The sequence below is a fragment of the Actinoplanes sandaracinus genome (assembly GCF_030009775.1).
In the GTDB taxonomy this organism is placed as follows: domain Bacteria; phylum Actinomycetota; class Actinomycetes; order Mycobacteriales; family Micromonosporaceae; genus Actinoplanes; species Actinoplanes sandaracinus.
Map to the genome: position 1 here is coordinate 1 of NZ_JASCTH010000025.1, position 56,084 is coordinate 56,084.

General features: G+C 69.8%; 58 protein-coding genes (1 of these 58 running past the window's edge). 29 read left to right on the top strand and 29 right to left on the bottom strand.

Annotation, left to right across the window (positions count from 1 at the left end; translation table 11 throughout):
- The coding region (locus QLQ12_RS32315) for an IS3 family transposase (RefSeq protein WP_282764327.1) at positions 1-442 on the top strand (442 nt) is incomplete at its 5' end.
- A gap of 27 nt (positions 443-469) precedes the next feature.
- Here the strand turns inward: QLQ12_RS32315 and QLQ12_RS32320 are convergent.
- Positions 470-1,735, bottom strand: coding sequence for an MFS transporter (locus tag QLQ12_RS32320; protein ID WP_282764328.1), 1,266 nt, complete (start codon positions 1,733-1,735; stop codon positions 470-472).
- A gap of 52 nt (positions 1,736-1,787) precedes the next feature.
- Here QLQ12_RS32320 and QLQ12_RS32325 point away from each other — a divergent pair, with 52 nt between their 5' ends.
- From QLQ12_RS32325 to QLQ12_RS32335, 3 genes are all read left to right on the top strand, one after another.
- Positions 1,788-2,723, top strand: a complete 936-nt coding sequence (locus QLQ12_RS32325) for a LysR family transcriptional regulator (protein ID WP_282764329.1) — start codon at positions 1,788-1,790, stop codon at positions 2,721-2,723.
- Between the two features lie 131 nt (positions 2,724-2,854).
- A complete protein-coding gene (locus QLQ12_RS32330) occupies positions 2,855-3,226 on the top strand; it encodes a hypothetical protein (protein ID WP_282764330.1) in 372 nt (123 codons plus the stop codon).
- On the top strand, positions 3,223-3,462 hold the full coding sequence (locus tag QLQ12_RS32335; RefSeq protein WP_282764331.1) for a hypothetical protein: 240 nt from the start codon (positions 3,223-3,225) through the stop codon (positions 3,460-3,462). The genes QLQ12_RS32330 and QLQ12_RS32335 overlap by 4 nt, the downstream gene beginning before the upstream one ends.
- Positions 3,463-3,645: 183 nt before the next feature.
- On the opposite strand, the gene QLQ12_RS32340 is transcribed toward QLQ12_RS32335, so the two are convergent.
- Positions 3,646-4,218, bottom strand: coding sequence for a TetR/AcrR family transcriptional regulator (locus QLQ12_RS32340; RefSeq protein WP_282764332.1), 573 nt, complete (start codon positions 4,216-4,218; stop codon positions 3,646-3,648).
- Between the two features lie 78 nt (positions 4,219-4,296).
- On the opposite strand from QLQ12_RS32340, the gene QLQ12_RS32345 reads away from it, so the two are divergent.
- Positions 4,297-4,500, top strand: coding sequence for a hypothetical protein (locus tag QLQ12_RS32345; RefSeq protein ID WP_282764333.1), 204 nt, complete (start codon positions 4,297-4,299; stop codon positions 4,498-4,500).
- Between the two features lie 587 nt (positions 4,501-5,087).
- Here QLQ12_RS32345 and QLQ12_RS32350 read toward each other — a convergent pair.
- Complete coding sequence (locus tag QLQ12_RS32350) at positions 5,088-5,360, bottom strand: hypothetical protein (protein WP_282764334.1); 273 nt, start codon at positions 5,358-5,360, stop codon at positions 5,088-5,090.
- Positions 5,361-5,508: 148 nt separating this feature from the next.
- Between QLQ12_RS32350 and QLQ12_RS32355 the strand changes: the two genes are divergently transcribed.
- Complete coding sequence (locus QLQ12_RS32355) at positions 5,509-5,652, top strand: hypothetical protein (protein ID WP_282764335.1); 144 nt, start codon at positions 5,509-5,511, stop codon at positions 5,650-5,652.
- Here the strand turns inward: QLQ12_RS32355 and QLQ12_RS32360 are convergent.
- Entirely contained in the window at positions 5,640-6,035 is a 396-nt protein-coding gene (locus QLQ12_RS32360; protein ID WP_282764336.1) for a hypothetical protein, read from the bottom strand. The genes QLQ12_RS32355 and QLQ12_RS32360 overlap by 13 nt on opposite strands.
- Positions 6,036-6,112: 77 nt before the next feature.
- Positions 6,113-6,250 carry a hypothetical protein gene (locus QLQ12_RS32365; RefSeq protein ID WP_282764337.1) on the bottom strand — a complete coding sequence of 46 codons (138 nt, stop codon included), beginning with the start codon at positions 6,248-6,250 and terminating at the stop codon, positions 6,113-6,115.
- 202 nt (positions 6,251-6,452) lie between these two features.
- Between QLQ12_RS32365 and QLQ12_RS32370 the strand changes: the two genes are divergently transcribed.
- From QLQ12_RS32370 to QLQ12_RS32385, 4 genes are all read left to right on the top strand, one after another.
- Positions 6,453-7,085: an HNH endonuclease gene (locus QLQ12_RS32370; protein ID WP_282764338.1), complete on the top strand. Its 633-nt coding sequence runs from the start codon at positions 6,453-6,455 to the stop codon at positions 7,083-7,085.
- Between the two features lie 153 nt (positions 7,086-7,238).
- Complete coding sequence (locus tag QLQ12_RS32375) at positions 7,239-7,568, top strand: reverse transcriptase domain-containing protein (RefSeq protein WP_282764339.1); 330 nt, start codon at positions 7,239-7,241, stop codon at positions 7,566-7,568.
- A 265-nt stretch (positions 7,569-7,833) separates the two neighbouring features.
- Positions 7,834-8,664, top strand: coding sequence for a DMT family transporter (locus QLQ12_RS32380; protein ID WP_282764340.1), 831 nt, complete (start codon positions 7,834-7,836; stop codon positions 8,662-8,664).
- Positions 8,665-9,156: 492 nt separating this feature from the next.
- Positions 9,157-9,768, top strand: a complete 612-nt coding sequence (locus QLQ12_RS32385) for a CGNR zinc finger domain-containing protein (RefSeq protein WP_282764341.1) — start codon at positions 9,157-9,159, stop codon at positions 9,766-9,768.
- A 5-nt stretch (positions 9,769-9,773) separates the two neighbouring features.
- On the opposite strand, the gene QLQ12_RS32390 is transcribed toward QLQ12_RS32385, so the two are convergent.
- The 7 genes from QLQ12_RS32390 to QLQ12_RS32420 all read right to left on the bottom strand — a co-directional run bounded on the left by QLQ12_RS32390 (position 9,774) and on the right by QLQ12_RS32420 (position 16,178).
- Positions 9,774-10,307: a GNAT family N-acetyltransferase gene (locus tag QLQ12_RS32390; protein ID WP_282764342.1), complete on the bottom strand. Its 534-nt coding sequence runs from the start codon at positions 10,305-10,307 to the stop codon at positions 9,774-9,776.
- Positions 10,304-12,055 carry an acyltransferase domain-containing protein gene (locus QLQ12_RS32395; protein ID WP_282764343.1) on the bottom strand — a complete coding sequence of 584 codons (1,752 nt, stop codon included), beginning with the start codon at positions 12,053-12,055 and terminating at the stop codon, positions 10,304-10,306. The genes QLQ12_RS32390 and QLQ12_RS32395 overlap by 4 nt, the downstream gene beginning before the upstream one ends.
- Positions 12,052-12,246: a hypothetical protein gene (locus QLQ12_RS32400; RefSeq protein WP_282764344.1), complete on the bottom strand. Its 195-nt coding sequence runs from the start codon at positions 12,244-12,246 to the stop codon at positions 12,052-12,054. The genes QLQ12_RS32395 and QLQ12_RS32400 overlap by 4 nt, the downstream gene beginning before the upstream one ends.
- 143 nt (positions 12,247-12,389) lie before the next feature.
- Entirely contained in the window at positions 12,390-13,634 is a 1,245-nt protein-coding gene (locus QLQ12_RS32405; RefSeq protein ID WP_282764345.1) for a helix-turn-helix domain-containing protein, read from the bottom strand.
- 772 nt (positions 13,635-14,406) lie between these two features.
- On the bottom strand, positions 14,407-14,910 hold the full coding sequence (locus tag QLQ12_RS32410; protein WP_282764346.1) for a DegT/DnrJ/EryC1/StrS family aminotransferase: 504 nt from the start codon (positions 14,908-14,910) through the stop codon (positions 14,407-14,409).
- Positions 14,907-15,296, bottom strand: coding sequence for a sugar 3,4-ketoisomerase (locus QLQ12_RS32415; RefSeq protein WP_282764347.1), 390 nt, complete (start codon positions 15,294-15,296; stop codon positions 14,907-14,909). Before QLQ12_RS32415 ends, QLQ12_RS32410 begins: the two co-directional genes overlap by 4 nt.
- Before the next feature lie 108 nt (positions 15,297-15,404).
- A complete protein-coding gene (locus QLQ12_RS32420) occupies positions 15,405-16,178 on the bottom strand; it encodes a TetR/AcrR family transcriptional regulator (RefSeq protein ID WP_282764349.1) in 774 nt (257 codons plus the stop codon).
- Positions 16,179-16,250: 72 nt separating this feature from the next.
- On the opposite strand from QLQ12_RS32420, the gene QLQ12_RS32425 reads away from it, so the two are divergent.
- Positions 16,251-17,879, top strand: coding sequence for an MFS transporter (locus tag QLQ12_RS32425; RefSeq protein WP_282764350.1), 1,629 nt, complete (start codon positions 16,251-16,253; stop codon positions 17,877-17,879).
- A complete protein-coding gene (gene abc-f, locus QLQ12_RS32430; protein WP_282764351.1) occupies positions 17,866-19,542 on the top strand; it encodes a ribosomal protection-like ABC-F family protein in 1,677 nt (558 codons plus the stop codon). The genes QLQ12_RS32425 and abc-f overlap by 14 nt, the downstream gene beginning before the upstream one ends.
- 89 nt (positions 19,543-19,631) lie before the next feature.
- Here the strand turns inward: abc-f and QLQ12_RS32435 are convergent, their stop codons facing one another.
- The 5 genes from QLQ12_RS32435 to QLQ12_RS32455 all read right to left on the bottom strand — a co-directional run bounded on the left by QLQ12_RS32435 (position 19,632) and on the right by QLQ12_RS32455 (position 22,355).
- Positions 19,632-19,838 carry a hypothetical protein gene (locus QLQ12_RS32435; RefSeq protein WP_282764352.1) on the bottom strand — a complete coding sequence of 69 codons (207 nt, stop codon included), beginning with the start codon at positions 19,836-19,838 and terminating at the stop codon, positions 19,632-19,634.
- Between the two features lie 304 nt (positions 19,839-20,142).
- A complete protein-coding gene (locus QLQ12_RS32440; protein ID WP_282764353.1) occupies positions 20,143-20,868 on the bottom strand; it encodes a P-loop NTPase family protein in 726 nt (241 codons plus the stop codon).
- The gene (locus QLQ12_RS32445; protein ID WP_282764354.1) at positions 20,865-21,632 is read right to left on the bottom strand and encodes a methylmalonyl-CoA mutase family protein; all 768 of its coding nucleotides are present in this window, start codon (positions 21,630-21,632) and stop codon (positions 20,865-20,867) included. Before QLQ12_RS32445 ends, QLQ12_RS32440 begins: the two co-directional genes overlap by 4 nt.
- A 195-nt stretch (positions 21,633-21,827) precedes the next feature.
- Positions 21,828-22,094, bottom strand: coding sequence for a hypothetical protein (locus QLQ12_RS32450; RefSeq protein ID WP_282764356.1), 267 nt, complete (start codon positions 22,092-22,094; stop codon positions 21,828-21,830).
- Positions 22,095-22,151: 57 nt separating this feature from the next.
- Positions 22,152-22,355, bottom strand: coding sequence for a hypothetical protein (locus tag QLQ12_RS32455; protein WP_282764357.1), 204 nt, complete (start codon positions 22,353-22,355; stop codon positions 22,152-22,154).
- On the opposite strand from QLQ12_RS32455, the gene QLQ12_RS47190 reads away from it, so the two are divergent.
- On the top strand, positions 22,342-22,452 hold the full coding sequence (locus tag QLQ12_RS47190; RefSeq protein ID WP_407651656.1) for a DUF5988 family protein: 111 nt from the start codon (positions 22,342-22,344) through the stop codon (positions 22,450-22,452). The genes QLQ12_RS32455 and QLQ12_RS47190 overlap by 14 nt on opposite strands.
- Positions 22,453-22,505: 53 nt before the next feature.
- Here the strand turns inward: QLQ12_RS47190 and QLQ12_RS32460 are convergent, their stop codons facing one another.
- Both QLQ12_RS32460 and QLQ12_RS32465 read right to left on the bottom strand, forming a co-directional pair.
- Positions 22,506-23,333, bottom strand: a complete 828-nt coding sequence (locus tag QLQ12_RS32460; RefSeq protein ID WP_282764359.1) for a metallophosphoesterase family protein — start codon at positions 23,331-23,333, stop codon at positions 22,506-22,508.
- 39 nt (positions 23,334-23,372) lie between these two features.
- Positions 23,373-23,957: a TetR/AcrR family transcriptional regulator gene (locus QLQ12_RS32465; protein WP_282764360.1), complete on the bottom strand. Its 585-nt coding sequence runs from the start codon at positions 23,955-23,957 to the stop codon at positions 23,373-23,375.
- Between the two features lie 247 nt (positions 23,958-24,204).
- Here QLQ12_RS32465 and fxsT point away from each other — a divergent pair, with 247 nt between their 5' ends.
- Complete coding sequence (gene fxsT, locus QLQ12_RS32470) at positions 24,205-27,588, top strand: FxSxx-COOH system tetratricopeptide repeat protein (RefSeq protein ID WP_282764361.1); 3,384 nt, start codon at positions 24,205-24,207, stop codon at positions 27,586-27,588.
- A gap of 59 nt (positions 27,589-27,647) precedes the next feature.
- Here fxsT and QLQ12_RS32475 read toward each other — a convergent pair whose 3' ends face one another.
- The gene (locus QLQ12_RS32475; protein ID WP_282764362.1) at positions 27,648-27,827 is read right to left on the bottom strand and encodes a hypothetical protein; all 180 of its coding nucleotides are present in this window, start codon (positions 27,825-27,827) and stop codon (positions 27,648-27,650) included.
- Between the two features lie 39 nt (positions 27,828-27,866).
- Between QLQ12_RS32475 and QLQ12_RS32480 the strand changes: the two genes are divergently transcribed.
- Positions 27,867-29,135: an effector-associated domain 2-containing protein gene (locus QLQ12_RS32480; RefSeq protein WP_282764364.1), complete on the top strand. Its 1,269-nt coding sequence runs from the start codon at positions 27,867-27,869 to the stop codon at positions 29,133-29,135.
- On the opposite strand, the gene QLQ12_RS32485 is transcribed toward QLQ12_RS32480, so the two are convergent.
- The gene (locus QLQ12_RS32485) at positions 29,079-30,905 is read right to left on the bottom strand and encodes an HEXXH motif domain-containing protein (protein ID WP_282764365.1); all 1,827 of its coding nucleotides are present in this window, start codon (positions 30,903-30,905) and stop codon (positions 29,079-29,081) included. The genes QLQ12_RS32480 and QLQ12_RS32485 overlap by 57 nt on opposite strands.
- A gap of 124 nt (positions 30,906-31,029) precedes the next feature.
- On the opposite strand from QLQ12_RS32485, the gene QLQ12_RS32490 reads away from it, so the two are divergent.
- Positions 31,030-31,572, top strand: coding sequence for a hypothetical protein (locus tag QLQ12_RS32490; protein WP_282764366.1), 543 nt, complete (start codon positions 31,030-31,032; stop codon positions 31,570-31,572).
- 52 nt (positions 31,573-31,624) lie between these two features.
- Here QLQ12_RS32490 and QLQ12_RS32495 read toward each other — a convergent pair whose 3' ends face one another.
- The 3 genes from QLQ12_RS32495 to QLQ12_RS32505 are packed head-to-tail and all read right to left on the bottom strand — an operon-like array spanning position 31,625 to position 35,098.
- On the bottom strand, positions 31,625-33,271 hold the full coding sequence (locus QLQ12_RS32495; protein WP_282764367.1) for a glycosyltransferase family 4 protein: 1,647 nt from the start codon (positions 33,269-33,271) through the stop codon (positions 31,625-31,627).
- Positions 33,268-34,218 carry a hypothetical protein gene (locus tag QLQ12_RS32500; protein ID WP_282764368.1) on the bottom strand — a complete coding sequence of 317 codons (951 nt, stop codon included), beginning with the start codon at positions 34,216-34,218 and terminating at the stop codon, positions 33,268-33,270. Before QLQ12_RS32500 ends, QLQ12_RS32495 begins: the two co-directional genes overlap by 4 nt.
- Before the next feature lie 19 nt (positions 34,219-34,237).
- Entirely contained in the window at positions 34,238-35,098 is an 861-nt protein-coding gene (locus tag QLQ12_RS32505) for a class I SAM-dependent methyltransferase (protein WP_282764369.1), read from the bottom strand.
- A gap of 272 nt (positions 35,099-35,370) precedes the next feature.
- Between QLQ12_RS32505 and QLQ12_RS32510 the strand changes: the two genes are divergently transcribed.
- The 10 genes from QLQ12_RS32510 to QLQ12_RS32555 all read left to right on the top strand — a co-directional run bounded on the left by QLQ12_RS32510 (position 35,371) and on the right by QLQ12_RS32555 (position 47,252).
- Positions 35,371-37,062, top strand: a complete 1,692-nt coding sequence (locus tag QLQ12_RS32510) for a carbamoyltransferase family protein (protein ID WP_282764370.1) — start codon at positions 35,371-35,373, stop codon at positions 37,060-37,062.
- Entirely contained in the window at positions 37,059-37,772 is a 714-nt protein-coding gene (locus QLQ12_RS32515) for a hypothetical protein (RefSeq protein WP_282764371.1), read from the top strand. The genes QLQ12_RS32510 and QLQ12_RS32515 overlap by 4 nt, the downstream gene beginning before the upstream one ends.
- A 399-nt stretch (positions 37,773-38,171) precedes the next feature.
- Positions 38,172-38,348, top strand: a complete 177-nt coding sequence (locus QLQ12_RS32520; RefSeq protein ID WP_282764372.1) for a hypothetical protein — start codon at positions 38,172-38,174, stop codon at positions 38,346-38,348.
- A gap of 15 nt (positions 38,349-38,363) precedes the next feature.
- Positions 38,364-38,546 carry a hypothetical protein gene (locus QLQ12_RS32525; RefSeq protein WP_282764373.1) on the top strand — a complete coding sequence of 61 codons (183 nt, stop codon included), beginning with the start codon at positions 38,364-38,366 and terminating at the stop codon, positions 38,544-38,546.
- 49 nt (positions 38,547-38,595) lie between these two features.
- Positions 38,596-40,371, top strand: a complete 1,776-nt coding sequence (gene asnB, locus QLQ12_RS32530; RefSeq protein ID WP_282764374.1) for an asparagine synthase (glutamine-hydrolyzing) — start codon at positions 38,596-38,598, stop codon at positions 40,369-40,371.
- Positions 40,368-41,246 (top strand): Os1348 family NHLP clan protein, encoded by an 879-nt coding sequence (locus QLQ12_RS32535; protein WP_282764375.1) that lies wholly within the window; start codon positions 40,368-40,370, stop codon positions 41,244-41,246. Before asnB (QLQ12_RS32530) ends, QLQ12_RS32535 begins: the two co-directional genes overlap by 4 nt.
- Positions 41,233-42,087: a DUF692 domain-containing protein gene (locus QLQ12_RS32540; RefSeq protein ID WP_282764376.1), complete on the top strand. Its 855-nt coding sequence runs from the start codon at positions 41,233-41,235 to the stop codon at positions 42,085-42,087. The genes QLQ12_RS32535 and QLQ12_RS32540 overlap by 14 nt, the downstream gene beginning before the upstream one ends.
- A gap of 9 nt (positions 42,088-42,096) precedes the next feature.
- Positions 42,097-43,974: a glycosyltransferase gene (locus QLQ12_RS32545; RefSeq protein ID WP_282764377.1), complete on the top strand. Its 1,878-nt coding sequence runs from the start codon at positions 42,097-42,099 to the stop codon at positions 43,972-43,974.
- 9 nt (positions 43,975-43,983) lie between these two features.
- Positions 43,984-45,825 carry an asparagine synthase (glutamine-hydrolyzing) gene (gene asnB, locus QLQ12_RS32550; protein ID WP_282764378.1) on the top strand — a complete coding sequence of 614 codons (1,842 nt, stop codon included), beginning with the start codon at positions 43,984-43,986 and terminating at the stop codon, positions 45,823-45,825.
- Complete coding sequence (locus tag QLQ12_RS32555; protein ID WP_282764379.1) at positions 45,822-47,252, top strand: methyltransferase; 1,431 nt, start codon at positions 45,822-45,824, stop codon at positions 47,250-47,252. Before asnB (QLQ12_RS32550) ends, QLQ12_RS32555 begins: the two co-directional genes overlap by 4 nt.
- Positions 47,253-47,269: 17 nt before the next feature.
- On the opposite strand, the gene QLQ12_RS32560 is transcribed toward QLQ12_RS32555, so the two are convergent.
- Positions 47,270-47,512 (bottom strand): hypothetical protein, encoded by a 243-nt coding sequence (locus tag QLQ12_RS32560; protein WP_282764381.1) that lies wholly within the window; start codon positions 47,510-47,512, stop codon positions 47,270-47,272.
- 494 nt (positions 47,513-48,006) lie between these two features.
- Positions 48,007-48,159: a hypothetical protein gene (locus QLQ12_RS32565; RefSeq protein WP_282764383.1), complete on the bottom strand. Its 153-nt coding sequence runs from the start codon at positions 48,157-48,159 to the stop codon at positions 48,007-48,009.
- Positions 48,160-48,418: 259 nt separating this feature from the next.
- Between QLQ12_RS32565 and QLQ12_RS32570 the strand changes: the two genes are divergently transcribed.
- Together QLQ12_RS32570 and QLQ12_RS32575 are read left to right on the top strand one after the other, a co-directional pair.
- Positions 48,419-49,129, top strand: a complete 711-nt coding sequence (locus QLQ12_RS32570) for a DUF4328 domain-containing protein (RefSeq protein ID WP_282764385.1) — start codon at positions 48,419-48,421, stop codon at positions 49,127-49,129.
- A 146-nt stretch (positions 49,130-49,275) separates the two neighbouring features.
- The gene (locus QLQ12_RS32575; protein ID WP_282764387.1) at positions 49,276-49,863 is read left to right on the top strand and encodes a GNAT family N-acetyltransferase; all 588 of its coding nucleotides are present in this window, start codon (positions 49,276-49,278) and stop codon (positions 49,861-49,863) included.
- A 24-nt stretch (positions 49,864-49,887) separates the two neighbouring features.
- Here the strand turns inward: QLQ12_RS32575 and QLQ12_RS32580 are convergent, their stop codons facing one another.
- A complete protein-coding gene (locus tag QLQ12_RS32580; protein ID WP_282764389.1) occupies positions 49,888-51,159 on the bottom strand; it encodes a cellulose binding domain-containing protein in 1,272 nt (423 codons plus the stop codon).
- 280 nt (positions 51,160-51,439) lie between these two features.
- Positions 51,440-52,933, bottom strand: a complete 1,494-nt coding sequence (locus QLQ12_RS32585) for a GGDEF domain-containing protein (protein WP_282764391.1) — start codon at positions 52,931-52,933, stop codon at positions 51,440-51,442.
- Positions 52,934-53,076: 143 nt separating this feature from the next.
- Here QLQ12_RS32585 and QLQ12_RS32590 point away from each other — a divergent pair, with 143 nt between their 5' ends.
- Positions 53,077-53,988, top strand: coding sequence for an alpha/beta fold hydrolase (locus QLQ12_RS32590; protein ID WP_282764393.1), 912 nt, complete (start codon positions 53,077-53,079; stop codon positions 53,986-53,988).
- A 71-nt stretch (positions 53,989-54,059) separates the two neighbouring features.
- Here the strand turns inward: QLQ12_RS32590 and QLQ12_RS32595 are convergent, their stop codons facing one another.
- Positions 54,060-56,084, bottom strand: partial view of a putative bifunctional diguanylate cyclase/phosphodiesterase gene (locus tag QLQ12_RS32595; protein ID WP_282764395.1) — the 3' portion only. It continues 288 nt past the right edge of the window; only the last 2,025 of its 2,313 coding nucleotides appear in the window; the start codon falls outside the window, past its right edge; its stop codon occupies positions 54,060-54,062.

A 56,084-nucleotide genomic window follows, 5' to 3' on the forward strand; every position in this document is an offset into this window, starting at 1 on the left:
CATCGTCGGCTGGAAGACCTCTGATCGGTGCGACACCGATCTGATCCTGGCCGCGCTCGAGTACGGCATCTGGTCGCGTGACGTCCGCGACGGCCAGTTGATCCACCACTCGGACAGGGGTTCGAACTATACGAGTTTCCGCTTCTCACAACGGCTGCAGGACAACGGAATCCGACCGTCCATGGGCTCGGTCGGCGACTCGTTCGACAACGCGCTGATGGAGAACTTCTGGTCGACGCTGAAGATCGAACTGGTCTACCGCACGAGCTGGCGAACCCGAGACGAAGCCGAGAACGCAATCTTCGGATACATCGACGGCTGGTACAACACCCGCCGCATCCAGAAGGAACTCGGCTACCTCAGCCCCGACGAATACGAGACCGCCTGGCACGCCCAGACCGAGCCAGATAACCTCACCCCTGCCCCCGCCGGAAGCAGGTAACCACCGCTCCGTCGAAACGGGGGGAACTCACGGGGTGATCAGGATCAGCAGACCCGCGATCGCGATCGCGGTGCGCAGGCTGGTGACGGTGGCCAGCAAGCCCCACAGCACAGTCAGGGCGGCGATGGTGGCGTTGCTGGTGACCGACCACGCGGACAGCGTGCGGACGACTCGGGTCGTTGGTGTCTGGTCGAGTCGATAGGTTGCGAATACCGGGTTGAACACTCCCATGCAGGCGACCAACCCGAACTGGATGGCGATGACGAGCACCAGCCCGGCGATGCCGGGGCCGATGAAGGCGAGGCCGAGCGGCCAGCAGGCGCGTAGTGCGCCGACGGTGAGCAGGATCCGGTGTTGTCCGAACCGGGCGACGAGCGGCTGGGCCAGCCGTGAGCCGATCAGTCCACCGATGCACGGTACGCCGAAGGCCAGGCCGTACTGCCAGGGCTCGAACCCGAGCCGGTCGAGCATGAGGACGGCGAGCAGCGGTGAGGTCGCCATGATCAGACCGTTGACCAGGACCGTATGGAAAAACAGCGGGCGCAGCGCCGGGTGGGCCAGGATATAGCGCCATCCGTCGAGCAGGTCGCTGGCTTTCAGCCGTAAACCATCGGTTCGATCGGGGCGTGGCTCTCGTTCTCCGATCACCCGGATACTCAGCGCCGAGAGCAGGTAGCTGACCGCATCGACCGCCACGGTTACCACTGGACCGAACAGCCCGATCGCGGCATTGCCGAGCGGCGGTCCCACCACGGTGGCGGTCCAGGTGGTGGCCTCGAACCGGCCGTTCGCGGCGAGCAGGCCCGCCCGCGGGATCAAGGTCTTCAGGTACGCGCCGCTGGCCGCTTTGAAGGTGATGTCGGACGCCGCGGCAACGATCGCTACGAGTACGAGCTGAGCGAACGTCAACCAGCCGAGAGCGAACGCAACTGGGACACTCATCAATGCGGCGAACCGGATCAGGTCCATCGCTACCATCACCGGCCGCTTGCGGCGAAACTCCACCCACGGGCCGAGCGGCACCGCGACGACCGCACCGATGGCCAATCCCGCAGCCGACAGCAGCGACACCTCGACCGGGCCGACGTGCAGCACCAGGATCGCGATCAGGGGGAACGCGCCGAACCCGAGCCACGTGCCGAACGTGCTCACCGTGTACGCCGTCCAGAGCCACCTGAACTGCCGCCCCAACGTTCTTTCAGTCACCACCCCAGTGACCCTCACAATCTTAGAAGAACAACTCTTGGTTGATAGCTGAGATCCAATCAGGCGCAGCTGCTGCGCATCAAACAATCGACACCCCGAAACTAAACAACCAAAAGTTGTGAGAGTAAGGTCCGTCGACATGGACTTTGACGCCGTGCGCACCTTCGTCGCTGTTGCCGAGGCAGGCCAGTTCCAGGAGACCGCCGCCGAACTGGCGATCACCCAGCAGGCCGTCTCCAAACGCATCGCCACGCTGGAGCGCAACCTCGGCGTACGGCTGTTCACCCGCACGCCGCGCGGCGCTGAACTCACCATCGACGGGCAGGCGTTCCTGCCTCACGCCCGCGAACTGCTACGCGCCGCCGAACGCGCGACCGCGGCGGTACGCCCCGGAAGTCGCCCGCTGCGCGTCGACGTGATCGCCTCACGCCTCGCCACGACCGGCCTGATCCGCGGCTTCCACCAGGCACATCCCGAGATCGAGCTCGACGTGATGAAACTGTTCGACGTCGAGACGGCCGTCGCCGCCCTCCAGTCCGGAGCGATCGACGCGTCCTTCCGCGCGGTCGCCATGCCCGGCCAGCCCCTTCCCGAGGACATCGAGACCATCCGGGTGCTCGACGAGCCGCTCCAACTGCTCACCGGCCCGGGCCATACGCTGGCGTCGGCCCGATCGGTGACGGTCGCCCAGCTCGCCGGGCATCGCATCTGGATGCCCGGCATCACTCCCGGCACCGAATGGGCCGCCTACTACGACGACCTCGCCGCCGAGTTCGGTCTCACCATCGAGGCAACCGGCCCCAACCTCGGCGCCGACGCGCTCCTCGACACCGTCGCCGACACCCCGGCACTGGCCACCTTCATAGGCGAGCAGACCCGCCTCGTCTGGCCCGCCAGCCACGGCCTGCGCCGCATCCCGGTGACCGGCCCCACCCCCGTCTACCCGCACTCGCTCCTCTGGCACCGCGACAATCTCCACCCAGCGCTAGCCGCTCTCCGCGACCACCTCGCTGCCGCGGCGGCCGGCCGCGGCAGCCCCGGAACCTGGACGCCGAGCTGGGTGACTCAGACGTAGACGACGGAACTCGGGGATGGACGCGGTCGTAACACCGAGCGACCGGGCGACCTGGCAACGGTGAATGCCTTTGGCCTCTTCGCAGAAACGGTCAGTTGCGAGAGTTCTGCGAGAGCCTGAGAATCGGCCGCGTGCAGAGCGCGGACCATTCCGGTGCCCGACGTTCTGGTCACCGGTGTTCGCAACCGCTCCAGCTGCGAGAACCGGGAGCCGTCCGGCACGTCGAGCAGGTCCTCCAGCAGCCGGGCCTGATCACCGTCTACGGGTTCTTCGCCCGCTGGGTCAAAGCGGGCGTGCTCGACTACCTCCGCGACCAGCTGCGCCGCCGCATCCGCGTCGACGCCGGCCGGTGCCCCCGTCCGGTCGCGGCCATTATGGACTCGCAGAGCGTGAAGGCCGCCGAGACCGTCAGCCGAGACACCCGCGGATTCGACGGCGCGAAGCTGATCAACGGCCGAAAGCGGCATCTGATCGTCGACTCGAAGGGCCTGTTGATGACGTGAAGGTGACCGCGGCGGACGTCACCGACCGCGATGCCGCCCGTGAAATGCTGCCTGAGCTGCGCAAAAACAATCCGGAGCTGACCCTGATGTGGGCCGACATCGCCTACACCGGCCTGACCGGCTGGGCCCGCAACGAGCTCGACCTCACCTTCAAGGTCGTGAAGAAGCCGCCGAACCAGGTCGGGTTCAAGGTTTGCCCCGCCGGTGGATCGTCGAACGATCCCTGTCCTGGCTGATGCGTGCCCGCCGCAACGCCCGCGACTAGGAACGCCTCCCCGAACACTCCGAAGCCCACATCACCTGGGGCGAACATCACCCTGATGACCCGCCGGATCGCCCGCGAAGAGGGTCGGCGGGCCGCGCTGCCCAAGCTCATTGTCGCCTGATCAGCACGATGCTCAGAGACCACAATCCGCGGGTCAATCCACTGGCGCGAAGAGCCGGTCGAGCTGGCGATCGATCAGCTCGATCGCCCGCTCCGCGCGCAGCTGCCCGAGCAGCATTTGGCCCTGCAGTCCGGTCGTTCCTGCCAACAGGAAGTCCGCTTCGTCCCGCCGTCCCTCTGGCAGGAGCATGGCAATCAGATCCTCCAGTTCTGGCGGCGCGTCGCGGATCCGATCGCGTAGTGCATCCTCGGTCATGAACCGAACGAAGTAGGCCATGTGCACCAGGTGCCGCTGTCGGCGGCTCTCGTCCAGCGGGAGGAATTCGAGCAGGACGCTGCGCAGCACGTCGCGAGGTTCCGGCTCCTGGCCCAGTGCGGCGACGCGTTCCCGGGCCTCCGCCTCACCGTCGCGGTTGAGTAGCTCGAGAGCGCCGAGTAGCAGGTCCTCGCGGGTGCCGAAGTAGTACTGCAACTGCCGGGCGGGCACTCCCGCCTCCGCCGCGACGCGCCGGATCGTCGCGTCTTCGAGTCCTCCGGATGCGGCCAACCGCCATACCGCAGCAGCGATGTGGCGGCGCCGCGCCTCATGGTCGACCTGGCGAGGCATTCACAGCTCCCATCAATCTGGTACGGTCGCACCACTAAGATTTGGTGCAACCGTACCAATATAGGGGAGGGGTCTGCCATGAGGACAACGACGCTGGTCATCGGCATGATTCTGCTGGTCTACGGAGCTCAAGGCACAGTCCGCCAACTCGTGGACCACGACAACGCCGGCCTGCTCGGCTGGCTACCCGGCGGCTTCGGGGCTCAACTGGCTGGCCATATTGTCCTAGTGGTCGCCGGTCTGCTCCTTGCCGGCTGGGGTGGACGCCGTCCCAGTCACTGAACGCCCGGTCCCCCGAAGTAAGTCCTGTCGCTGGTGAGGAGCACCGCGGCGATGAATTCGGCGTTTCGGACGGGGGTGGTGCGGCGCTGCTCCCCAAAACCGATGATGGGCGTGGAGCAGACGGGGGGTTCCTGATAGCAGCGAATAGCGTCGAACAGCTTTTAGCGACATCGGAGAGCGTTGTCTGACCAGGCCGGATTCGCGTTCCGGCTGGTCAGCGGCTTGTATGGACCACGCTCACACAGGAGTGGTCTCTGGATGAGCTGTCGTGACGATGGCTTCGGCAGCGAGCCTGTTGCTCGTTTCGATCGCGGCCCGGTTGGCGGCACCAACATCGGCGTTGGCGTCTACCACGGCCTGACCCCGCGGATCAATTCCTCGTCTGTCGCTGCTGTCGTTCAACGAGTCCTGAGGTGAGGAAAGCGGTGCCGGTGAGCCCGGCAAGCAGGACGGTGAGGCTCAGGAATTGGCGGGTGACGCCGTCGGCCGGGCGTCGGGGCGCATGATCACAACCGTTCGTGCGGGCCTGTTTGCGCTGCTCGGTCGGTTGGGAGCGGCTGACGCCGAGCCCGCTCATATTCGGTCGCCTAGTGTCGTGGTCCCATCACATCCGGTCCGAGGTCTTCGTCGGTGGGCACGGACGACGGCCGGGCCGGCGCTGTGAGCGCGAGGGTGGCGTGGGCCTGGGCGAGCTGGGTGGTGGCGGTGAGCATGGCGAGGTCCGCGGCGGGGACGTGCGGCTGGTCGGCGTGGTCGTCCTCGTTGATGTTGGTCTGGTAGTCGACGAGGCAGATTTGGTAGAGGCGTTCGGCTTCGGCGATGAGTTCCTCGGCGCGCGCGGCGTGTTCTTTCGGAGTCATACCGGCCAGGATTTCATTACGGCATGACCGTGGTGTCTGGCGGGTTGTGGTCGGCGGTGGGTGTCAATCGGGGCGAAGGGGCGACCGGTGGACCCGCGGCTGGGCTGTTTTCCGGACAGTGCCGAGGCCCGGGTGCGATCGTCACGATGTGGATGACGACCTGAAGGCGCAGCTAGACCAGCTTGAACGGGTGCGAACGGATCATCGGATCCGCCTTGAGAAGGCGGAGGCGGAGATTGAGGAGTTGAAACGGCAGGTGGCTGAGCTGACCAGGAAGTTTTACACGCTGTGAAGGCGCGGCACTGACGATTGCCAGGCTTCCGGCTCGGGTTTGATCACGGTGGTGCCCATGCCGCCTCGATGCAGAAAGCTTCGATGCGGCCCAGGCGAGGGGCACGGCTGTTCCTCTTGGTGTGGGCCGAGTTGCCACAGGCTGCAGTGCGCGATCGGGTCCGGCTTGAACTCTTCGTTCTGGCCGTCGCATACCCGGCAGACGCGGATACCTTCGTCGTCCCAGGTCTCGCGCACTTTCCCGCCGACACATTCGGTGCAGGCGTGCCGCCCGGTCAGGTCGACGCCGGCTGTGCAGTGTTTGGGTTCACCGAGCCAGCCGGTGTCGAGTTCGCTGGGCTGGAACGGCTCGAAGTGGGCGCAGACGAGACAGCCGCGGGCCATGTGCTGTACGGCACGCTCGCGGCTGGAGCGGTACGCCCGCAGTGAGGGTCCTGTCAGCGGATCACCCGGGGCGGTCATCAGGCGGGTACCGCCTGCTTCTCGTGCCGGGCCGCCAGTTCGTCGAGTTCGGCGGTGCAGGCGTTCCAGCGGGCCGCCTTGTCGGGCGTGGTGCCTCGGCGAGACCGCGGAAGGCCTTGGCGCTGGCGGAGACGCACGTGCTGTCGCCTGGGCTTGTGGGGTTCAGACGGGTCGCCGGCCCGCGGGCGAGCGTTCGTTTGAAGCGCTGCCGTGCAGCCCGGGTCCCTCCTATGTGGTCCGCTAGGCTGCCTCGGCAGACCGCCCGGTTCCGCCGGCGTACCAACGTCCGCGCGGTACACGCGAACGTGGTGGCTATCAGACCTTAAGGAGCGTGGCTCAATGCCCACCTGGGAAGAGGACATCGTTTCCGCCCTGACCAGCCTGGGTGGCACAGGGACGTACGCGGAAATCTATGACGCGGTGAAGACGCTTCGCACGGATCTGCCGGCTTCGTGGAAGGACATCATTCGCCGTCAAATTCAAGACCGCTCATCCGACTCTGCCGGGTACAAGAACGTTGCGGACGTATTCTTCTCCGTCGAGGGCTTGGGGCGAGGGGTATGGGGCCTGCGTCAGCTCGTGCAACCGACGCCGACTGCGGCCGACTTGCCGGAGGGGAACGACAGACCCGGCCGTGTACGGCAAGCTACGTACCGCATTCTGCGGGACACCGTGTTGGCTCGGCAGATAAAATTGCTTCACCGAGACGCCTGTCAGATCTGCGGCGAAGTCTTGCACATCTCTCCTACCAAGACCTACTCCGAGGCTCACCACATCATTCCGCTCGGGGGAGATCACGCTGGGCCCGACACAGCCTCAAATGTCATTGTGCTGTGTCCTAATCACCATGCCTTGTGCGACATGGGAGCGATCGCTTTGCGCCGAGAGGACATTCGAGTGGTGGAGGGGCATGTGATCTCGGAGGTGAGTTTGAAGTACCACAACGAACAAATTTTCGGGCGAATCTTTTGAACGGAGGTATCGAGAGTTCAAGGCGGGGCCCCCGGTACGTACGGCCTTCCACGCAATGTTGCTGTAGGTAAGCGCGGCCCGATGTCGCGCCGTGGAAGCCGGGCGGCGCGATGTCGGCCAGCGGACGCCGTAACTACCGGCGCAGCCGGGGGGGTGCCGACGTGGCGGCTGGTCCGTTACGCCGACGACTTAGTGATCCTGGTCCACGGAACCCGGGACCGTACGGCCGCGTTGCGCGAGGAGATCGCCGCTGTGCTCGCTCCGCTGGGCCTGCGCCTGTCGCCGGCCAAGACGCGGATCGTGCACCTGAGCGACGGGTTCCACTTCCTCGGCTTCCCCATCCAGTGGCAGCGCAAGCGAGGCCCGAACCGCTGGTACGTGTACACGTTCATCGCCGCACGGCCGATCCGGTCGCTCAAAGCAAAGATCCGAGCACCGACCCGCAGGACATCAGCGGAGTCGTACTCCGGTCGTGCCGAGTGAATCAAGAAGTGCGCTGGTGTGTTCGGCGTTGAAGAGGCGGTCGCCGGCGAAGCTGAAGACGAAGACGCTCGGCTGGTACACGCCGGGACGCAGCCGGTGAGGGCGGCCGAAAGCGTCGAAGGCGTCCATCGGTGACGGTCACCGCAGGCCGCTATCTGATCTACGGACTGCTGGCACTGGCGGTGCTGGCAGTGGGCAGGGCCGCGTTGCGGGGCATGCGAGGCAGCACTGGCCTCCCGCTCTGCTGTTCGCGTTCACCGGCAACGTGGGCTACTACCTCCTGCTGGTGCTGGGCGTGCAGGCGGTGGGTGCCCCGGTCACCGGCATCATCATCGGCTGCATCCCGGTGGCCCTGGCCGTGGTCGGCAACATCGTGGCCCGGACCTATCCCTGGCGCCGGCTGGCGGTGCCCGTCGCTCTGGTCGCCGCGGGACTGGTGATCGTCAACGTCCTGGAGATGGGTGGCAGCTCTCCGGCGGCCGAATCCTCGATCGCGACGAAGGCCTTCGGCGTGCTGTGCGCGTTCGGCGCCGTGGTGCTGTGGACCTGGTATGGCATAGCCAACGCCCGTTTCCTGGAACATCACCCGGAGGTGCCGGACGCCGGTTGGTCCGTGATCATCGGGTTGGGAACCGGCGCTATCGCGCTGGTGGCGCTCCCGCTGGCAGCGGTGACCGGTCAGCTCGGTGACAACGGCGAGGGTCGGGGGAGCGTCGGCGCGCTGGTGCTCACCTCGCTCATCCTGGGCGTCGCGGTGTCCTGGGGTGGCACGGCGTTGTGGAACGTCGCCTCCGGCCGGCTGCCACCGACTGCCGCCGGAATGTTGATCAATGTGGAGACGATGTCGGGCTTCGCCTACGTCTACATCGCCCGGGGCGAGTGGCCGCCGGTGGGACAGCTCGCCGGATTCGCCCGCATCCTGACCGGTGTCGCGGTGGTCATGCGGCTGAGGGTGCACGGCGCCACGACGCCGGATGGGGCCGGAACTCCGATGAGGGCAGATGCGGCGGCGGGCGCCGGCACACCGGCGTCGCCGATCGGCACGGAGGAGACTCGCGACGTGCGGCCGGCTACACGGGAAGGACGCGAGCCATGACGATTACCGACCACCCCGCGACAATGGCGCACCGGCTGTTGCCGCTGCCCTGAACGACCTCGTCCTGCACAAGACGACCGATCCCGAGTGACTCGAGAAGGTGGCGGGTGAACTGTCCCGGAACGGCATCCTGAAGAATCCCGCGTTAATCACCCGACTGCGGGACCACCGCTGGCTACGCATTGATAAACCCGCATAACCGATAGCGAGTGGGGCATCGATGAACCGGTCGACCGCAAACGGTGAGTATTCGCATGTGGAATTGGCGAGGGCTGCACGACAATGACGAAGTCGTGTACCGGCACGACGTCACGGATTCCGACGCCGATGTCGTTCGAACCGCACGAGCCACCGGCCTGACGCCGGCGGCCGTATCCGAGAGGGATCACCCCCGCGCATGCGGGGGTGATCCGTGGACTGGTACATCGTCCTGGAGAGCGCCGACCTGCTCCCCGTGCATGCGGAGGGTCATCTGGATCTCTCGGTGAAAGGGTGAAAGTCTCCATAAGATCCAGGGCGAAACAGTCGTCGATTCTGCTGTACCGCCAGCACCGGGAAGGCTCCGCGTCCCGCGGAGGATTCGCTGGATTCATCGTCGCGCTCGCCAACACGGCGGCCGGCGCCTCCCGCTCCGGCGCGGACGAGCTGTCCACCGTCGACCAGCTGGCGCGGCTGCTGGAGCGATACACGTTCGTCGGCCGGGTCGACGGTGACGAGGTCGAGTTGGCGCAGGTGCGGGCGGCCCGTGCGCAGCTGCGCGACGTGTGGACCGCGGACCGCGACGACGCCGCCGCCATGGTCAACCGGATGCTGCGCGAGGCGCCGGCCCGGCCCTACCTGATCCGGCACGACGGCTCGGACTGGCATGTGCACGCCACCGAACCCGGGGCCCCGCTCGCCGAACGGATGCGGGTGGACGCCGCCCTGGCCCTGATGAGCGTCATCCGGATGGACGAGACCGGCCGGCTGCGGGTCTGCGCCGCCGACGACTGCGCCGGCCTCTTCGCCGACATGTCCCGCAACGGATCCCGGCGCTTCTGCTCGGTCCGCTGCGGGAACCGCGTCAACATGAGCGCCTGCCGGGCTCGGCGCCTGCGGGGGTGAGCCCGTTACGTCACCGCGCGCCGGTACCGCAGTTTCACCACCTCCGCCGGGCTGCCCCGGTCGACGTGCCGGGCACCGTCGGGCTCCCACCCCTGGGCGCGATAGAAGGCCTGCGCCGAGGTGTTGCCCTCGAGCACCCACAGGCTCGCGGTGGCATACCCGGCGCCGGCCAGGGCGTCGAGCACCGCTGCCATCAGCAGGCTGCCGGCTCCGGTGCGCCACACCGCCGGCACCGTGTACATCGATCCGATCTCTCCGACCTGTGCCGGGTCGAGGTCGGCGTCCTCGCTGGGATAGAAGCGCGCGTAGCCGACGAGCCGGCCCTCATCCTCTCCCTCGCGTAGCACCAGGGTGCCGGCCCGCGGCCACCGGGCGTCGGACAGCAGGCCGGACCAGGTGGTGCGGAGGGCGGCGATGTCCAGGTCGGCGAGGTACTCGGCGGACAGCAGGCCGTCGAAGGCCGCCCGCCACGACGCGGCCTGGACGTGGGCCAGGGCCTCGGCGTCGGCGGGCTGCGCCCGGTGGATGCTCCGGGTCATCGCTCACGGACCAGGTCGCGGGTGTCGGCCGAGTCGAGCAGTTGCTGGACCAGGTCGGCCTGGGCGCCGAGACTGGGGCACAGCAGCATCTCCCGGATCGGGATCCGGACCGCCAGCTCCTGGTGGATCCGGTTGGCGAGGCGTGTCACCTGCAAGGAGTCGCCGCCGAGATCGAAGAAGTCGGCGTCGTTGGCGGGTTCCTCGTGGCCCAGGAACTCCGTCCACAGGTCGGCGACCAGACGATGGGCACTCCGGTCGGCGCCGCGGGTGACGGCGACCTCCGCTTGTCGCGGCTCGGCCACGTTCTGGCCGGCGGCGGTCGCGGATCGCGACTCGGCGATGTCCGGGACGGGCTCGACGGATCGCCGCGGCTCGGCGACGGCCCGGCCGGCGGTGGCCTCCGGCGCGATCCAGCGCGGCGCGTGGAAGGCGTAGGTCGGCAGATGGATCCGGCGGCCCGGGCCGACGATCACGGCCCGGTCGATGGGCTGACCCTGCGCCCACAGAGCGCCGAGCGCGGCCAACGGCCCCCCGCTGCCGGTACGGGCCGCGCTGAACGCCACCGTCCGCAGTCCGGTTGCCTCGGCCGGCGCCGACAGGCTCTGGCCCGGCCCGATCTCCAGGACGACCGCGTCCGGAAACCGCTCCGCCACGGTGGACAGGGCCTCGCCGAACCGTACGGTCTGCCGGGCGCCGTCGAGGAACGTGCCGGGACGGACCCGGGTGCCGGCCGGCAGCAGCCGGCCGGTGGCGCCCTCCACCATGGGCACGGCGGCGACACCCAGCGGTACGTCCCGCAGCGCCTCGGCCAGTCGCGGCATGGCCGGCTCGATGAGCGAGGAGTGGAAGGCGTGGCCGCTCTGCAGGCGCCGCGAGAAGATCCGGCCGTCCAGCCAGGCCTGGAAGGTCTGCACCGCTTCCGGGGTACCGGCCACCACACTGTTGATCGGCCCGTTCAGAGCGGCGATCTCCAGATCGGCCCCGGACTCCGCGAGCAGCCGGCGCACGGTCGGCTCGTCACCGCCGACCGCCAGCATGGCCCCGGGCGGACACGCCTGCATGGCGTCGCCCCGCACCGTCACGAAGCGGGCGGCCGCCGGCAGGTCGAGGATTCCGGCGACGCAGGCCGCCGTGACCTCGCCGAGGCTGTGCCCCCAGACCACCGCGGGCGTCACCCCCAGGCCGGCCAGCGCGGTGAACGCCGCGTACTGCAGCGCGAAGATCGCCGGCTGCGCCAGCCGGGTCTGCGCCAGTTCGGCGGCGGGGAACTCCGGATCGGTGAGGGCGGCCCGGACCCGCTCGGCCGTCCTCGGGTCGAAGGCGTCGAGGCAGGTCCGGAGGGCGGCCGTGAAGCCGGGCAGAGCTTGCGCGTACGGCAGGGCCATCCCCGGCCGCTGACTGCCCTGGCCCGGGAAGAGCAGAGCGACCGGCGCCGGGCCTGATGCGGCGGCGCTGCCCCGGACGACGGGGGTGTGGTCGAAGCGGTCCGCGTCGGTCAGGTGTCCGCGCACGGCGACGTACTCCGGGCTGTCCGCCAGGCTTCCGGCGACGCCGGCGTCGAGCAGTTCCTGACGGGTGTACGCCGTGGTCAGCACCTCGCCCTCGGCCAGGGCGGCCCACCAGGCATCCAGCGTCCGCGCGCCGGGGAACCGGGCGGACATCCCGGTCACGGCGATGTCGAAGGCGTCGTCGCGGCTCGGCGGCCCACCGTCGGCGGCCATCTCCGGAGCAGGGTCGGCAGTTGTCATCGGACCTCCATCAATTCGTGAGTGTCGCGGAACCGGGGTCGGTTGCGCTCGGCCCATCCGGCCACCGCCGGCACGCAGAGCCCCGCGGCCAGCAGCACCGCGCCGAGCACCAGCCAGCCGGTGCGGCCGGCGCCGGTGATCAACGCGAGGACCAGGAACGGTGTCGCCATGGTGCCGAGCTGGGTCGACATGTCGAACAGCCGACCGTCTTGGCCAGATTGCTCAGGCAGAGGATGCGGATCGGGCCTGGCGGAGGTATCAATGCCGATAGAAGCGACACTTTACGTAACACCTTCCTAGTGCAGAGGCGGCGTACGCGGTTCGAGGAGCGGTGTTACCGCGCTGCGCCGGCCTCGGCCAGATAGCGCCAGATCTCGGCGGCCAGGTCTACATGGGCGCTGCGTTGAGCCTTGACCGCCAGGTCCCGCAGGTTCGCGACCGCGAGCTCCCGGTCGCCCTCGGCGATCAACAGCTGGTTCTTGAGCAGGCCGAGACGCACCGTGTCCCGGAAGTCCAGTGACTGCCCGACCGCGTCGAGCCGCAGGCAGCTCTCCTGGGCGGTCGCCAGGTCGCCGTGCCGGAACGCGGCGATGCCCTGGAGCAGATCGAACTCCTGGGCGTACTGCCGGAGGCCCGCCAAGCGCACCGCCGGCTCGACCTCGCCGAGCAGGCGCAGCACCCGGTCGACGGAGTCGGTCTCCATCTGCAGGTACAACGAGGCCGCCGCCAGCCGCAGGCGCAGCCACAGCACCAGGTCGTCGGAACCGGCCAGTCGTTCCATCGCCTGGTCGAGCCGTCGGGACGCCAGTTCGCTCTCGCCCTGACGGGTGAGCACGGTGGCCGAGGTCCAGAGCACCTGAGCCTGCACCGCGGCCGGCGCGTCCCCGGAAGCCGGTGTCCCGTCGGCGGCGCCCTCGCCGTCCACCACCAGCCTCTCCAACTCGTCGGCCAGTTGCCGGGCCTCGGGCAGCCGGCCGAGCTCCGACTGCACCGCGATGAGCGCCATGAAGGCGCGGGCGGTGTCGACGACGTTCAGGATGTTCTCCGTCGCGATGGCGTACGCCTCCATCGCGACCGGGTACGCGCTCAGGATGTCACCGAGGGAGCGGTGGCAGGTCGCCAGCTGGTGCCGTGCCCGCAGCCGCAACTCCGGTGAGTCGGTCTCGTCGCTGACCGCCACCAGCAGCTTCAACGTGTCACGCCGGTCCGCCGCCAGGCCCTCCTTCTCCTGCAGCTCGGCGAGCAGCCAGTAGCCGTGCCAGCGCAGGGCGGCATCCTCGGCGCCGGACTCGTGCAGAGCCTGCCGCAGCGAGGCCGCGGCCTCGAATCGGCCGCCTGAGCTGATCATCGCGATGATCGCGCTCAGGGTGCCGGGAGAGCCCTGCCCGAACACCGACGGACTGACCCCGAGCCGACCGGCCAGGTAATCGACAGCGCGGGCCGTCGGTGGCCGGCCACCCGATTCGAGGCGGGACAGGTACGCGGTCGAGATGCCGGTCCCCGCCAGTTCCGCCTGGGTCAGGCCCCGCGAACGTCGCAGAGCTCGCAGCTGCTGGCCGAAGGCCGGTTGCGCGAACACAGTGGTGGACTCCGCGGGGGTTCGGGTGACCCGGCGCCTGCTCCGGCTTGTGCCCTGACCCGAAAACCGGGTCACCGGACGGCCCTCGGGAGACTGAGCCTGTCACGAGCCGCTGAATTTTGGCAACTTCGTGGCAAGCGTGTCAACGCGGGGTGGGCGCGATGCTGGGGCGCCCTGATCACCGGCCCAGCATCGGCCAGTCGAGGCCGCTGACCGTCTGGACGTTGCTGTTGTCATCCACTGCGCTCCCGTTGCTCCTGGGGATTGCCAATATTCTGGCTCACTAGGCAACTCTCTCCATCGAGTCCGCGGCGCGCCGCCAAACCTCGTTTTGCAAACTCGAGGACATCCCATGGCGCGTCGATCGGACAACCCTAGCCGGGGCCCGGACCCCCTGCCCTGCGTCATGGGCTGGTGGCGGAGATCGTTCACGCCAGAAGTATCAGCAGTTCAGAGCGTATCTGGAAGCCCGCCGTCGACCGTGCTTCGCCCGAGCGTGACCGGTGCGTCCGGGCGCCGGCCGGCCCATCCTCCAAGCCGCCGCGCCCACCTCCTATTTGGCAAGTCTTAGCCCGCGTTTTTGCTCAGACTTGCCAAATCGTATTGACAACTTGCGACGGCTTCCGGTTACATCAGCCCCCACGACGCTCCAGTGGTGCATGTGGCGCGAACGCCGCAGCACCGTCGTCGCCGCTGCGTCCCGAGGTAGACGGGAATGTGATCTCGAAATGACATCTGCGCCGCCGCTACCCCCAGCGGTGATCGTGGACGGCTACTCCACCGGCAACTTCCTGCCGCGAGCCTGCGCGGCGTCCTCGATCACCAGCAGGCCGTGCCGGGCGGCGACCGCCTCGATCGGCGCCAGGTCGGCCGGGTGGCCGTAGAGGTGCACCGGCTGGACGGCCCGGGTGCGGCTGGTGACGGCCGCCCCCACCCCGGCCGGGTCCAGGTTGACGTCAGCGGGCCCGGGCTCCACCGGCACCGGCCGGGCCCCGGTGGCCGAGACCGACAGCCAGGTGGCGATGAAGGTGTGCGACGGCTCGATGACCTCGTCGCCGGGACCGATGCCGGCGGCGGTCAGCGTGAGCGCGTCCAGGCCGGTGCCGACGGTCACGCAGTGCCGGGCACCGTAGTGGCCGGCGAACTCGTCCTCGAACGCCTCGGTCTCCGGGCCGAGCGGGAAACAGCCGGAGTCCAGGACCCGGCGGTGCACGTCGTCGAGCTCTGCCCGCAGGTCGGCGTGGGCGGCGCGCAGATCGTAGAACGGGACGTTCACCGCAGCCTCCGGGCGGCCGCACGGAACTCGTCGAGATCGTGGTAGTAGTCGTTCGCGTCGTAGTGCTGCGAGGCCAGCACGAGGGTGACCGCGCCCGGGGAGAAGTTGACCAGGTCCCGCCACAGCATCGGCCCGATGTACAGGCCCCGGTCCGGGCGGTCCAGCAGGTACGACCAGCGCCGGTAACCGTCGTCGAGGCGCGCCTCCATCTGCCCGTGCACGGCCACGATGAGCTGTTGCAGCTCACGATGGCCGTGCGCGCCTCGGGCAGCCGTCGCCGGCACGTCGTACAGGTAGTAGATCCGCTCGATGGCGAAATCCACGTCCTCGCTGCCCTCGATCACCGAGAGCCGTCCGTCGGGGTTGGTGAAGGTCGTCAGGTCCATCAACCGGCACGGTGCGGTGGGTGGCCTGCGGTGGACTTGGGTTGTCGTGCCTACCAGCATGAACAACGATGGCGTCAGACGTGGTGCCCACGGCAACCCCTACCGGGCTTACCTGGGGGGCTCCGGGGCGGGGCGCGCGTTGCCCGCCACGAACACCTCGATGCCGTCCATCAGCCGGGCCAGCCCGAACTCGAACCACTCGTCCAGGTCGTTCTCACCGGTGCTCTCCGCCGCCACCTTGGCCAGCACCGGGAAGGCGCCGCTCTGCATGAGCGCCATCACCTGAGCGGTCTGGGCGGCCCACCACTGCTCGCGGGTGGAGCCGGTGTCGCGCTCGGCGCTGTTCTCGTTCACCAGCAGCAGGGCCGCTCCCTGCACGTACCCGGCGACCATCATCACGATCCAGGACATCTGCCGGACGCTGAGGCCGATCCCGTCGACCGCGCTGAGTGCCCAGTTGGTCGAGGCCAGCACGTTGGGCCCGAGCGGGGGCCGGGTGGTGGCCAGGATCTGCAGCGACCAGAGATGCCGTCGGTACAGCGCCCAATCAGTGCGCGCCGACCACTCCAGCCGGGCCCGCCATCCCTGCGGCGGCGGATCCGGGAACGCGGTCTGCCCGGTCACCGAGTCGACCATCAGGTCGATCAGCTCCTCCTTGCCCGGCACGTAGCGGTACAGCGACATCGCCCCCGAACCCAGCTCGGCCGCGACCCGCCGCATCGACAACCCTTCCAGCCCCTCGGCGTCGGCGATCCGTATGCCGGCCTCCACGATCCGGTCGATCGAGAGGCCCGGCCTGTTGCGCCGCTCCCTGCCGCGTTCGGCCCAGAGCAGGTCAAGACCGTTCTTCGTACGCGAGTCAGTGCCGCCGTTGGTTGACATTTGTTCTCCAATCGTCAGTGGGGTACGGTGTACGCGTTGCGTACAGCGTACCCATCAAGGAGTTGATTTTCTATGAACGCCCCCGTAGTCAAAGCCGGCCGACGAGAGTGGCTCGGCCTGATCGCCCTGGTCCTCCCGACGCTTCTGGTGTCGATGGACATCTCGGTCTTCTTCTTCGCGCTGCCGGCACTGACCGAGGATCTCGCGCCCAGCGGCACGGAGCTGCTATGGATCATGGACGTCTACGGCTTCCTGTTAGCTGGTCTCCTCGTCACCATGGGCGCCCTCGGTGACCGCATCGGCCGGAGAAAGTTGTTGCTGATCGGGGCCGTGCTCTTCGGCGTCGCCTCGACAGCGGCAGCGTACGCCGACGACGCCGCCGTCCTGATCCTGGCTCGCGCGGCGATGGGCATCGGCGGCGCCACTCTCGCGCCGTCCACCCTGGCCCTGATCCGCAACATGTTCCACGACGAAAAGGAGCGCACCACCGCCATCGGCGTCTGGACCGCCGGCTTCGCGGGTGGTGGCGTGCTCGGCCCCATCATCGGCGGCCTGCTGCTGGAGAACTTCTGGTGGGGCGCGGTCTTCCTGATCAACATCCCGGTGATGGTGCTGCTGCTCGCGGTCGCCCCGATCCTGCTGCCGGAGTACCGCAATCCCGACCCGGGCCGTTTCGACCTGCTCAGCTCGGTCCTCGCTCTCGCGTCCATCCTGTCGATCATCTACGGCGTCAAGGAGATCGCCGGGCACGGTGCCGGCATCGGTGCGGCCGCCGCGATCGTCGCCGGCCTGCTGATCGGGTTCCTGTTCGTGCGGCGGCAGGTCGGTGAGCACGCCATGCTCGATGTCCGGCTGTTCCGTAACCCGGCGTTCAGCGCCTCGCTCGGCGCGAACACGCTCGTCATGTTCGTGATGCTCGGCACCGCGCTGTTCATGTCGCAGTACCTGCAGCTGGTCAAGGGCCTGGAGCCGTTCACCGCGGCGCTGTGGTCGCTGCCCGCGGTGGTCGCCACCATGGTCGGCGTCGGGATCGCCTCGTCGCTGGTCGCCGCGGTGCGCCCGGCCTACATCGTCGCGGCGGGCCTGGTCCTGGCGGCGGTCGGCTTCGGTGTGATCACCCAGGTCGAGGCCGGTTCGGCGCTGTGGCTCATCCTGACCGGCAGCGCGGTGATGTCCGTCGGCGTCGGCATGGTGTCGACTCTCGGCACCGACCTGGTCGTCACCACGGCCCCGCCGGAGCGTGCCGGAGCCGCCTCGGCGCTGTCCGAGACCGGCAACGAGCTCGGTGGCGCCCTGGGAATCGCGGTCCTCGGCAGCATCGGCGCCGCCGTCTACCGCTCGCAGATGGACGGCCTGCCCGCCACCGACGGGGTTCCGGCACAGGTGGCGGACGCCGCCGGGGAGACGCTTCCGGGCGCGGTGGCGGTCCTCGGTTCGCTGCCGGGCGAGGCCGGCGCGGCCCTGCTCGACAACGCGTTCGCGTCCTTCACCCACGGCCTGCAGGCGGTCGCGGCCACCGGCACGGTGATCCTGCTGCTGGCCGCGGTGCTGGTCGGCTACCTGCTGCGCAACGTCGCGCCGAAGAACAACGGCGCCACGGAGAACGACGAGTCCCCGGTCACCGACCAGTCCCGCGAGGCGGACGGGCAACTCCGCCTCGTAGGCAGCGAAACGAGGGAGACCCTCCATGCGGACCGATGAGTTGACCAGCCCCGTGTCCACCCCGAGCTATGGCAGGGTGTTCCAGCTGACGGCCAAGGACGTGGTCCGGGCCCCGGGCGGCAGCCTGCTGCTCGACGGCGTGACCCTGTCCGTGGCGGCCGATGAGAAGATCGGCATCGTCGGCGAGAACGGCTCCGGCAAGTCCACCCTGCTGCGCATGCTGGCCGGCGTCGAGGCGCCGGACAGCGGCGAGATCACCGTGCAGGCGCCGGGCGGCGTCGGTTATCTCGGGCAGGTGCCCGACCTCCCGGCGGACGGCGACGTGCAGGGCGCCATCGATCACGCGCTGAAGGAGTTGCGGGACCTCGAGACGGCGATCAACGACGCCGCGACGCGGATGGCCACGGCCACCGGCGACGAGCTCGAGGACCTGCTGACGGCGTACGGCCAGATGCTGGAACGGTTCGAGGCACGCGACGGTTACGCCGCGGACGCCCGGGTGGACGCCGCGGTGCACGGGCTCGGGCTCGCGGCGATCCCCCGGGACCGTCCGATCGCGTCGCTCTCCGGCGGGGAGCAGGCGCGGCTCGCGCTCGCCTGCGTCCTCGCCTCCTCGCCCGAGCTGCTGCTGCTCGACGAGCCGACCAACCACCTGGACGTGGCCGCGCTGACGTGGCTGGAGAAACGTCTGCGGGAGCATCCGGGCACGGTCCTGGTGGTCTCGCACGACCGGGTGTTCCTGGAGCGGACCGCCACGGCGCTGCTGGAGGTCGACGGCGATCGGAAGACGGTCGCCCGGCACGGCGGCGGCTACGCCGGCTACCTGCGCCGGCGGGCCGCCGAGCGGCTGGCCTGGGAGCAGGAGTACCGGGCCTGGTGCGAGGAGGTCAAGCGGCAGGAGGAACTGGCCGCGACGGTGAACGCGCGGCTGGCCGAGGGGCCCCGCCCGGATGCCGAGCGTGGCCAGCGCCACCAGCGCAACGTGGAGAAGCAGATCTCCAGCCGGGTCCGCAACGCCGGTGAGCGGCTCAACCGCCTGCACGCCGAGGCGGTTCTGCCGCCGCCGCAGCCGCTGCGGTTCACCGGCCGGGCGGCCACGGCCACGTCGGCGAAGTCGGCGGTGCTGATCGAGGCCGAGGGTGTCGAGGTTCGGGGCCGGCTGGAGATCGACCGGCTGACCCTGAAACCGGGCACCCGCCTGCTGATCACCGGGGCCAACGGCGCCGGGAAGAGCACGCTGCTGCGGGTTCTCGCCGGTGACCTGCGCCCGGACCGGGGGACCGTCCGCCGGCACGGCTCGAGGATCGGCTGGCTGCCGCAGGAACTGGCCGAGGCCCGGCCCGGGCAGACCCTGCTCGGGGCGTTCGCGGCGTCGATGCCGGGCCCGGCGGCGGAGCACCGGGAGGCGCTGCTGTCACTGGGGCTGTTCCGGCCGGAGGACCTGGACACCCCGGCGGCCGGTCTCTCGATCGGGCAGCGTCGCCGGCTCGCGCTGGCCCGCCTGCTGCGCATGCCGGCGGACGTGCTGCTGCTCGACGAGCCGACGAACCACCTGTCGCCCGGCCTGGTCGAGGACCTGGAAGTGGCCCTCGCCGAGTACCAGGGCGCGCTGGTGATCGTTTCGCACGACCGGATGATGAACGAGCGGTTCACCGGGGACCGTGCCGAGATGCATGGGGGACGGTTCACCGCCCCCCGCTGATATCGGGCGCCGTCTCCCCCCGTCGGCTCTCGATACGGAAATGGCCCCCCACCCGGAGCGGGTGGGGGCCATTTCCAGTCATTCATTGATCAATCGGCGGAGGCGTCCTCGTTGGAATCCTCCTTCGATTTCTTGGAGCCGCGGAGACGCTTTGCCATCATCTCGGCAATGATTTGCTGACGTCGTTTGGCCTCGTCTTGCCGAGTCATTCGGCCTTCCAGGGAAGCGCTGTGCGCGCCTCGGCCCGACTTCGCTTTCGGCAGCTGTCCGGCGTATTCACCGCGTCGCTTGTTCATGGTTGTCTTCCGTCCCGTCGGAATCTTTCGGGCAGCCAATGAAAGCCCAGCTCAGGGGCGGTTGGCGGAGGTCTGGACGACGCATCGGCCACAGGGCCGTGGCCATGCCCGGTAATGGTGCCATGCTACCTCGTCCACTGTGTATGAAGATAGCCGAGTACGCTGTTTTTCGAACCTTCACGAAGTAGCCTCCGAGGGTTCCACAGGGGCGGTCGTGGATCATGCCGGAAGGCCATTAACGGAAAGCGCGGAAGGCGGTTCCCTCCCTCCTGGAAGCGATCATCGTGCGGCCGGGCTCGGGCGTTCAGAACGATTCCCCGAGGAAAGCGCCGATCATTTCGTCAGCGGCCGGGCCGGGCGTCAGCCGACCCGCGCCGACCTCGTCCGCGAGACGATCGGTTAGGCGGCGCACGCGCGGGTCGGACTCGAACCGCTCGACGATCCGGGCCCGGGCCAGCGCCCACATCCAGTCCACCTGCTGGCGGCTGCGGCGCGCCGCACCGGCGCCGTCACCCGGCTTGCCGCCGTGCTCGACGGTCCGCTTCCACAGCGCGTCCAGCCCGCTGTGCTCGCGGGCGCCGCACGTCAGCACCGGCGCGGGCCGGTGGCCGGCCGGTGCGATCTCGGACTGCCCGACACCGACCGTCTCCACCAGCACCACGTCGTAGCCCGCCGCCTCCAGCACGACGATCGCCTCCCGCGCGGCGCGGGTCACCCCACCCAGCGTTCCGGTCGTCGGCGAAGGCCGGACGAACGCCGCCGGATCGGCGGACAGACGCGACATCCGGGTACGGTCACCGAGCACGCCGCCACCGGTCCGCGCCGACGACGGGTCCACCGCCAGCACCGCCACCCGGTGACCGGCCGCGGTCAGATCCGAGCCGAGGGCGTCGATCAGCGTCGACTTGCCGGCGCCCGGCACACCGCTGACACCGACCCGGCGGGCCGCACCCGCGTGCGGCTGGAGCGCGGCCACCAGACGGCGGGCCGCCGGGCGGTGATCCGGGTGCGCCGACTCCACCAGGGTCACCGCCCGGCCGATCCAGGAGCGTTCGCCGCGTGGTCCCGGCCTCCGCCTGGGAAGCCGCGGACCAGTTTCGCCCACAGCAGCCGGGCCGCGCGCAGCTTGGCGACCTCCATGAAGAAGTCGGCGCCGGTGGCCCAGAAGAACGAGAGCCGGGGTACGAACGCGTCGACGTCAAGCCCCGCCGCCAGCCCGGCCCGGATGTACTCCAGGCCGTTCGCCAGCGTGTAGGCCAGTTCGAGATCGGCGGTCGCCCCCGATTCGTGCATGTGATAGCCGGAGACCGAGATCGAGTTGAACTTCGGCATCCGGGCCGCCGTGAAGGCGAAGACGTCGGAGATGATCCGCATCGACGGTTCCGGCGGATAGATGTAGGTGCTGCGGACCATGAACTCCTTGAGGATGTCGTTCTGGATAGTGCCGCCCAGCTTCTCCGGCGCCACCCCCTGCTCCCCGGCGGCGACGATGTAGAGCGCCAGAATCGGCAGCACCGCCCCGTTCATGGTCATCGAGACGCTCATCCGGTCCAGCGGGACGCCCTCGAACAACTGGGGCATGTCGAGAATGGAGTCGATGGCGATGCCGGCCATGCCGACGTCACCGGTCACCCACGGATGATCGCTGTCGTAACCGCGATGGGTGGGCAGGTCGAACGCCACCGACAGACCGTTCTGACCGGCCGCCAGATTGCGCCGGTAGAAGGCGTTGGACTGCTCGGCGGTGGAGAAGCCGGCGTACTGCCGGACCGTCCACGGCTGGGTGATGTACATGGCCGGACAGGGGCCGCGCAGGAACGGCGCGACGCCCGGCAAGGTCTCCGGGAAACCCCCAGGCCGGCCACGTCGTGCTCGTCGTAGCGGCCCTTGACGACGATGCCCTCCGGGGTCCGCCGCGGCGCCGGCCCCGGAAGGCCGGCCTGCTCGGGCCGCCGGAACGCGACGTCGGCGAACGAGGGAACAGGCGGTTCAGCCATCAGCCAACCCCAGATCCTGATAGGTCTTGTGCAGGACGTCGAGCGCGTCGCAGCCGGCCCGCAGCAGCCCGTCCGTGCCGGCTGAGAAACTTCCGGCCAGCCAGATCCGGGCGGCGCCGGCGGCTCGCAGCGCCGCCGTGACCGCGGTCGCGTGCTGCTCGTACAACATGTCGCTGGAGGTCAGGCAGACGCTGCGGCAGCCGGACCCGGCGAACGCCGCCGCGATCTCACCGGAGTCCACACTGGTCCCGCTGGTCACCGTCGCGATGCCGCCGGCGGCGAACAGATTCTGCGCGAAAGCGGCCCGGGCCGCGTGCTAGGCGACCGGGCCCAGCGTCGCCAGGAACACCGCCGGCCGGGATCCGGTGGCGGCCAGCACCTCGTCCGACCGGTCACGTAACTCCTCGTACGCCTGGGCGTACCGCCGTCGAGGCAGGCCGCCGCCGGGCACGGGCGGGCCGGCGGACTTCCCGCCGGAGCTGCGCATCCACCACGTCAGCGGCGACGTGCGGAAGGTCAAGGTGCCGTACTACGGCGGCTACGAGCATGTCGAGCCCCTCGATCCCGCCGTTCCGGATGTCTTCCCGTGGACGGGGCGCACCCGCGTCGCGGAGTGACCTCGAGAGACCGGCCGGCGGGGCCCGGCGCGCCCGGGCGCCGGAGCCCCGCCTCAGCCCCCGAGAATCCGGCGCATCGGGTTCGGCTCGCCGCCCCGCCGGCCCCACTCCCGCGGATAACCCAGCGACACCTCCTCGAAGCGCACCCCGTCGTACTCGGTGGTGCGAGGAATGTGCAGGTGGCCGTAGACGGCGACGGCGGCACGGAACCGGACGTGCCAGTCGGCGGTGCGCTCCGTCCCGCACCACTGGGCGAACTCGGGGTACCACAGCACGTCGGTCGGCTGCCGCACCAGCGGCCAGTGGCTGACCAGGACGGTCGGGACATCCGGGTCGATCTGCGCCAGCCGCCGTTCGCACTCGGCGATCCGGTTCCAGCACCACGACTCCCGGTCCGGGTACGGGTCCGGGTGCAGCAGCATCTCGTCACTGCACACCACCCCGGCGGCGTAGGCCTTGCGCAGCGACTCGGCCTTGTCCCGAGTCCCCGGAGCCCGGAACGAGTAGTCGTACAGCTGGAAGAGCGGAGCGACCGTGACCGGACCGCCCTCGCCCTCCCAGCGCGCGAAGGGATCCTCCGGCGTCAGCACGCCGATGTCCCGGCACATCGTCACCAGCGTGCGGTAGCGGGCCTCGCCGCGCAGCGTCATCGGGTCGGACGGGTGGGTCCACAGCTCGTGGTTGCCCGGCGTCCAGATCACCGTGCGGAACCGGTCGCGCAGCGCTCGCAGCGTCGCCTCCACCTCCGCGAAGATCTCGCCGACGTCACCGGCGACGATCAGCCAGTCCTGCTCGGACTGCGGTCGCAGGCGGTCGACGACGCGGCGATTCTCCGGGTACGAGACGTGCAGGTCACTGACCGCGAACAGAGATGCCCCCATCGTGCTGATCCTGCCACGCTCGACAATGGATCGGCGGGGTCACCGGCCGGCCGGCGTGACGGCGGTCATCACCAGCTTGGCGAGAGCGTCGGCGTAGGACTCGGTGAACGGGCTGGTCCGCAGCAGCCAGCGGTGATACACCGGCCCGAACACCAGCTCCACCACCTGATCCAGCGGCGCGTCGGCGCGCACCTGACCGGCCGCCCGCGCCGCTTCGAGCCGGGCCCGGACCCCTTCCAGCCGGGGACGCAGCAGCCGGTCACGGACCTCACCGGCCAGCTCGTCGTCGACGAGAATCTCGACGGTCAGCGTGCGGGTGACGGCGGAGGCGCCCGTGTCGGCGAACTCGGCGACCGTGGCCCGGACCACCCCGCGCAGGTCGGCACGCAGGTCGCCGGTGTCGGGCAGGGCGGTCGCCTCGGGCAGGTGCTCGGCGATAGCCTCCAGCACCACCGCACCCTTGCCCCGCCACCAGCGATAGATCGTCTGCTTGCCCACGCCGGCCCGGGCGGCGATCGACTCGATGGTGAGACCGGCGTAGCCGCTCTCGGTCAGAAGCTCCTGGGTCGCGGCCAGGATGGCACGGCGCGAGCGCTCGCTGCGGCGGGCGGGCTGGGGCGGCACGCCGTGATCCTATATCGATACGCAACGTTGCTCACCCGACGGCGACGGCGCCCAGGATTGAGCCGGCGCAGGCCGGCGCAACCTCCGCCTGTCCCCCCCCAGCGCCGCCGACCGAGAGCGCGGGGACGGTCCGCGAAAGGCTGGTTGGCCGATGCGCGGCGTTCCTTTCGTGCTCGGGCGGGTGCATGATGGATAAAGTCCGCGTCAATGTCTGATCATGGTTCGATTTCGACGATGGGGGAGATCGGTGCCGCGGGGTTCGATCAAGAAAGATCCTGCCACCGAACTGAGGGATGCGCTGATAACGGCGTTGATGGACATTCCCTTTATGAGCGCCGTGGCGGACCGGCGCCTCCTTCTGCAGTTGATTCGCGGTGCGGTCGACGGTTTTCCGGACGTGCCGGAGAACCATGAGGTCAGACTGCATGTCGTCCAGATCGTTCTGACCTGCCTCGAGCAGCGCGGAGGTCTGCGTGCCCTCAGCGACGCCCTCCGGACGATGGCTCCGGACGCACGGGGGAGTAAGCGGATCGTCCAGTTGATCAGGGCGGCATCCCTCCAAAGCCTGATGCCGGAGGCTGAGATTCGTCGGATTCACGACCTGCTGAGCCGAGCCGAGTCCGAGACGGACCATCTGGACTCGGGGTGGTGGCGTCACGGTCTTGCACAGGACGTGATTGATCCACCAGTGCGAACCGGCTCGCTCTGTGCCGCGTTCGACCACCTCAGCGCCCGGTCTGCTCGGCAGGAAGACGTGCCGTCGGCACTGCTGCTGGTGCGCCATGTGGCCCGTTCGACGACCGGTCCGCTCCAGGTTGAGCTAGACCATTGGGCGGCCGGTTTGGCGGAACGCCTAGAACTGGACGACTCGCTCGGACTAAGGTCGGTCCCCTCGGATGCCGGACAAAACCCGCCAGCCAGCTCCGATGCCAGGCCCGATCTGCAGGAATCCTCAACAGAGGCGCCTCAGTACCCGGTGCAAGACTCCGACGCCAGAGCTGATACCGTTCGGGTCATATCGGATAATACAGATTTTACGGACATTGTCGAGGCGATTGACATAATGAGGGCGGACCCTGACAGCGACGCGAGCCCCTTAGGAGATGCGATGCCTCCCGTCGCCCCGCCGAAGCCGACGGAGTCGCTCCCCAAGGTCTGGGGCGACGTCCCGCAGCGCAACCCGAACTTCACCGGGCGTGAGGCGCTGCTCCAAGACGTGCACGAGAAGCTGTCTCGGACGCATCAGACCGCGGTGCTGCCCCAAGCGCTGCACGGCATGGGCGGGGTCGGAAAATCGCAGGTCGCGATCGAGTACGTCCACCGTCACAGCGCTAAATACGACCTCATCTGGTGGATCCCGGCGGAGCAGGAAAGCCAGATCCTGACGTCTCTCACCCAACTGGCGCTCCGCTTGAAACTGGACGTGAGCCCGGAGGCCAACACGGCGGTGCCGGCGGTGCGAGAGGCCTTGAGCACGGGCGCCACCGGCTATCGCAACTGGCTCCTCATCTTCGACAACGCCGAGGCGCCGCGGGACGTGATGAAGCACTTCCCGACCGGTGGCGCGGGCAAGGTCCTGGTGACGTCCCGCGATCTCGACTGGTCGCGCGTCACCCGCTCCACCGAGGTCGACATTTTCACCCGTGAGGAGAGCAAGGCCTTCCTGTCGAGCCGGAACCCGGAGCTCTCCGGCGAGGACGCGGAGCGGCTGGCCGAGGCGCTCGGAGACCTGCCGCTCGCCATCGAGCAGGCCGCGGCCTGGCGGACTGCCACGGGCATGCCTGTCGGTGAATATCTCGCGCTGCTGGAAGAGAAGCGGATCGAGGTGCTCGACGCGTCGCCCTCGCCGGACTACCCGTCCTCGGTGGCCGCGGCTTTCGCCCTCTCGCTGGAGAAGCTCGCGGCCGTGAACCCGGCCGCTCTGCAATTGCTGCAGATCTGCTCGTTCTTCGCGCCCGAGCCGATTTCGCGAGATCTCTTCGCGGGTTCGCCGGTCGCGCCGATCACCGCGGAGCTGGACGCCACCCTGAGCGACAACTTCCGGGTCAGCCGCGCGATCCGCGACATCCAGCGGTACGCCCTTGCCAAGATCGACCACGCCCGGAACGCCCTGCAGATCCACCGGCTCGTCCAGGCTGTCCTCATCGGACGGATGTCGCCGGACGAGCGTGCCGTAATGCGCCGCGGCGCCCACACCCTGCTGGCGAACAACAAGCCGAGCAACCCGAGCCGGCGCGCCGACTGGCGGCTCTATCAGGCACTGCAGCCCCACGTGGCCGTGTCCCGGGCGGTTGAGTCACCTGACCCGCGCGTGCAGCAGTTGGTCGACGGGGTCGTCCAGTTCCTGTATTACTGGGGCGATCACGCCGGAAGCGAAGCCCTCGCCGAGGAAGCGCTGGAGTGGTGGCGCAAGACCAACGGCCCGGCCGCTCCGCAGACTCTGAAGATGGCGAAGTGGCTCGGTTTCACGCGGTGGAAGAATGGAAAATACGCGCAGGCTCGCGAGCTCAACAAGCAGACCCTGGCCCTCTACGAGGAGCACTTCGGCGAGCAGGAGGAAGGCACCATCGACTCGATGTCGATGGTGTCGAACGACCTGCGTACGAGCGGCGATTTCAAAGCCTCCCGAGATCTTGACGCGAGGGTTCTCGCCGCCGCCAAGCGCGAATTCGGTGAGGACGACCCCGATACGTTGAACTTCGCCCACAACCTGGGTGTGAGCCTGCGGTTCACCGGTGAGTTCGAACGTGCGGCGGAGCTGGACGCCGACACTCTCCGGCGTCGCGAGGTGGTTCTCGGCATCGACCACGAGGCCACCTTCAACACCCACGCCGCCCTGTTGATCGACCTCCGGGAGAACGGCGCGTTCCTCGAGACGGCCCACCGTTTCGAGGCCCTGTACCGCCGTATCCTGGCCACCTTCGATCAGGACGCTCCGGCGACGCTGCAGGCCGCACGGTATCTCGCCATCTCACTGCGTAAGGCCGGCGATCACAAACGAGCCATGCGGCTGGCCGCGGACACGCTCGAACGTTATCGTCGGCGCTACGACGAGGATTTCCCCGACACCATCGCCACCGCGGTCAACTACGCCATCGACCTCCGGCAGGCGGGCGAACTCGACGCCGCGATGGACCTCGCCACGGCCACCTTCGAGCGGTATCAGCGCATGTTCGGTCCACGCCACGTGTACACGGTCAGCGCGCGCACCAATCTCGCCATCGTCATTCGTCTCAGCGGCGACGCCGAAACCGCTTTCGAGCACGACAGCGAGGCATGGCAGGTTCTGGAGGACACGCTAGACGTGGACCATCCGGTAACCCTGACCTGTGCGACCAACCTGGCCAGCGATCTCTATGCTCTCGGCCGGATCCGGGAGGCGTACGAACGGGACACCGACACGCTGACCCGTTCGGAGCGAGTGCTGGGAAGGGACCACCCCTCGACGCTCGCCGTCGGGATCAACCTAGGGTTGGATCTCCGCGCCCTGGACCGAAGCAACGAGGGCAACAGGATCCTGGCTGACACGATGTCACGGCTTCGGTCCAAGCTCGGTGAGCAGCATCCCGCCACCCTCAACGCTTTACGGAGCATCCGGGCGGACTGCGACGTCGACCCGATGCCGCTCTGAGAGGTGATCCGGCTCTGAGGGGCCGGGCCTCGACCGGACTGATCCTCGGGCTGTCCGACTCAGTCGACGCGCCCGGGAGGTCCCGTGCCACCCAGGTTGGAGCGTGGTCGGTCCACCTGGGCGAGCAGGCGTTCCACGGAATCTTCCAGGGCGGCATGGTCGCACCGGTACAACGTCGCCAGGGAGACCTCGGAAAGATCGATCAGATCGGTCTCGACATCGGCCGGAGAGAGATCCACTGGGCGATTCCTCCTTGATTCCGAGCGCCGGGCAGAAATATGCCACCGTCACTATCTCATACGGAAGCCGAATCGCTCGCAAGGAGTCTGACCGCCTGTACTTCGTGCTGGCCGCGTGTCAGTCTGACCGACGTGGTCATTCGCACCGGGAAATCATCGGGCATCACCGGGCCGAAACGAGAAGATCCGTCGCAGGTCGGTATCGGGATCATCACGGCTATCACGATCGAGACCCTCGCGCTTCAGCATGTGTTGGACGACGTCGCCGCGGTTCGATTTCCGGGGGACTCTCACCCGTACCATCTCGGAACGCTGCCGAGCCTCAACCCCGATGACCCGCATGTGATCGTTGTCGCCCAGCAGACCGGTGACGGCACCAGGGACGCGGCATGGCTCTGCGGCCATATGCCACACACTTTCCAGGGTCTCGGCGCCTTCGTGATGTGTGGCATCGCGGCCGGCGTTCCCTCGGCCGACTCCGCCCGGAACGTCGCGCTCGGCGATGTCGTCGTGGCCACCGAGGTCATCGACTATCGGCACGAACGTCGCGTCGATGGAAACAGCGTCCTTCGCGGGGCCGTCCAACCGCCCGGGGCGGTGTGGATGAACGCCGACCACGAGGTGGAGGCCGACGAGATGCGGGGCCGGCCACCGTGGCTGCCGACGCTGGAGGCTGCCGGTGAAATGTTCCGGGCACCCACACCGAGCGGCGGGCCGCGCGTCCACCGTGGTCGGGTGGGCAGCGCGGATCTGCTCCTGCGCGACCGGGTGTTCCGCGACGGTCTGGCCCGTGAGCATCGGCTCCTGGCCTTCGAGATGGAAGGCGCCGGATTGGCGATCGGATCACACCTCGGCGGCCGTCCGTGGTACATGGTCCGTGGTGTCGCCGACCACGGCGACGATGCGACGAAGAACGACCTCTGGCATCCGTACGCGTCGCTGGCGGCCGCCGCTTATCTGCGTGCCGTCCTCGCCCGGTGCGAGCCGTTCGGCCCCCGCCGGGAGCGCATCCACGCGGAAGGTCTGGACCCGTTGAACGCGATCGCGGACGTCCTCGCCGAGCTGCCGGTCATGCGGGACGAAGTACACCGCCGGGCCGTGCTGGATCAGCTGCCCGCGGCGATCCGGGTGCAAGTCCCGGAGAACTCGCTGGGCCGCCTGCACATCATTCAGACGGTCAACACGCTCCAGCGCTATCCCGAGGGCCTTGACATCCTCCTCTCGGCGCTGAGGCTGACCCTGGGGGCGAGTTCACCGGACTTCGTCGAGGTCGAACGCATCCTCCGTGCCAACTGGCGCGGCCAGTGAGGGCACGAGAACGCTGAGCCGGCGGGACACAGCGACCGGATCGGCCTCGATCCGCTCGTCCCGGAGCGCCGCGCAGACCGCGTGAACCCACTCGGGGCGCGAGCGCAGCGGCTCCTCCGTGATGGCCAGGCTCAGGCCCGCCCATGCGTGCGGATCGCCGGGAGCGGTGGCGATGGCGTGCCGGTAGCCCTCGCCGGCCGCCTCCCGATCCCCGGACAGCAATGCCAGGTCCGAGGCCGCGTCGGCGGACCGGCCGGTGCGCCCGACCAGGTGATCGCGGGCCAGTTGCTGCCACACCAGCGACCACCGGACGGTCGCCGAGGCCGGCACGACGGCGGCGGACAGCGGTCCCCGGTCGGCGTTCTCGTCGGCCTGCCAGGCCGCGGCCAGCGACCGCACCTGGTCGGCGTCCGGATGTACGTGCCGCAGCCGCCACTCGGCCCGGTGCGAGGCGCAGACGATCGAGGCGGACTCGGTGGCCACCGGTTCCACCAGCTCGTCTCGCCATGAGTGCACCCGGTCCGAGAGGCCGGCGACGAGTTGCCGGCCGACGGCTGTCAGGCCTTCCGCGGCGCGGAGGGTGGACAGCACTTCGCGTACCTGCTCGCGGGCGTACGCGAACTCGAAGTCGGCGATTCGCCGATAGAGTCCGTCAACTCCATACCGGTATACACGCCAGAAATCGGATATGCCGAAGAAGGCATATACGCCTTGGATCAAGCCTCCCAGAGGCCGAGGATCCTCGCGCCACGGCGCATGATGGACCGCCTCGCCCTCCTCGGAGATCAACGGCAGCAGGTGAAGCAAGCCCCCGAGCTTGATGTGCTGGAACTCGTGCACCAGCGACACGGCGAGGTCGATCTCGTCGACCGGCGGCGAGATCATCATGCTCGCGAACGCCTCGCCGGTGGAAGCGCTGCGGGTGGTGCCGAACTCGTCGGGTGGGAGCGGGACGATACTGACGACACCGGCGGCGAACGCCCGCGCGTTCTCGGGCTGGTTGCGGCACAGAACCGCCCACGCGCCTTCCAGCAGCGTCTGCCAACGGGCCAGCGCGGCGGCGTCGAGCCGGTCGGGTGGGACCGGGTCGGCCAGCTCGCGGAACGGATCGATGTCGTCCAGGTAGACGGACAGAGCGGGATCGCCGCCGACGTGCAGTCGGCGCAGCGGCCACCAACCGTCCGCCTCCGCCGAGGGGTCCGCCGGCACGAGGACCGTACGATCGCCCAGGCGAAGGCTGATCTCGCCGAAGGTGCACCAAGCTTGCGCTACCGAGGCGCCGCGACGATCACCGAGATCTGCCATGCCGAGGGTCGGCAGCATCACCTTCCCGTCTCGGACCGGCACCGACGTACGCCAGGAGATCTTCGCCCGGGCCATCGCGATCAGGGCGATCGCGTGCAGGGCCCCGGCGTCGACCCACGGTTCCTCGCCGGAGGACGCCCGGCCCCGCTTGCGTCGCAACATGTACGCGCCCCACGAACCCACCTGGGGATGAAGGAGCAGCGCCGCAACGGCCTCGGGCGCCGCCTCGTCCGCCGCCGCCCAGGCCGCCCAGGCCGTGGCCGCCGAGGGCAGCGGCCCCATGTCCGCCGGATCGTCCAGAGTCCTGCGCAAGGTGTCGAGCAGTAGCAGCCGCCGACTGCGCTGAGCTGTCCAGAGCGTCCGTATCGTCGCGCCGCCACCACCACCGGAGCACAGCTCGGCGAGCTGATCCGCCGGAATGTGATGCTTGGAGAAGACCTGGCCGTCACGGACACCGTGTATCACGCAAACCTCCGGTCTGTTGGCGACGATCGGCGCACATCGTGATCGTACGCATACTCCCCGATGAGCATCGTGGACGATATTTTGCACAATGAAGCCCGGTGTTCCTCTTGACAGTGGAGGCTCTGTGGCCAAGGACGACTCGCGGATCAGCGCACTGCTGACCGTCGAATACGAGCGGCTCAAGGAGGAACAGAAAGTCCGGATCGGCATGCGTGACAACCTGATCTACGTGACGCTGGCCTCGATGGCGGCCGTCATCGCCGCGATGATCCAGGCCGGCGGGCGACCCGGTTACCTGCTCCTGCTGCCGCCGGTCACCTTTCTGCTGGGATGGACCTACCTGGCCAATGACCAGAAGATCTCCGACATCGGCCGCTACATCCGAGAGCAGCTCGGCCCCCGGCTCACCACGCTGGCCGGAGATGACGTCTCCGTCTTCGGCTGGGAGACGGCCCACCGCGCCGGGCCCGGCCGGGCCCGGCGCAAGCTGACTCAGCTCCTGGTCGACCTGATGGCGTTCTGCCTGGCTCCGCTGGTCGGCGTGATCGCCGCCTGGATCAACGGCGAACTGCCCCGGTTGCTGTTCGCGGTGTCTGTCGTGGAGGTCGCCCTGCTCGCGCTGCTGGCGGCGAGCATCGTCCGCGAGGTGGAACTGAAGGGCCGCTGACCGCAGCCACAGGCTCGTACCCCCGATTCTCGCCGACGGGCGGGCGAGATCGTCATGTCGAGGCGCCTGGTGTGATCGACAACAGGCCGTACTTGTGCAGCCAGAGCAGGTGGAAGGCCACCAGCCAGGGATCGCCGCCGTCGGCCAGCTCCGACATCAGCTCTCCGGCGAGTTCGCCCCGCGCCGCTCGCCGGAGGATCTGCGTCGCCACCTCGGCGGAGATCACCTCGGCCAGGGCGCTGTAGGGCTGGAGGGGCTCGGTCGACGTCAGCAGGCGTGCGCCCGACTCCGACGTGGTGACCAGGTCGTCCCGGCGCAACAAGCGGGTCGGGTAGGCCGCGAAGGCGGAGCGGAAGTTCAGCCGCGGCGGATCGTCGGGGTTGATGAGGCAGAGGTCCCGTTGCGATCTCAGCCCGGTCCAGAGGGCATCGTACTGTTCCACGACCCGGTCCCAGCTGAAGCGTTGGGCGTATGCCCGCGCCGCGTCGCCCAGCGTCCGGCGCAGCCGCGGCTGGTCGACCAGTCTGATCAGCCGGTCACAGAGCACGTCGAGGTCGGTGCCGACCGCCTGTGACGCCAGGTGCAGGTTGACGACGTTGTGGTAGAGCGGCGCGAGAGCGTCCAGCGACGGAAACGTGCCGAGCGCGGTGGTCGGAATCAGGTAGCCGGTGTGGCCGTCCGCCACCAGCGTCCGGAAGCCGCTCCAGTCGGAGGCCACGACCGGCAGTCCGGCGGCCGAGGCCTCGACGAGAGCCAGCCCGAACGTCTCCTGCACGTTGTCACCGAGCGCCACGAAGATGTCCGCCGCGCGGTACAGCGCCACCTTGTCGTCCTCCGCGGGGTTCTCCGCGAAATGCACCCGGTCCGCGATGCCGTGCTCGGCGGCCATCCGGCCCAGCATCCGTGGGTCCGCCTCCGCGCCGGTCGCCCCGGCCAGCACCAGATGAGCGCGGGCCGACGCCCGTTCGGCGACCCTGGCGAACGCGGCCAGCAGTGGACGCAGATCAGCCTTGGTCAGGTGCGAGAAGCGGGCCACCGACAGCAGCATCACCTCGTCACCGGGGATGCCGAGCCGTTCCCTGGCCTCCCGCCCGCCGGCGCCGAACCTGCCGACGTCGACCCCCAGGGGGATGACTGTGGTGGGCAGCGAGCATGCGCGCCCCAGCGAGCCGCCGACCGAGGCCACCATCGACCTCACGACGTCCTCGGCCATCTCGGTGGTGCACACCAGCCGGTCGTTGGGCTGCGGCCGGGCGAGCAGAGTGAGCAGCACCCACTCATGGAAGTTCGCGTACGACAGGCCGTGCGTCACGCCGGTGACGGCGAACGGCTGCCGCGCGATGCCGTTGCGGATGTACAGGCTGCGATACATGTGCTGGGTCAGCCGGTGCAGCACGTCGACCGGTTGCTCGCCGAACAGCGCCGGCAGGTCGGTGAGGCTCAGAATCTCGACGTCGTGGTCGAACTGCCCGCGCAGCAGATCCCAGCGGTCCGGCGTGCCGCGGATCAGCACGTGCGGCACGTCGGCGACCAGGCTTACCGTCATGTCGTGAGCACGCGCGTGCCGGAGCAGGGCTCGCGCGAAGCCCACGTTGGCGCTGCGCGCGCCGTTGGCGTTGCGCACGTCCTCCACGGAGGACAGCGCGTCCTCCGGGAAGAGCAGCGCGACGTGCAGTCGCGGGCCGGGTGTGGAGGTCACAGGCTGGACAGCTCGCAGTCCTCGGCGGGCGGCGCCGACAGGCTCTCGACGAGCCCGGTCCGCCGCAGTCGGTGGATCTCGTCCCATACCTCCCAGGGTCCGCTCCGGACCGCGTCGGCGATCGTCCGCACCCGGAAGACGCCGGGCTCGGCGAGCACCCGTTCCAAGATCTCCACCCGGTCGGCGCTCACCGTCCCGTGCCGTAACCGGCGAAGGAAGTCGGCGATCAACCGGGGATCGATGTCGGCCCGGATGCGGTACGGCCGCTGCCACAGCGTCCGCGGATCGACCACGAATCCGAAGGAGAGCGTCACCCTGCCGTCCGGACCGCCCACCTCGGGCGCCGAGTGGAGCAGCTCGGTCGGGTAGAAGGCCCACATCCCCCGGTCCGGCACGTCGAACTCGCGGTCGGCGATCACCGGGAGGCCACCCTTCGCGGGCCGGGCGAGCAGCACGTTGCAGCGCAGCAGCGGCATCAGCGTGCCGTCGATGGACAGCCGGGCGTCGCGGTGCGGATGTACGGAGCCGCCGGTCGTGACGTAGGCCAGGAACGATCCCTTGTAGGGGTCGTCACGCAGATGGTGCAGCCGCAAGCGATCGACCACCCGTTGCCGGATCCGCCAGAACTCCTCGGGGGGCGCCTCGGCCCGGTCGTCGCCGACCTCCGGGATCCACACCAGGTCGTCGTCGCCCGCCTCGCCCTCGGGCCGCCCCTGGCGGGTGAGTGCGGTCAGCTCGCGGTCGTGCGCGGCACGGTACGGCGTCAGGTGCCGCCCCGGGTCGATGGGGTTGTCGAGCAGCGCACCGGCCCGGTGCCGCTCGGCGGCCCAGGCCCGCACCAGCGCCTGCTCCTCCGGCGTCACGACCGAATCCACGACCAGCACCTCGTCCAGGCCGAGCGCCGCCGGCGCCGGCTCGATGTCATGCTCTGCGACTTCCGGTATCACCCGCACCAGATCCTTCCGGTCAGCTCCCGTCGGCGACGGCGAGGACGACGAACCAATGTGTACGGTGCTCGGCGCTCTCGTCGCAGCGCCGGTAGGCCTCATCGATGATCTCCAGGCGCTCCTCGTACGGCAGCGGGCGCAGCATGGTCAGCGCCTCGGAGAAGATCGGGACCGACATCCAGGCTCGCTGTTCCGCGACACTCAGCCGGTCTTCCACGAAGTGAGCCCGCGCCAGGTCGAATCCGGCGCGGCGCACGGCCTGACCCACCGCTTCGACGGTCAGTCCGGGGCCGGTGCCGTCGATGACGGCCCGGTCGGGCACGGCGCCCTTGCGCGCGGCCGCGATCGCGCACGCCCACTGCATCACCATCGGCATGCCGGGGGCCGGCACCCCGTCGGCCGGGACCAGCGCGAGGTTACGGGCGCCGATGTTGAAGGCGAAGCGCCCGCCGGGCCGGAGCAGGGTCCGGACCGCCCGGCAGGTGGCGGCGAGGTCGGTGTGCCAGATCGCGGAGTTGCAGACGACCGCGTCGACGCTGCCCGGCGCGACGTGACCGTCGATCTCCTCGGCCCGGGAGCGGACCCAGACGACCCGGGGCCCGGGCACCTCGTGGGCGGCGACGGCCAGCATGGCGGCGGACTTGTCGGCGGCGATCACCCGGCACCGCGGGGGGACCGCCGCGAGGAGTGTGCGGGTCGTGACGCCGGTGCCGCAGGCCAGGTCGACGACATCGCGCGCGGCGGCGACGCCGGCCGAGCGGACGAGAAGTTCGCTGGTTCGCCGGTACAGCGGGAAGTCGCGGGCGAAGGCCGCATACCGCTGCGCGTTGACCGGGTTCTCCCAGTCGACGTGATCGGGGCTCGTGCTCGTCGGGTTCATCGCTGACCTCGAAACGACGCCTGGCGTTCCTTGCGCACTGTACCCGTGCGCACACGCTCCGGCGCAGCCCCGATCGGGCGGGCAGCGACCGTCCACGGCATCGATTTGCCCAGCGCACCCGGCTTTGTGCCTTCCGGCGTCGGGTTGCGGACAACCCGCGGACACCGCCCGGATTGATGACGCCGGTCTATCGTGGCCTGATCGGCGGCGTGGCGCGCCGCGCCGGGAGCGACGCACCAATCCAGTCCGCGGAGGACGATGCCGTGTGGGTCATGGGAATCGCCTGTAGTCACAACTCGGCGGTGGCACTGGTCCGCGACGGGAGGGTCGTCGTCGCGGTGCAGACCGAGCGGCTGGTCCGGATCAAGCGGCATCCGTTCCGGATGAGCCGGATGCCGGTGGAGGCCGCCCGGGCGATCGCCTACTGTTTGCGGTACGCGGGAATCGATCTCCCCGACCTAGCCAAGATCGCCGTCTGTACGCCGTGGGCGGTGTCCGAACCCCGGTTCGACGTCGGCGGCGCCCTCGCCGGCCGGCTGCCCCCGTTCGTCACCGTCGCACACCACCTGGCCCATGCCGAGTACGCGTTGCACTACTCGCCGATGGAGCCGGGGCTGGTGGTCGTCTGCGACGGCAGCGGCACCTTCGAACGGGACAGGTCGTTGCTGGACATCCGGGACCGGACCGAAGGGGCGACGATTCATCGCCGCGGCGCGGCCAAGGAGTCCATCTCGGGGTACGCCTTCGACGGCGCGAACCTCCGTCTGGTGCACCGGATCGCCTACGGGCGGGCGCCGGGCGGGCCGCACCTGGCCGGCGTCGAGGACGAGGACCGGGCCGGGCTGCTGGAGAGCATGGGGCACCTCTGGCGGTGGGCCGCGCACTACTGCCACGGCAGTGTGCACGAGGCCGGGAAGGTGATGGGGCTGTCGCCGTTCGGCGATCCACAGGTGCACAGCGACCTGCGGACACTCCGGCTCGGCCGGGCCGGGCGGATGCTGCTGGACTTCCGCGGCCTGCTGGACCGCTGCCGCACCCCGAACCTCGAGAGCCGCGATGTCACCGGCGAGCGGCACTACGCGGACGTCGCGGCACACGTCCAGGCGGTGACCGACGATTTCCTTACCGACCTGTTCCGGTTCCTGCTGGATCGTGTTCCGGCCCGGCACGTCAGCTACGCCGGGGGCGTCGCGCTCAACGGGATCGCCAACGAGACGGTGCGTCGCCGGCTCGGGGTCGACCTGCACCTGGCCGGCTCGTGCGAGGACAACGGCACGGCCATCGGCGCCGCGCTCGCCGCTCATCACGCCGAGACCGGCGTACGCGTACCCGAACCGCCCACCGACTACCACGGCCGCGAGTACGGCCCCGCCGAGATCGCCGCCGCGGTGGGATCCGGCCGCCGGACCATGCGCCTGGCCGATGCGGAACTGCTGGATTACACGGCCGGAATGCTGGCCGCCGGCCGAGTGGTCGGCTGGTTCCAGGGCCGTGGCGAGTTCGGTCCGCGCGCCCTCGGCAACCGCAGCATCCTGGCCGACGCCCGGGACGCCGGGATGCAGGACCGCCTGAACCACCGTGTGAAGCACCGGGAGGCGTTCCGGCCGTACGCGCCCGCGGTTCTCGAGGAGCACGCCGGCAAGTACTTCGACCTCGCCGGGCCGTCGCCGATGATGCTGCGCGTCGTCCCGGTCACCACGGACGCTCTGCCGGCGGTCACGCACGTCGACGGCAGCGCTCGTGTGCAGACGGTCGCCCGGTCCCAGAATCCCCGGTTCTACGACCTGATCGCGGCGTTCCAGGCCCGCACCGGAGTCCCGGTGCTGCTGAACACCTCCTTCAACCGCGCCGGCGAGCCGATCGTCGAGACGCCGCACGACGCACTGGACACCTTCGACCGTACCGAGATGGACCTGCTGGTCCTGGGCAACACGGTCGTCACACGGAACAGAGACGCGACATGACCACTGACCTGAGCGTCGCGCAGCGGCTGGATCTGCTCGACGACCTCTACCAGCGGCTGCTCCGGGACCGCCCGGCGCAGGCCGACCTGTCCGGCCTGCGCGCCGATTACGAGCGTTCCGGCTTCGTCCAGGTGGCCGGCATGCTCGCCGCCGAACCGCTGGCCGAACTGGCCGACCACCTCCTCGCCCTGCTGTCGCCACTGGCGATGCGGGTCGAGATGCGCCACGAGGTCGACGAGGCCGGCGCCCGGCTGACCCACGGCCACCGGTTCGCCCGGTTCGACCCTGATTCCCTGGCGGACCCGCGGTTGCGCGGACAGATGAGCCAGTTGCTGGACCGGCTCGGCGTGACCGAGTTCGGCCGGTTGCTGGCCGATCGGCTCACACCGGTGGTCGGCGCCGTCGCCGGGCCGGTCCACTACCGCCGGATCTTCTTCAACCTCTACGCCGAGGGCGACTACATCGGACCGCACGACGATCGGCACATGGGCGATCGGCTGACCGTCTACTTCCCGGTGCCACGGGCCGCGCCGGGCGCGCTGCGGGTGCTCCGCGACGGCCACCTTCAATTGCGCTACGACGCGGTCGGCACGCTGAACATCCTCGGCCCGCGGATCTGGCACGACGTGCCGCCTCTGGTTCGTGACCGCTCGGGCGAGCCGCCGCGCCGGCTCAACCTGGTCCTCCGGTACGACCTCGCCGCCGGCTGACCCCCGCTCCGGATAGCGAAAATAGCCCCACACCCGTCGTTATCAGGTTCGAATTCTCTCATTGCAGAACTTCCCGAATCGGCCCGCGCCCTGCGCCCGGTGTGCCCGAAATTTTCCGCAAAAGTGACCCGGCGGCGGTCGGTTCGAGGACAGGTAACTGTCGTCCGGAAGACGCTGCGAACGAACTTCAGTCGCTTGTGGATGTCCCATTAACCGACCGGTGGAGACGGAATCCTGAAATGGATCTATGCACTCGAAGCTGACCATTGCTCTCGATCTTAGCTGGTGCAATAGTGAGCCAATCGGGCCACAGTTGAATTTCCCTGCGACGCCGCAGCGTGCCGATCATCGTGAGGTTGCGTCGACGTGGGCGCGGGCACCCTTCATTCGGAGGCAGCGATGACCACTGGGAACGAACCGAGCAATGTCCCCATCAAGGCGCCGGTCGAGAAAGTGCGCCTGGTTGACGAGGGCCGGGTCGAGATCACCTTCTTGATCGACGAGCTGGTCAAACGAATCGACATCGACCAACTTCGTCCGCTGGACTCCTGCGGCGGCTGCGACAGCTGTAACTGAGAGGGGAGAGCGATCATGGCCGGCGAGGAGAAGTTCGAACGGGCCGCTGAGGCCAAGGAAGCGCGCGTCGTACTGGAGGACACCGGGCGGATGACGGTCCAGTTCCGCGTGGAGGACCTGCTGCGCCTGCTGGAGCCGGGCGGCGATCTCGCCGCGCATTGCAGCGGCTGTGATGGCTGCATGGGCTGCTCGATGTAATGGCGGAACTGCATGGGCCGCTCGAGGTGACGACGGAACCGTCGGCCGCATGTGCGGGATAGCGGGCGTGCTGGGCGCCGGCGACCAGAGGGCGATCACGGAGATGATCGCGGCGCTGGAGCATCGCGGCCCGGACGGCGCCGGCCGGCGGATCCGCAGTGGTGTCCACCTCGCGGCGGCCCGGCTGGCGATCATCGATCCGGCCGCGGGCCCGCAGCCCGTCTCCGGTCACGGGGACACCGCGGCGGTGGTGTTCAACGGCGAGATCTACAATCACGGGCCTCTTCGCGCGGAGTTGCGAAGCCGGGGGCACGTTTTCGTCACGGGCACCGACACCGAGGTGGTCCTCCATTCGTACGAGGAGTGGGGGGAGGATTGTCCCCATCATTTGAGCGGGATGTTCGCGTTCGCCGTCGACGACGGGCGCCGCGTATTCCTCGCCCGTGACCGGCTCGGCATCAAACCGCTGTACTACGCCATTCTGGAGGGTGGGCGGCGGTTCGCTTTCGCGTCCGAGATCAAGGCCTTCCTTCGCATTCCGGGATACCGCCCGGAGCTGGACTTCCAGGCTTTTTCCGACGCTCGGCTGATCGGTCACCCGGTGGGCGACAGGACATATTTCTCCGGCATCCGGAAACTGCCGCCCGGCCACACCCTGATCGTCGGCTACGACGACGGCTGGCTCGACACGGCGCAGCCGCGGCCGTACCACCGCCGCGTGCCGGCCCGGGAGCCGATGCCGTACCCCGAGGCGGAAGCACTGCTGGAGGCCGCACTCGCGGCCGCGGTCGAGCGGCACCTCGCGGCGGACGTGGAGGTGGGCCTCACCCTCTCCGGCGGGCTGGACTCGACGCTGCTCGCGCTCTTCGCGGCGGAGCAGCGGGACACCCCGCTACGAACCTTCACCGCCGCCGACCACGCCGATCACCCGGACGTCGTCCAGGCCGGCCATGTCGCCCGGCTCATCGGTGGCACCCACCATGTCACGCTGCCCACCTTCGACGAGTTCCTCGGCGCGATCCCCGCCTACGTCGCGGCCAACGAACAACCCAGCAGCCTGCACGGGTTGCCCTTCTTCCTCGGGTGCCGGCAGATAGCCGGGCACGTGAAGGCCTGCCTGCACGGTGAAGGGGCGGACGAGCTGTTCGGTGGCTACTCCGTGTACCTGGACCGCGCGCGCCACCTCAGGCGGATCCGAGCCCGGCTCGCCACCTTCGACGGGCTCGCGGCCAGGCCCGGCCCGCGCGCCCTGGAGACGGTGCGGAGGCTGGTCACCGCCGACGGATTCGACGACTACCTGACGGAGTTGCTCGACCTCAACCTCACCGACCAGCTCGAACGCAATCACCTGGACCCGGTGGACCAGTGCGGGATGGCGGCCGGGCTGGAGCTGCGGGTGCCGTACCTCGACGACGACCTGGTGGCGCTGACTGGCCGGTTGCCGGTCGGCTTCCTGGTCCGCGCCGACCTCGGTATCCGCAAGTACATCCTGCGGCGCCTGGCGTTGCGGCGATTCGGCGACTCGGTCACCGACGTCGTGCTGCGGGAGAAGCTCGGCGTGCCGTCCTCCGGCGCCCGGTTCCTGGCTCGTTTCGCCGGTCTCTGCGACGACCTGCTGCCGCCCTCCTACCTCGCGTCGCATCCGCTCGGCGCCGGTTTCGCGACCAAGCACGCGCTGGTGATCTTCGAGATGTTCTTCGAGACGTTCTTCGTGCACCGAGGCGACCCGGCCGGCATCGGCACCGTGACGGACTTCCTGTCGGGCGCCCGGGCCGGCCGGAGAAGCGCCCTGGCCGGTTACGGACTGGAGGAGATGCCCGCGTGACCACCTCTGAACTCCAGGCGTGCCTCGCCCGGCTCTACGTCGACGACGCGTTCCGCGAGCTGTTCCTGCGCTGGCCCGAGGCCGCCTTGCAGGGCTATGAGCTGGACCCCGTCGAGGACCGCGCGGTGCGCGGCCTCGACGTCGCGGCTCTGCGGTTCTTCGCGGCGTCGCTGCGCAACAAACGGGTGAAACGATTCCGCCACGCCTATCCCGCCCTGTTCGCGCTCGGCCATCCGCACGTGGACCGGCTCGCCGCCCGCTATCACCAGGTCTGCGGCGACGACGGGCGGCTCGGCATCCATGAGGACATCCTGGCCTTCGGCCGGTTCATCGAGCGTTGCGCCGCGGGCGACGACATCCTTCCGCCGTACGTCAGTGACCTCGCCCGCTTCGAGCGGCACTACTACGCCGCGTCGGCCGAGGTGGCACCCGCGGTCCGGCCCGCCGGCGCCCTGGACGAGGAATCCCGCCCGGCCCGTCACCCCGGGATCCGGATGGTCACCTTCGATCACGACGTGGTGGCCATCGAGGAGGCCGTCACCTCCGGACGGAAACCCTCCGAGGAGGCGTCGGCCGGCGGGTACCCGATCGTGTTCCGGCATCGCACGCCGGACGCCCCGCACGGCATGGTCCGGATCAACACCCCGACCGCCGCGGTCGTCGACGCCTGCGACGGAACCCGGCCGATGCCGGCTGTCGTCGACCACGTGCGGTCCCGCCTCGGCATCGCCGACGATCTGACCACGCCGGTCACCGAGACGGTCATCCGGTTGCTCGACCGCGGCGTCCTGACGCCCGTTCCGCTCGACGGCTCACGCGACACCGCCCCGGCAGAGGTCCTGGTAGCAGATTGGGTCCACGATGAGAGCTTCTGATCCACTGGCGCGAATTCCCTACCTTGGCTCCGGGCTCGGCTATCGGCGTCAGATACGCGACGCGATCCGGGCCGCCACGGACGAGATCGACTTCCTGGAGATCGTGACCGAGCAGTTCATGGGCAGCACCGACAAGGACGGCGAGCTGGCCGAGATCTGCGAACGGTTCACCGTCATCCCGCACGGGGTCGGCCTCTCGATCGGCTCGGCGGCCCCGTTGGACAGCGACTATCTGGAACGTGTCCGGCGGGTCAGCGACCGCACCGGCTGCCCCTACTACAGCGAGCACCTGGCGCTGACCCAGGTGCCCGGCATCGACATCGGCCACCTGTCTCCGCTGTGGTTCACCGAGCCGGCGCTGGCCTGCACGATCCGCAACGTACGCCGGGTGCAGGATCTGCTCGGCAAGCCGCTGGTGCTCGAGAACGTGACCTACCAGTTCGACATCCCCGAGGCGCAGATGAGTCAGGCCGAGTTCTTCGGCCGCCTGGTCGACGCCACGGACTGCGGCATTCTGCTCGACGTCACCAACCTCCACATCAACTCGGTGAACCATCATTTCGACCCGATCGCGTTCCTCGCCGAGATGCCCGTCGAGCGGATCGTGCAGATCCACCTCGCCGGCGGCTTCTGGAGCGACGGGATCCTGGTCGACGGCCACAGCGAGCAGGTGCACCCGGAGGTCTGGGAACTGCTCGCCCACCTGACCGGGCTGGTCGACCTGCGGGGCAGCATCCTGGAGCACGACGACAACTTCCCGGACGATCCCGGTGTGCTGTTCCAGCAGGTCGCCCGGGCCCGCGAGATGATCAGCCGCGGCCGTGCCCGCGTCCAGGCCTGAGGCCGCCGCATGCGCATCTGCTTCGTCGGGAAATACCCGCCGATCGAGGGCGGGGTCAGCACGTCGACCTACTGGATGGTGCGCGGACTGGCGCAGCTGGGCCATGACGTGCACGTGGTCACCAACGCCGGGGAGGTCGAGGACGCGTACCGGATGACGTTCGAGGACGACGACGCGCCCTGGTACCAGCCCGCGTTCCCGCCACCGGGCGGTCGCGTGGTGGTCCGCAGCGTTCAGCCGTTCAGCCGGGTGTCGATGCGGCACATCCCCTCGGCCAACCCGTACGTCAGCCGGCTCGCCGCCGCCGCCACCGACGTCGTCCGCGCGAACGACTGCGACGTGGTGCTCGCGTACTACCTGGAGCCGTACGCGGTGGCGGCGTCGATGGCCGCGACCTGGACCGGCCGGCCGCTGATCATCCGGCACGCCGGCAGCGATCTCGACCGGCTGTTCCGGATACCCGACCTGGCCACGACCTACCGCGAGGTCCTGACCCGAGCCGATGCCGTCGTGACACGGCGGCCGTTGCTGGCCCGGTTCCGGGGGCTGGGCGTGCCGGTTGAGCGGCTCTACGAGGCGCCGGCGTACGCGGTGCCGCGCGAGGTGTTCCATCCGGCCGTCGCCCCGCTGGACCTGCCCATCGCCGGGACGCCGACGATCGGGATCTACGGCAAGGTGGGCGGCCCCAAGGGGACCCTCGACCTGATCGACGCCCTCGGCCGGCTGGCCCGCGAGGGGCTCGACTTCCACGTCGCGGCGATGATCGGATCCGGGCAGGCACGGCGGCTGGAGAGCGCGGTCCGCGACGCCGGGATCACCGGCCGCGTCCACGTGCTGCCGCTGCTGCCGAATTGGAAGGTGCCCCGCTTCATCCGCGCCTGTACCGCGGTCTGCTTCCTGGAACGCGACTTTCCCGTCGTCATTCACGGTCCGATCGTCCCGCGCGAGGTTCTCGCCTGCGGGACCTGTCTGGTGCTGTCCGGCGAGATCGCCGCCAAGCAGCGCCGCACCGATCTTGTGCACGGCGAGAACGTGCTGCTCGTGGACGACCCGAAGAATCGCGAGGACCTCGCGGCGACGCTACGGCGGGTGATCACCCGGCCCGCCGAGGCGGCGGCGATCGGCGCCCGGGCCGCCGGCCTTCCGGACGGCGACACCGACCATTCCCGATACGTACGGTCCTGGGAGAAGATCCTCCTCGAGGTGCTCAACGGAGTGCCACCCGCGGCCCGTCCCGCGGACGCGGCCATGGACCTGCTGCCCCCGGGCCTGGTCGCCCGCATCGACCCCGACCTGCGGCCGTCGCCGCGGGAGTCCGACATCACCACGGCCATCGATCTGTGTGAACGCGCGGCCGAGCGGCTGGGCGAGCGGCCGCCGGATGCACGGCGCGACACCCTCATCGAGGCGCTGCGTTACCAGCGTGCCAGGTTGCGCGCGCGGCACCACCCGGCCCGTCGCGACGGCCCGCCCTTCCCCGCGGTCGATGCCCTGGGGGGATTGTCCGTCACCGCGGAGGCGGTCGGCGCGCTGCGGCCGATCCGTGGCAACCACCTGTGGATCGAGACGTTCGAGCGGCCGGTCGCCGAACTGCTGACCCGCTGGAGCGCCGGCGTCGACGGCGAGACGGTCGCGCCCGAGCCGTCGACCGTGCTCTTCCTGCGCAGACCCAACCTCAGCCCCTGCGAGCTGGCGATCAATGACGAGACGCGCCGCCTGGTGGACGTGTGCGACGGTTCCCGCACCACGTCCGAGGTGCTGGCCGCGCTGCCGGAGGCCGCGCCGGAGGCGGTGCTGGCGGCGCTCGGGCGGCTCTACACCGCCAGCGTGATCATCTTCGCTGACTTCCGGCCCGGGTGGGGCTGGACCGGCGGGCCCCGGGACTAGGTGAGGCGCATGTGTGGGCTGGCGGGGCGCGCGTCGACCGACGTACTCGGTCCCGAGAGCCTGTCCGTCCTGCATGCGGCCGGCCGCTTTCTCGCGCCGCGCGGCCCGGACGACCAGGTGATCGTTCGCCGCCCGCATTTCGAGATCGTGTTCCGGCGGCTCGCCGTCAACGACCTCACGGCCGGTCGGCAGCCCTTCACCGGTGACGGCGGCCGGATCGTGGTGGCGGTCAACGGGGAGATCTACAACCACCGGGAGCTGATGGAGCGGCTGCCCGGCCCGGGCCCGCGGACACGCTCCGACTGCGAGGTGGTCCTGCACCTCTACCGGCACCTCGGCACCGGCTTCCTGCCGCTGCTCAACGGCATCTTCGCGATCGCGGTGTGGGACGAGCGGAACCGGCGGCTGATCCTGGCCCGGGACCGCCTCGGCGTGAAACCCCTCTACCACGCGAGCGTGGGGCGGAGCATCCTGTTCGGCTCCGAACTCAAGGCGGTGCTGGCCTATCCCGGGGCGCCGCGCACCCTGGACTGGCAGGCGCTGCGGCACGTGCCCAACGCCGCGTTCCCGTTCCCGCGTCCGGGTGCCGCCCCGGTCTCCACCGGCGTCCACGGGGTGTCGTTCGTGGAGCCCGCCACCTGGGTCGAGTGGTGCGACGGCGTCACCCGCGCCCACCGCTACTGGCGGCCGGCCGAGCCCGAGGACACCCTGGCCGATCCGGTCGGGCGGTACGCGGACCTTCTGGACGACAGCGTGCGGCTCGAACTCATGAGCGACACGCCGGTCGGGATCTTCGTCAGCGGCGGCCTGGACTCCAGCCTGCTGCTCGCCACCGCGGCGCGCCGGGCCCCCGATCTGGAGGCGTACACCCTGGTCGAGCCGTCGATTCGGGGAACTGGTGACATCGAGGCCGCCGCGGACCTGTGCCGTCAGCTCGGCGTGGCGCACCACATGGTCCGCGTCGACCAGGCGGCGCTCGAGGAGACCGTCGCGTTCGATCTCGCGATGCTCGAACACTTCGTCTGGATCATGGACTTTCCGGTCTTCGACCCCGAGTTCCTCGTCAAGCACGAGCTGCACCGGCGGCTCAAGACGGTCCGCCCGGAGTCGAAGGTCGTGTTGCTGGGACAGGGTGCCGACGAGTTCGCGGGCGGGTACTCCACGCTCGGCTTCCAGGACTGGCCTCAGTGGTGCGCGCACAACCGCCGGCTGCTGCACGAATCGTTGCTCGGCGAGCTGGGGATGCCCGACGTCTACCGGCCTCTGGTCTCGGAGCGTTCGACCGAGGAACGGGGGGCGCGGGCCACCGGGGCGCACGAAGCGTGGCAGGTGATCGGCGCGAGCGACCTGGCCGCGTACAACCTGTGGCACGAGGACCGGACGGCGGCCGCCAACGGGGTCGAGGCGCGGGTGCCTTACCTGGACCATCGGATCGTCGACCTGCTCTGCTCGGTGCCCCGCGAGCGCCATGCCGAGCTGTTCTTCGACAAGGAGATCATGCGCCGGGCCGCCGGGCGTCACCTCGCCGAGCGGTTCACCCGCCGTCCGAAGGTCCCGCTGTTGCCCGAGGCCGCCCCGGCGGCGGCGCTCGTCCGGCGCCTTGCCACCGGCGCCTTCGCCGAATTCCGGGAGAGGTACCTCGATTCCGGCCGGTCCCTGTTCGCGCCGGCGGCCATGGCCGAGCTGCACCGGCTGGCGACCGGCTCGCCGATGGCGGACCGGGCCGGCTACCTGCTTCTGCGATGCATGGCGATCAGCGTGTTCGATCGGATCTGTGACGGCGTGAGCGATCCGGCGTTCGAGCCGCCGGTGCTCCATCGCCACGCCGAGCCGCTCGCGGTCGCCGCATGACCGGCCCGTTGCCCTCGACGGCCGGGCTGGAACGGGTCGACGCGCGGTGGTGGAGGGCTTTGGGCGACCGGCTCCGGCTGAACGGCCCGACTCCGCGGTGGCTCGCGTCGATGTGGCAGGACCGGACCGTGACGTACGAGGGATTGCAGTGGCCGGTCCGGTTGTGGCGGGCCCGCACGGTCGACGATCCGGCGGCCCGGATCTACCGGATGTTCTGCCTCCGCGACCCGGTACGCCTCGATCAGGCGGCGGACACGCTGGGCGCCGCGATGGTGGCCGGGGCTCTGGACTGCGGCCTTCTGTGCCGGGCCCGCGACGACCACGTGGTCTCCCGGTTCGACCTGCGCTTCTTCCACGGCTTGTGGGTGCTCTGCGACGATCTCGGTCTCGGCGGCGACGCGGTCTTCGGGACCGGGGCCGGCGACGACGCCTTCCCCGGCGTGGTGCCGGCCCGTCTGGTGACCGGCGGCTCGACCGCCGACAGCGCCGTTGATGTCGGTTGTGGGGCCGGCGCGATCGCCCTGTGGATGAGCCGGTTCGCACGCCGGGTGCTGGCGACCGACATCAATCCGCGCGCGCTCGGCTTCGTCCGGTGGAACGCGGCCCTGAACGGCATCGGCAACGTCGAGGTCGTCGCCGGGGACCTGCTCGCACCGCTCGGCGCCGAGCGGTTCGACCTGCTGGTCGCACAACCGCCGTTCGTCCCCCGGCCGCCGGACGCCACCCCGGCGACGTACCGGCTCGGTGGGCCTCTCGGCACCGAACTGCCGCACCGGGTGCTCGCCGCCGCCGGCCGGCACCTCACCCCGCACGGCCGGGCCGCTGTCGTCTTCGAGCACCCCGTCCGCCAGTCTGCCCCCGTAGCGCTGCCCGACCTGGCGGGCGCCGGGCGGCGCGCCCTGGTGCTCCTCGGCGACGAGGTCGACGCCGACGCCTACAGCGTCCGCTACGCGCTGCCGGCACTGCGACAACGCGACCCGGCCGGGTTCGAGCACGATGTCGGCGAGATGCGGCAGCACCTGCACTCCGCGGGGATCCGCGGGGTACGGCCGGCGGTCGGCGTCGTCGAATCGGCCGACGGTCGCGCCTGGACCGACGTGGCGCAGCTCGACGGGCCACTGTGGAACCGGTTAGCGCCGGGCGCGGCCGACCGGCTCCTGGCCGGCCACGACCTGCTGCACTCGGGCTCGGCGCGGCGGGCCTGGCTGCCCGCGGGCAGCACGGTGCTCCGGTCACCCGCGGAGGACCACGTCACGCTGCTTCTCGCGGCCGGCGTACCGAGTCGCGTGCTCCGCCTCACCCGAGCGGAATGGGCGGTTCTGGAGCGGATGCGGGAGGGGGAGACCGTACGTCTGACGTCCGGCGCTCCCCCGGAGGAGCTCGCTCTCCTGGCCCGCCTGCTACGTGCCGGTCTCGTCGAACCGTGACATCGCGGGGCCTCGCTTCAGCGACGGCGTGGCATGGCCCTCGCCTTGGCCCGCCGGGCCGGGGTCGCCGGGGCGGCCACCGTGCCCGCGGTCTGCGCTCGGGGACGGCTGGTGTGCGCGCTGGTGTCCGGCCTGGCCGCCACGCGGGCCAGCACGTCGTCGCCGGGGCGGGCGGCGATGTGGAAGTGCGAGGCTTTCACCGGATTCAGGTCTCCGCCCCAGGCGACCGTGCCCTCACCGTCGAGGAGGATGTCTCGCACGATCTCCACCTGGTGCAGCGCTTCTGCGCGGCGTGCAGAGGATGTCGGCGAGGCCGGTCCAGGGCGCCGCGGGATCGATCGTCGAGTTCGGCTGGGCATACATGAGGAGATGGCCGGGGCAGTCGGTGTCGTACTCGTGCTGGTGCGGGAAGATCCTGTGCCCGGTCCTTGTCGGGGCTTCCTCGCGCAGGTGCTGGATCAGCATCCGCATCGACCGCAACATCGGCTCAGGAGCGGTCTCGTCTCCCCGCAGCAGACCGAGGATGGAGTAGAAGCCGGCGTTTCTCCCGAATCCGTCGATCTTGGGTGCGGTGCCGCCGTTCGCTGACCCCCGGCATGTAACCGCGGCCCTGATAGATCTCGCCGTGCGGGCAGACGGCGAAGTTGTAGGCGATGTCTCCTTCGTAGTCGGAGTCGCCCCAGTGATTCTGATAGACGTTTACTATGTCCCGTCGGCAATCCTCTTCATTGTTGTACGGACCGTTGATGATCGGCTATTTGTTGCCGCGGTAATGAATGAAGACGCCGGCGACCGGATTCCATTCGTTGGTGTTCTCCGGCTGCGGATCCCTCGCCGCGTGACCCGGCGACTTCTCGTCGGTGACGTACTGGGCCCACGTCGCACGTCTGTTGATCGTGACAGGCAATGCTTCCTCGTTTCATCGCGGGATGGGAGAGGTGCCGACTCAGGGGCCGGGAAGGGCACGGCCGTCGGCCCCGCCCCTCCACCGTGTACGCCGAACCCCCGCAGCGGCGCTCACGAGATCGACGATCGTCGAACAGCTTCCTCGGGTCGAGGGCTCCGATGTGGTACGGCACCGGAAAGTCTCGCTGATCCGCGGTGCGGCAGACGCTCCTCGGCCACGCGCCCCAAGGGGGGAGCACCCGGGTGATATCCATGTGGGAATGAACGCGTCACTGGGGAGCTCCGCTGCCGGCGTGCCGGCCCCGTGGCCGGCGGCCCGGCTCGCCATGGCCGGTATGCGAGCGTGTGCCGTCATCACCGTGATCGACTTGTTGCTGGTGGGTGCGAAGTACGAGGACCGGGTCGGATGGGTGACGCACGATGCCCCCGCCGTGGCCGTGCTGGGGTTCCTGGCCGCCCTCATCGAGCTGGCGGCGCCGCTGAACACTGTTCTCGTGGCGACCGGAATTCTCTGGGCCCTCACCGCGCTGGCCACTGCCGTCGCTTTCCTCGTTTGGCTCGTGCGGGCCGCGCGCAATGCCGACCGGTTGAACGGACGGCCGCGCCGGGCACACGGATGGGCGATCGGTGGCTGGCTGATTCCGGTGGCCAACCTGGTGATCCCGTACCGGGTGGTGCAGGGGGTGAACGCGGCGAGCGCCGCCGGACCGGGCCCGGAGCCCGCACCGGTCGGCCGGTGGTGGGCGGCGCTGCTCGTCACCTTCCCGCTCGTGGTGGCCGGCGCCGTCTGTCGCGAGGGGGTCGTCGGCTATGAGATCGGCGGTCAACAGCTGCGCGATACGCGCGTCCTCGCCTACCTGCTGTGGGCGGTCGCAGCGGCGGCGGTGTGGTACTCGGCGGCGCTCGGCAGGAAGGTCGTGCGGCGCATCACCGAGGCGCAGGCGACCCGGACGCACCAGAGCGCCGGATGAGCCACTGAGCGCAGGGGAGGACGTCGGCCCAGGTCGGGAGCTCGGTCGCGTCCGGGGTGATCCGGCGAGCCGGGCCGGATCGGCGGATCGCCTATCGTCTCGACGACGACGAACGTCGTCACAGCGGGACCGAAGACGGGGCGACGATGACGACTGAGCAGTTCACCGAGTTGACCACTGAGCGGCTGCGGCTGCGGCAGTGGCGCGACAGCGATCTGGACGCCTGGGCGGCGATGAACGCCGACCCGCAGGTCCGCGAGTTCTGGCCGGACCTGCTGACCCGCGATCAGGCCGCCGCCAGCCTGGAGTACTTCCGCGACGAGCTGGTCCAGCGTGGCTGGGGATGGTGGGCGGTCGAGGTGGCCGCGACCGGCGAGTTCATCGGTATGGCCGGACTCGATCCGGTCGACGAGGAGGCTCCGGTGAGCGGCGTCGAGGCCGGGTGGCGGCTCGCCCGCACGTCGTGGGGCCGCGGATACGCGACCGAAGCGGCCCGCGCTGTGCTGGCTCACGGTTTCGGGGCTCTGCGGTTGCCGGAGATCCTGGCGATCTCGGTGGCCGGCAACGAGCGCTCCCGGGCCCTGATGCGCCGGCTCGGCATGACCCACGATCCGGGTGAGGACTTCGACGACCTGAGCATGCCCCCCGGACCGCTGCGGCACAGCGTCGTCTACCGGATGAAGGACCACGAGTGGGGCCCGGCCCATGACGACCGGACCCCATCTGCCGCGTGATCAGCTTCCCGTGCCGGTCGCGAATCAGGTGGCGGCGCAGGCGGGGGTCATGCCGGAGCCGCTGCCGGTGCCCTGGAAGCCGAACTCGGCGACCTGGCCCGCGCTGAGCCGGCCGTTGTAGGCGACGTTGGAGAACTGGACGGCGCCGCTGTTGCCGCTGGCCGAGGCGCCCCACGTGTTGGTGACGGCGGCGCCGCCCGGCAGGGACATGCTGACAGTCCATCCGTTGGTGCCGCCGGGGCCGGCGGTCACCCGTACCGTGGCCACGAACCCGCCGTTCCACGAGTTCAGCGACACCGACGCCGAGCAACTGGCGTCACCGGTCGGCGGCGTCGAGGACGGCGGCGCCGAGGGGGAGGGGGACGGCGGGGTGGTCTGGAACTGCGCGAAGAACCGCCAGATCTCCTTCTTGGTCCAGGTGGTGACGCCGCTTTCGGCATAGGTCCCGTCCACCGGGCCGGGCATGTGGCCGTTGTCGAACGCGGCCCACTGCACCGGATAGCCGGCCCGGCACCCGGCATAGGTGGTCGTAACGTGGGTGCGGCTGCCGGCCGCCGGCTCCGGTGGGCGCTGCGAGGCGCAGCCGTTGTTCCTGACGAACGTGTCCCGCAGGGACCGCCCCTGGGCGATGTTGAGCACGTTGTCGCTGATGCCGTGGAGTCCGAAGTACGCGATGGGCTGGGTGCCGCCGCTGCATCCGCTGATCTGTGCGCCGGCGATGACGGCGACGGCACGGAAGACGGTCGGCCGGGCGCACGCGAGTGCGTAGCTCATGCCGCCGCCCCAGCTGAACCCCGTGGCGAAGCGCTGCGTGGTGTCGACGCAGAGGTCCGCCTCGATCCGTCTGATCATGTCGTCGACGAAGGTGACGTCCTCGCCGCCGGAGTTGCCCCAGCCGTTGCCGAGGCCCTGGGGCGCCACCAGGATGGCAGTGTTGTTCGACTGTTCCGCCTGTCCGTAGTAGGACCATGCGGCGCCGCTGGTCCCGCCGGAATCGATCTCGCCGGCGGTGCCGCCCCGCCAGTGGAACGCGAAGATCAGCCGGTGGGGATTGGTGTTCTGGTAGTTGCCGGGAATCCGCAGGATGAAGCTGCGGCTCTTGCCGTTGCTCTGCATGGTGTGCGTGCCGCTGCGCAAGGTCGGTGTCTTGCCGCATCCCGAGGTCGGCGCGGCGGCGGCGACGTCCGCGGCCGAAGCGGTGCCGCTCATGCCCGCGCTCACCGCCATGCCGGCCGCCGACAGGGCGACCAGTGTCGCGACCACGATCGGGCCGAAGCGGAATCCTTGCCTTGGCATAGCGCTACTCCTTCGGGCTCTCGTCCGGCGTCGGCCGGCCCCGCCGTGGCAGCTCCCCACGCGACCGGGACTGAACCGGTTCACGCGACTCCCGCGGGTCACGTGCGGGAAACGGTACGCATCGATGAAGGTGAGATTGCCAGATGATTTCGAGGTTATTCAAGAGGCAAACGTAAATGTGTACGCATTTCTGGCTCGCCGCACGACTTCGGGCTCGCGGGACTTTTGGAGCTCATGACTGATAACACATTCGTGCAGTCAAACTCGGCGAATTCGAAGCTCACGCGGCGCGCAGGTCGGCCGGGTGGGGTGTCGCCGGCGCTGGGGTGACCACCCGGTTACGCCCGGCCTCCTTCGCCGAGTACAGCGCCCGGTCGGCCTCCGTGACGAGCTCGTCGAAGCTCTGTCCGGGGCGAAGCGCCGCCCCACCGACCGATATCGTGACCGGCAACGATCCGCCGGTCACCGGGACCGGGGTGGCGGCCACGCTCTGCCTGATCCGCTCCGCCACCGCGGCGATCTCGGCGAGCCCCGTGCGGGGCAGCAGCACGGCGAACTCCTCACCGCCGTACCGGGCGACGACGTCACCCGGCCGGACCGCCGCCAGCATCCGCCGGGCCAACTCGACGAGCACCTCGTCCCCGGCCGAGTGCCCGTACGTGTCATTGATCTTCTTGAAGTGGTCCGCGTCGAGCAGCAGCAGGCCGGTGTCCTGGCCGGTGTGACGGAGCATCGCCTCCCGCAGGAAGCGGCGGGTGCGCAGCCCGGTCAGCGGATCGGTGATCGCGGCGTGGCGTTGCGCGTCGGCGAGCACCTTCATCCGGGCCATCGCCAGCAGGAACAGGCCGGCGCTGGCAGCCGCGATCAACGGCACGTTCAACGGTGCGCGGTGCAGGTACTCCAGGTACAGCAGCGCGGGCGCGGTGAGACAGGTCAGAGTGAGCGCGCTGAGCCGGCCGAGCCGGACCGTCGGCTCCGGCACCGGCGCCGACTCGTCCAGCACGCGCATGCTCGGATGCAACGCCGCGGCGCCGAGGGCCAGGGCCGAGGCCGGCCACAGCAGCTCCAGCACCCCGCCGGGCTGGTAGCCGCCGCTCAGCTGGAGATACCCGTAGGTCATGTCGGCGGTGAACAGGCCGCCGACCCACCCGTACAGCAGCCGGTGCGCGGGGGTGACGTCGGTGCAGCCCAGCGCCATCCGGATCCCGAGCGTGCCCAGCAGCAGATCCGCGCCGGCGTAGGCCACCGTGACCGGCCAGGGCTGCGTCGTGGCGACGAGCCGCGGCGCCAGCAGGTACACCCACATGACCAGGCCCGCGCCCATGCCCACGATGGCGGTGTCGATGAGGCTGGCCAGGTCGAGGCCGGGCGTGCGCCGCCGGATGAACAGCAGCAGACCCGTCGCCATCAGCGGGTACGACGCCAGATAGCACGCGTCGGGGATCGGGTCGGCGTGCAGGCCCGGCACCACCCGCTGGAGATAGAACGCGACGTCGCCGATCCCGTACGCGGTCTGACCGGCGGCCGCCAGATACCACGGGAGGCGGTGCCGAGGGCGGTGCGCACGGACGCCGACGAGGACGGCGACCGGCGCCGACAGGCTGACGGCGCCGTACAGCAGCACCTGGACGACTCCACCGGCCTGTGCGGCCTTCAGCAGAAAGTACCCGCAGATCAGTGCCGCGCCACCGCAGAGATACCAGCACCAGCCGGGTAGCCGTGGCGCCCGCACCGTGGTCAGTGACGCCCGCAGCGCCCGCATCCTCCGGGTCATGTGCTCAGAGTCGCGGAACGCCGGGGCAGGGAGGGTGCGCGCCGGATGCCGCCTGGTTGCGCCCCGGCACGGGTGCGGGGCGCTCCACCGCCGCGGTGTTGCGGAGTCCGTGTTCCCGAGCCGGATCTGCAAGGATCATGACGGTGAATGCCACACCGCTGGACGACGTCACCGACGAGGGCGCCGTCGTACGACTCAACGGCGTCGACCTGTTCGTGCGTCGCTTCGGTGATCGCGCGCTGCCCGTGCTGGTGGTGATCCACGGCGGCCCGACCTGGGACCACAGTTATCTGCTGCCGGCCATCGCCGACCTCGTCGACGTGGCACACGTGGTCGTGTTCGACCTGCGCGGCTGCGGGCGCAGCCACCGCACGCCTCCGATCGGGGACCTTCCGGAGAGCCACCTGCAGCCCGACCTGCTCGCCGACGACGTCGCCGCGCTCATCCGCGCCGTGACGGCCGGGCCCGCCGACGTGCTCGGCTTCTCCTTCGGCGGCCGGATCGCCATGCGCCTGGTACAGCAGCAGCCCGGCGTCGTACGCCGTCTGGTGCTGGCTTCGACCACCGCGTACGGCGACTTCGACGGTGAACTGCACGGCTCCGCCGAGTACCGGCAGCGCCGCGAGCTGTGCGCCGACATCAGCTTCGACGACCCGCTGCTGACCGGTCCGGCCGCGCCTGACGGGGCACTGAGCCGGGCGATGGCCCACGCGCACGCGCCCCTGCAGGTGTGGCGACTCGACCGGCTCGACGCCTGGCGGCAAGTCCTCGGACGAGTCCGCTTCAGCAGCGACTACAACCGGCCGTACGCCAGCGGATCGCTGCTGCCGGGCGGGCCTGACGACGCCGCCGCGGTATTGCGGGAGTGGGGCCGGCCGGTGCTGATCCTGCACGGCGCGAAAGAGATGAGCTTTCCGGTCGGGACGGCCCGCCGTCTGCACGCCGCGCTGCCGGCCAGCACGCTCGTCGAAGTGCCCGACGCGGGCCACATGGCACATTTCGACAATCCCTCCGACTGGCTGGCGGCCATCCGCCGGTTCCTGACGCGCTCCTGACCATGATGGCCCCGACCTGAGGCCCCATCTCCGGTGTGCGGAGACGCGAACCCGAGGATCTCGGTCACCGGTCACCGGTCGGCGATGGCCGGCTTCCGCGCGCCGTGATCCGGCTGCGTGGGAGGCTGCCGCTGCCGGAGCCAGGCGGCGAGGCGGTCCGGTGGCTGCGGGCGGCTGAGGTGGTAGCCCTGGACGAGATCGCAGTCCCACTGCCGCAGGAGCTCCAGCGCGGCCCCGTTCTCCACGCCCTCGGCGATCATGCGCATGCCGAGGTTGTGAGCGAGCTCGACCGTGCTCTTCACGATGGCGGCGCTGCGCGGGTCGGTGTCGCAGTGGGCCACGAACGCGCGGTCGAGCTTCAGGTCGTCGACCGGCAGGGCATGCAGATATGCCAGGCTCGAATAGCCCGTGCCGTAGTCGTCCACGGCCAGCCGGACACCCATGGCGCGCAGCTCGGCCAGGACGTCCGTCGCGCGGGCGGCGTCCCGCATCAGGATCTCCTCGGTGACCTCCAGATGCAGGGCGGCCGACGGCACGCCGTGGCGGGACAGCACGTCGGCGACATAACCGGGCAGCGCGGTGTCCTGCAGGTTGGAGGCGGACAGGTTCACCGCGACGGCGAGCTTGAGACCGTCGGCGCGCCAGGCACGGCACTGCTCGATGGCCATCTCCAGCACCTGTGAGGTCAGCCGGCCCATCAAACCGGCGCGCTCGGCGAGGGGCAGGAACACGTCGGGGTAGACCAGCCCCCGCTCGGGGTGGTTCCAGCGCACGAGGGCCTCCACCCCCGTCACGGCGTCGGCGGTGAGATTCAGCTGTGGCTGGTAGTGCAGGATCAGCTCACCGCGATCCAGGCCGGCGCGCAGCTCCTCCAGCGTGGCCAGCCGGCGCCGGCCGTCGTCGAGGTCGGTGACCGTGCTGGCCACGGCCACCCCGATGTGGTCGTCCTTGGCGATGTACATCGCGCTGTCGGCATGACGCATCAGCATGACGCAGTCGGCGCCGTGGTCGGGGAAGAACGCCACGCCGACGCTGGCATCGACGTGCAGAGCGATCTGTTCCAGATCGAAGGAAAGCCGCAGCGCGGCGAGCAGCCGGGCGGCGATCTCCTGGGCGCGCTCCGCTCCGGCGCCGGGCAGAATCACGCCGAACTCGTCCCCGCCGAGGCGGGCCAGGACGCCGTCGGTGCCGACCGCGCAGGCCAGCCGGGCGGCGACCAGTTGCAGCAGCCGGTCGCCGAGCTGGTGGCCGAAGCTGTCGTTGATCTCCTTGAACCGGTCCAGGTCGATGATCGCCACGGCCAGCGGGGCCCGCGCGTCACGGTCGTGCAGGTCCCGGTCGAGGGTCTCCTGGAACAGCCGGCGGTTGGGCAGCCCGGTCAGATCGTCGGTGCGAGCCTGCCGGCGGGCGTCGGCGAGGGCCTCCACCGCCCGGACGGTCAGCAGCATGCGTACGATCGCCGCCGTGATCGCGGCGGCGGCGAGCGCGCTGCTGGCCCGCGGCAGCCCGTCGTAGCGCCAACTGCCGGCCAGCAGCAGGGCCATCGACACGCACGCCAGCACCGCGGGCAGCGCCACCCCGACCAGCGCCCGGGCGGGAAGCCGCTCGGACGTCGGCTGTGGGCTCTGCCAGGCGGCCGCGACGATGACGGCCAGCGCGACAGTCCACAGCGTGTCCGTCCAGTGGCCCGGTATGGACATCCCGGTCGTGGTCTCCCACATGTGGATGCCGTTGGCCACGGTGTTGAGGCCCATGCCGGCCAGCAGCAGTATCCACAGCCGTTCCAGACGCCACCCGCTGAGCGCCCATGCGCCGAGCAGAACACCGGCCAGCACGATGTCCGCGATCGGATAGGCCAGGCTCACCACCACCGACCATCCTGATCCGCCCCAGGTGAAGCCGGTCAGGAACACCATCGAGGCGACCGCCGCCGCGCAGGCCGCGGCGATGAGGCCGTCCAGCCAGGCGGACAGGCTGATACGAGACTGGCGTGCCCGGAGCAGGCGCGACACCGCGGCGTAGGCGAACGGGTAGTACATCAGCCACATCACGTCGGATGCCGAGGGGTACGGCGGCGGATCCTGCTTGACGACGAC

What these genes read in the sequence shown, in the direction of transcription:
- QLQ12_RS32570 (WP_282764385.1), top strand. Translation starts at nt 48,419, where the DNA reads ATGAACGCGTCACTGGGGAGCTCCGCTGCCGGCGTGCCGGCCCCGTGG.
- QLQ12_RS32425 (WP_282764350.1), top strand. Translation starts at nt 16,251, where the DNA reads ATGAACGCCCCCGTAGTCAAAGCCGGCCGACGAGAGTGGCTCGGCCTG.
- QLQ12_RS32350 (WP_282764334.1), bottom strand. Translation starts at nt 5,360, where the DNA reads ATGACTCCGAAAGAACACGCCGCGCGCGCCGAGGAACTCATCGCCGAA.
- QLQ12_RS32390 (WP_282764342.1), bottom strand. Translation starts at nt 10,307, where the DNA reads ATGACCCGGAGCATCCACCGGGCGCAGCCCGCCGACGCCGAGGCCCTG.
- QLQ12_RS32340 (WP_282764332.1), bottom strand. Translation starts at nt 4,218, where the DNA reads ATGCCTCGCCAGGTCGACCATGAGGCGCGGCGCCGCCACATCGCTGCT.
- QLQ12_RS32345 (WP_282764333.1), top strand. Translation starts at nt 4,297, where the DNA reads ATGAGGACAACGACGCTGGTCATCGGCATGATTCTGCTGGTCTACGGA.
- QLQ12_RS32420 (WP_282764349.1), bottom strand. Translation starts at nt 16,178, where the DNA reads ATGTCAACCAACGGCGGCACTGACTCGCGTACGAAGAACGGTCTTGAC.
- QLQ12_RS32400 (WP_282764344.1), bottom strand. Translation starts at nt 12,246, where the DNA reads ATGTCGACCCAGCTCGGCACCATGGCGACACCGTTCCTGGTCCTCGCG.
- QLQ12_RS32575 (WP_282764387.1), top strand. Translation starts at nt 49,276, where the DNA reads ATGACGACTGAGCAGTTCACCGAGTTGACCACTGAGCGGCTGCGGCTG.
- abc-f (WP_282764351.1), top strand. Translation starts at nt 17,866, where the DNA reads ATGCGGACCGATGAGTTGACCAGCCCCGTGTCCACCCCGAGCTATGGC.
- QLQ12_RS32460 (WP_282764359.1), bottom strand. Translation starts at nt 23,333, where the DNA reads ATGGGGGCATCTCTGTTCGCGGTCAGTGACCTGCACGTCTCGTACCCG.
- QLQ12_RS32325 (WP_282764329.1), top strand. Translation starts at nt 1,788, where the DNA reads ATGGACTTTGACGCCGTGCGCACCTTCGTCGCTGTTGCCGAGGCAGGC.
- asnB (WP_282764378.1), top strand. Translation starts at nt 43,984, where the DNA reads ATGTGTGGGCTGGCGGGGCGCGCGTCGACCGACGTACTCGGTCCCGAG.
- QLQ12_RS32370 (WP_282764338.1), top strand. Translation starts at nt 6,453, where the DNA reads ATGCCCACCTGGGAAGAGGACATCGTTTCCGCCCTGACCAGCCTGGGT.
- QLQ12_RS32480 (WP_282764364.1), top strand. Translation starts at nt 27,867, where the DNA reads ATGCCACCGTCACTATCTCATACGGAAGCCGAATCGCTCGCAAGGAGT.
- QLQ12_RS32415 (WP_282764347.1), bottom strand. Translation starts at nt 15,296, where the DNA reads ATGGACCTGACGACCTTCACCAACCCCGACGGACGGCTCTCGGTGATC.
- QLQ12_RS32580 (WP_282764389.1), bottom strand. Translation starts at nt 51,159, where the DNA reads ATGCCAAGGCAAGGATTCCGCTTCGGCCCGATCGTGGTCGCGACACTG.
- QLQ12_RS32540 (WP_282764376.1), top strand. Translation starts at nt 41,233, where the DNA reads ATGAGAGCTTCTGATCCACTGGCGCGAATTCCCTACCTTGGCTCCGGG.
- asnB (WP_282764374.1), top strand. Translation starts at nt 38,596, where the DNA reads ATGTGCGGGATAGCGGGCGTGCTGGGCGCCGGCGACCAGAGGGCGATC.
- QLQ12_RS32505 (WP_282764369.1), bottom strand. Translation starts at nt 35,098, where the DNA reads ATGAACCCGACGAGCACGAGCCCCGATCACGTCGACTGGGAGAACCCG.
- QLQ12_RS32555 (WP_282764379.1), top strand. Translation starts at nt 45,822, where the DNA reads ATGACCGGCCCGTTGCCCTCGACGGCCGGGCTGGAACGGGTCGACGCG.
- QLQ12_RS32445 (WP_282764354.1), bottom strand. Translation starts at nt 21,632, where the DNA reads ATGTACATCACCCAGCCGTGGACGGTCCGGCAGTACGCCGGCTTCTCC.
- QLQ12_RS32525 (WP_282764373.1), top strand. Translation starts at nt 38,364, where the DNA reads ATGGCCGGCGAGGAGAAGTTCGAACGGGCCGCTGAGGCCAAGGAAGCG.
- QLQ12_RS32510 (WP_282764370.1), top strand. Translation starts at nt 35,371, where the DNA reads ATGGGAATCGCCTGTAGTCACAACTCGGCGGTGGCACTGGTCCGCGAC.
- QLQ12_RS32360 (WP_282764336.1), bottom strand. Translation starts at nt 6,035, where the DNA reads ATGGCCCGCGGCTGTCTCGTCTGCGCCCACTTCGAGCCGTTCCAGCCC.
- QLQ12_RS32435 (WP_282764352.1), bottom strand. Translation starts at nt 19,838, where the DNA reads ATGAACAAGCGACGCGGTGAATACGCCGGACAGCTGCCGAAAGCGAAG.
- QLQ12_RS32520 (WP_282764372.1), top strand. Translation starts at nt 38,172, where the DNA reads ATGACCACTGGGAACGAACCGAGCAATGTCCCCATCAAGGCGCCGGTC.
- QLQ12_RS32395 (WP_282764343.1), bottom strand. Translation starts at nt 12,055, where the DNA reads ATGACAACTGCCGACCCTGCTCCGGAGATGGCCGCCGACGGTGGGCCG.
- QLQ12_RS32545 (WP_282764377.1), top strand. Translation starts at nt 42,097, where the DNA reads ATGCGCATCTGCTTCGTCGGGAAATACCCGCCGATCGAGGGCGGGGTC.
- QLQ12_RS32515 (WP_282764371.1), top strand. Translation starts at nt 37,059, where the DNA reads ATGACCACTGACCTGAGCGTCGCGCAGCGGCTGGATCTGCTCGACGAC.
- QLQ12_RS32585 (WP_282764391.1), bottom strand. Translation starts at nt 52,933, where the DNA reads ATGACCCGGAGGATGCGGGCGCTGCGGGCGTCACTGACCACGGTGCGG.